Source organism: Klebsiella sp. 28 (genome assembly GCF_018223905.1).
In the GTDB taxonomy this organism is placed as follows: Bacteria; Pseudomonadota; Gammaproteobacteria; order Enterobacterales; family Enterobacteriaceae; genus Klebsiella; species Klebsiella pneumoniae.
On record NZ_JAGRQY010000038.1, the window covers coordinates 1 to 57,671 of the forward strand.

General features: G+C 59.3%; 49 protein-coding genes, 1 pseudogene and 1 riboswitch (1 of these 51 running past the window's edge). Of the genes and pseudogenes, 31 read left to right on the forward strand and 19 right to left on the reverse strand.

Translation table 11 applies throughout. The features are described from left to right. The first annotated feature begins 416 nt into the window (after positions 1-416). Entirely contained in the window at positions 417-2,390 is a 1,974-nt protein-coding gene (gene cirA / locus KHQ28_RS07395; RefSeq protein ID WP_021463900.1) for a catecholate siderophore receptor CirA, read from the forward strand. 70 nt (positions 2,391-2,460) lie between these two features. Here cirA and fghA read toward each other — a convergent pair whose 3' ends face one another. After that, the gene (gene fghA / locus KHQ28_RS07400) at positions 2,461-3,294 is read right to left on the reverse strand and encodes an S-formylglutathione hydrolase (RefSeq protein WP_004151123.1); all 834 of its coding nucleotides are present in this window, start codon (positions 3,292-3,294) and stop codon (positions 2,461-2,463) included. A 360-nt stretch (positions 3,295-3,654) separates the two neighbouring features. Between fghA and folE the strand changes: the two genes are divergently transcribed. From folE to mglC, 6 genes are all read left to right on the forward strand, one after another. Continuing rightward, entirely contained in the window at positions 3,655-4,323 is a 669-nt protein-coding gene (gene folE / locus KHQ28_RS07405) for a GTP cyclohydrolase I FolE (protein ID WP_004184878.1), read from the forward strand. Between the two features lie 15 nt (positions 4,324-4,338). Then, on the forward strand, positions 4,339-5,496 hold the full coding sequence (gene yeiB / locus KHQ28_RS07410; protein ID WP_032418637.1) for a DUF418 domain-containing protein YeiB: 1,158 nt from the start codon (positions 4,339-4,341) through the stop codon (positions 5,494-5,496). A 155-nt stretch (positions 5,497-5,651) separates the two neighbouring features. Continuing rightward, entirely contained in the window at positions 5,652-6,674 is a 1,023-nt protein-coding gene (gene galS, locus KHQ28_RS07415; RefSeq protein WP_002912919.1) for an HTH-type transcriptional regulator GalS, read from the forward strand. Between the two features lie 296 nt (positions 6,675-6,970). Further along, complete coding sequence (gene mglB / locus KHQ28_RS07420) at positions 6,971-7,969, forward strand: galactose/glucose ABC transporter substrate-binding protein MglB (RefSeq protein WP_002912878.1); 999 nt, start codon at positions 6,971-6,973, stop codon at positions 7,967-7,969. Positions 7,970-8,087: 118 nt separating this feature from the next. Further along, entirely contained in the window at positions 8,088-9,608 is a 1,521-nt protein-coding gene (gene mglA / locus KHQ28_RS07425) for a galactose/methyl galactoside ABC transporter ATP-binding protein MglA (RefSeq protein WP_004175074.1), read from the forward strand. Between the two features lie 15 nt (positions 9,609-9,623). Next, positions 9,624-10,634 (forward strand): galactose/methyl galactoside ABC transporter permease MglC, encoded by a 1,011-nt coding sequence (gene mglC, locus KHQ28_RS07430; RefSeq protein WP_002912871.1) that lies wholly within the window; start codon positions 9,624-9,626, stop codon positions 10,632-10,634. 70 nt (positions 10,635-10,704) lie between these two features. Here the strand turns inward: mglC and sanA are convergent, their stop codons facing one another. From sanA to KHQ28_RS07450, 4 genes are all read right to left on the reverse strand, one after another. Further along, a complete protein-coding gene (gene sanA, locus KHQ28_RS07435) occupies positions 10,705-11,421 on the reverse strand; it encodes an outer membrane permeability protein SanA (RefSeq protein WP_002912870.1) in 717 nt (238 codons plus the stop codon). Positions 11,422-11,696: 275 nt separating this feature from the next. Continuing rightward, positions 11,697-12,581 (reverse strand): cytidine deaminase, encoded by an 885-nt coding sequence (gene cdd / locus KHQ28_RS07440; RefSeq protein ID WP_002912869.1) that lies wholly within the window; start codon positions 12,579-12,581, stop codon positions 11,697-11,699. A 127-nt stretch (positions 12,582-12,708) separates the two neighbouring features. Further along, positions 12,709-13,404 (reverse strand): CidB/LrgB family autolysis modulator, encoded by a 696-nt coding sequence (locus tag KHQ28_RS07445; RefSeq protein ID WP_002912867.1) that lies wholly within the window; start codon positions 13,402-13,404, stop codon positions 12,709-12,711. Further along, positions 13,401-13,799, reverse strand: coding sequence for a CidA/LrgA family protein (locus tag KHQ28_RS07450; protein WP_002912865.1), 399 nt, complete (start codon positions 13,797-13,799; stop codon positions 13,401-13,403). Before KHQ28_RS07450 ends, KHQ28_RS07445 begins: the two co-directional genes overlap by 4 nt. Positions 13,800-14,156: 357 nt before the next feature. Between KHQ28_RS07450 and dusC the strand changes: the two genes are divergently transcribed. The 6 genes and pseudogenes from dusC to mdtQ all read left to right on the forward strand — a co-directional run bounded on the left by dusC (position 14,157) and on the right by mdtQ (position 22,924). Next, the gene (dusC, locus tag KHQ28_RS07455; protein ID WP_002912862.1) at positions 14,157-15,089 is read left to right on the forward strand and encodes a tRNA dihydrouridine(16) synthase DusC; all 933 of its coding nucleotides are present in this window, start codon (positions 14,157-14,159) and stop codon (positions 15,087-15,089) included. Positions 15,090-15,445: 356 nt separating this feature from the next. Further along, positions 15,446-16,810 carry a carbohydrate porin gene (locus KHQ28_RS07460; protein ID WP_032418638.1) on the forward strand — a complete coding sequence of 455 codons (1,365 nt, stop codon included), beginning with the start codon at positions 15,446-15,448 and terminating at the stop codon, positions 16,808-16,810. Between the two features lie 155 nt (positions 16,811-16,965). Continuing rightward, positions 16,966-17,799, forward strand: a complete 834-nt coding sequence (gene bglG / locus KHQ28_RS07465) for a transcriptional antiterminator BglG (protein WP_002912842.1) — start codon at positions 16,966-16,968, stop codon at positions 17,797-17,799. Positions 17,800-17,829: 30 nt separating this feature from the next. Next, positions 17,830-19,804, forward strand: a pseudogene (gene bglF / locus KHQ28_RS07470) (PTS beta-glucoside transporter subunit IIABC). Between the two features lie 15 nt (positions 19,805-19,819). Further along, positions 19,820-21,214: a glycoside hydrolase family 1 protein gene (locus tag KHQ28_RS07475; protein ID WP_032418640.1), complete on the forward strand. Its 1,395-nt coding sequence runs from the start codon at positions 19,820-19,822 to the stop codon at positions 21,212-21,214. A gap of 270 nt (positions 21,215-21,484) precedes the next feature. Continuing rightward, the gene (gene mdtQ / locus KHQ28_RS07480; protein WP_032418641.1) at positions 21,485-22,924 is read left to right on the forward strand and encodes a multidrug resistance outer membrane protein MdtQ; all 1,440 of its coding nucleotides are present in this window, start codon (positions 21,485-21,487) and stop codon (positions 22,922-22,924) included. 33 nt (positions 22,925-22,957) lie between these two features. Here the strand turns inward: mdtQ and KHQ28_RS07485 are convergent, their stop codons facing one another. Continuing rightward, a complete protein-coding gene (locus KHQ28_RS07485; protein ID WP_002912833.1) occupies positions 22,958-23,527 on the reverse strand; it encodes a DedA family protein in 570 nt (189 codons plus the stop codon). Between the two features lie 154 nt (positions 23,528-23,681). Here KHQ28_RS07485 and KHQ28_RS07490 point away from each other — a divergent pair, with 154 nt between their 5' ends. Next, positions 23,682-24,269, forward strand: a complete 588-nt coding sequence (locus tag KHQ28_RS07490) for a Yip1 family protein (protein ID WP_002912831.1) — start codon at positions 23,682-23,684, stop codon at positions 24,267-24,269. Positions 24,270-24,457: 188 nt separating this feature from the next. Beyond that, positions 24,458-25,408, forward strand: coding sequence for a D-alanyl-D-alanine endopeptidase (gene pbpG / locus KHQ28_RS07495; protein WP_004180615.1), 951 nt, complete (start codon positions 24,458-24,460; stop codon positions 25,406-25,408). A gap of 222 nt (positions 25,409-25,630) precedes the next feature. Here the strand turns inward: pbpG and KHQ28_RS07500 are convergent, their stop codons facing one another. Together KHQ28_RS07500 and dld are read right to left on the reverse strand one after the other, a co-directional pair. Then, complete coding sequence (locus KHQ28_RS07500; protein WP_002912829.1) at positions 25,631-26,185, reverse strand: GNAT family N-acetyltransferase; 555 nt, start codon at positions 26,183-26,185, stop codon at positions 25,631-25,633. Positions 26,186-26,270: 85 nt separating this feature from the next. Next, positions 26,271-28,016, reverse strand: a complete 1,746-nt coding sequence (dld, locus tag KHQ28_RS07505) for a D-lactate dehydrogenase (RefSeq protein ID WP_002912827.1) — start codon at positions 28,014-28,016, stop codon at positions 26,271-26,273. Positions 28,017-28,210: 194 nt separating this feature from the next. Between dld and bglX the strand changes: the two genes are divergently transcribed. From bglX to KHQ28_RS07530, 5 genes are all read left to right on the forward strand, one after another. Further along, positions 28,211-30,508: a beta-glucosidase BglX gene (gene bglX, locus KHQ28_RS07510; RefSeq protein ID WP_032418643.1), complete on the forward strand. Its 2,298-nt coding sequence runs from the start codon at positions 28,211-28,213 to the stop codon at positions 30,506-30,508. A 136-nt stretch (positions 30,509-30,644) separates the two neighbouring features. Next, the gene (locus KHQ28_RS07515) at positions 30,645-31,562 is read left to right on the forward strand and encodes an ABC transporter substrate-binding protein (RefSeq protein ID WP_002912823.1); all 918 of its coding nucleotides are present in this window, start codon (positions 30,645-30,647) and stop codon (positions 31,560-31,562) included. A gap of 7 nt (positions 31,563-31,569) precedes the next feature. Further along, entirely contained in the window at positions 31,570-32,727 is a 1,158-nt protein-coding gene (locus KHQ28_RS07520) for an ABC transporter permease (protein ID WP_023158496.1), read from the forward strand. Next, positions 32,720-33,667: an ABC transporter ATP-binding protein gene (locus KHQ28_RS07525; protein WP_004149083.1), complete on the forward strand. Its 948-nt coding sequence runs from the start codon at positions 32,720-32,722 to the stop codon at positions 33,665-33,667. Before KHQ28_RS07520 ends, KHQ28_RS07525 begins: the two co-directional genes overlap by 8 nt. Next, positions 33,651-34,388 carry an ABC transporter permease gene (locus KHQ28_RS07530; protein WP_004180609.1) on the forward strand — a complete coding sequence of 246 codons (738 nt, stop codon included), beginning with the start codon at positions 33,651-33,653 and terminating at the stop codon, positions 34,386-34,388. Before KHQ28_RS07525 ends, KHQ28_RS07530 begins: the two co-directional genes overlap by 17 nt. Here the strand turns inward: KHQ28_RS07530 and KHQ28_RS07535 are convergent. Further along, complete coding sequence (locus KHQ28_RS07535) at positions 34,363-34,476, reverse strand: protein YohO (RefSeq protein WP_002912762.1); 114 nt, start codon at positions 34,474-34,476, stop codon at positions 34,363-34,365. The two genes, KHQ28_RS07530 and KHQ28_RS07535, sit on opposite strands and share 26 nt — an antisense overlap. Before the next feature lie 229 nt (positions 34,477-34,705). Between KHQ28_RS07535 and KHQ28_RS07540 the strand changes: the two genes are divergently transcribed. The 3 genes from KHQ28_RS07540 to KHQ28_RS07550 are packed head-to-tail and all read left to right on the forward strand — an operon-like array spanning position 34,706 to position 37,625. Then, positions 34,706-36,394, forward strand: coding sequence for a sensor histidine kinase (locus KHQ28_RS07540; protein WP_002912760.1), 1,689 nt, complete (start codon positions 34,706-34,708; stop codon positions 36,392-36,394). Then, a complete protein-coding gene (gene btsR, locus KHQ28_RS07545; protein WP_004144215.1) occupies positions 36,388-37,107 on the forward strand; it encodes a two-component system response regulator BtsR in 720 nt (239 codons plus the stop codon). The genes KHQ28_RS07540 and btsR overlap by 7 nt, the downstream gene beginning before the upstream one ends. A gap of 47 nt (positions 37,108-37,154) precedes the next feature. Continuing rightward, positions 37,155-37,625: a DUF1456 family protein gene (locus KHQ28_RS07550; protein WP_002912756.1), complete on the forward strand. Its 471-nt coding sequence runs from the start codon at positions 37,155-37,157 to the stop codon at positions 37,623-37,625. 114 nt (positions 37,626-37,739) lie between these two features. Here KHQ28_RS07550 and metG read toward each other — a convergent pair whose 3' ends face one another. Further along, positions 37,740-39,773 carry a methionine--tRNA ligase gene (gene metG / locus KHQ28_RS07555; RefSeq protein ID WP_026008351.1) on the reverse strand — a complete coding sequence of 678 codons (2,034 nt, stop codon included), beginning with the start codon at positions 39,771-39,773 and terminating at the stop codon, positions 37,740-37,742. Positions 39,774-39,926: 153 nt separating this feature from the next. Here metG and apbC point away from each other — a divergent pair, with 153 nt between their 5' ends. Next, on the forward strand, positions 39,927-41,036 hold the full coding sequence (gene apbC / locus KHQ28_RS07560) for an iron-sulfur cluster carrier protein ApbC (protein WP_032418644.1): 1,110 nt from the start codon (positions 39,927-39,929) through the stop codon (positions 41,034-41,036). On the opposite strand, the gene KHQ28_RS07565 is transcribed toward apbC, so the two are convergent. Continuing rightward, positions 41,033-41,497, reverse strand: coding sequence for a GNAT family N-acetyltransferase (locus tag KHQ28_RS07565; protein WP_021440469.1), 465 nt, complete (start codon positions 41,495-41,497; stop codon positions 41,033-41,035). The two genes, apbC and KHQ28_RS07565, sit on opposite strands and share 4 nt — an antisense overlap. After that, positions 41,469-41,786 (reverse strand): RcnB family protein, encoded by a 318-nt coding sequence (locus KHQ28_RS07570; protein WP_002912749.1) that lies wholly within the window; start codon positions 41,784-41,786, stop codon positions 41,469-41,471. Before KHQ28_RS07570 ends, KHQ28_RS07565 begins: the two co-directional genes overlap by 29 nt. A gap of 183 nt (positions 41,787-41,969) precedes the next feature. On the opposite strand from KHQ28_RS07570, the gene KHQ28_RS07575 reads away from it, so the two are divergent. After that, complete coding sequence (locus KHQ28_RS07575; RefSeq protein ID WP_004149074.1) at positions 41,970-42,869, forward strand: LysR family transcriptional regulator; 900 nt, start codon at positions 41,970-41,972, stop codon at positions 42,867-42,869. Here KHQ28_RS07575 and KHQ28_RS07580 read toward each other — a convergent pair. Both KHQ28_RS07580 and KHQ28_RS07585 read right to left on the reverse strand, forming a co-directional pair. Further along, positions 42,859-44,202, reverse strand: a complete 1,344-nt coding sequence (locus KHQ28_RS07580) for an NCS2 family permease (protein WP_032418646.1) — start codon at positions 44,200-44,202, stop codon at positions 42,859-42,861. The two genes, KHQ28_RS07575 and KHQ28_RS07580, sit on opposite strands and share 11 nt — an antisense overlap. Before the next feature lie 2 nt (positions 44,203-44,204). Further along, on the reverse strand, positions 44,205-46,016 hold the full coding sequence (locus KHQ28_RS07585; protein ID WP_019705227.1) for an adenine deaminase: 1,812 nt from the start codon (positions 46,014-46,016) through the stop codon (positions 44,205-44,207). 120 nt (positions 46,017-46,136) lie between these two features. Between KHQ28_RS07585 and KHQ28_RS07590 the strand changes: the two genes are divergently transcribed. Continuing rightward, on the forward strand, positions 46,137-47,051 hold the full coding sequence (locus tag KHQ28_RS07590; protein ID WP_032418648.1) for a LysR family transcriptional regulator: 915 nt from the start codon (positions 46,137-46,139) through the stop codon (positions 47,049-47,051). Here KHQ28_RS07590 and KHQ28_RS07595 read toward each other — a convergent pair. Further along, positions 47,048-47,470, reverse strand: a complete 423-nt coding sequence (locus KHQ28_RS07595; protein ID WP_004175112.1) for a universal stress protein — start codon at positions 47,468-47,470, stop codon at positions 47,048-47,050. The genes KHQ28_RS07590 and KHQ28_RS07595 overlap by 4 nt on opposite strands. Positions 47,471-47,655: 185 nt before the next feature. Then, positions 47,656-47,753, forward strand: a riboswitch (TPP riboswitch). A 34-nt stretch (positions 47,754-47,787) separates the two neighbouring features. On the opposite strand from KHQ28_RS07595, the gene thiM reads away from it, so the two are divergent. From thiM to fbaB, 3 genes are all read left to right on the forward strand, one after another. Next, positions 47,788-48,561, forward strand: a complete 774-nt coding sequence (gene thiM / locus KHQ28_RS07600) for a hydroxyethylthiazole kinase (protein WP_014343334.1) — start codon at positions 47,788-47,790, stop codon at positions 48,559-48,561. Then, on the forward strand, positions 48,558-49,358 hold the full coding sequence (gene thiD / locus KHQ28_RS07605) for a bifunctional hydroxymethylpyrimidine kinase/phosphomethylpyrimidine kinase (RefSeq protein WP_032418649.1): 801 nt from the start codon (positions 48,558-48,560) through the stop codon (positions 49,356-49,358). Before thiM ends, thiD begins: the two co-directional genes overlap by 4 nt. 147 nt (positions 49,359-49,505) lie before the next feature. Beyond that, entirely contained in the window at positions 49,506-50,558 is a 1,053-nt protein-coding gene (gene fbaB / locus KHQ28_RS07610) for a class I fructose-bisphosphate aldolase (RefSeq protein ID WP_002912704.1), read from the forward strand. A gap of 58 nt (positions 50,559-50,616) precedes the next feature. On the opposite strand, the gene KHQ28_RS07615 is transcribed toward fbaB, so the two are convergent. From KHQ28_RS07615 to KHQ28_RS07625, 3 genes are all read right to left on the reverse strand, one after another. After that, complete coding sequence (locus tag KHQ28_RS07615) at positions 50,617-51,900, reverse strand: RbtT/DalT/CsbX family MFS transporter (RefSeq protein ID WP_004175116.1); 1,284 nt, start codon at positions 51,898-51,900, stop codon at positions 50,617-50,619. 81 nt (positions 51,901-51,981) lie between these two features. Then, a complete protein-coding gene (locus KHQ28_RS07620; RefSeq protein ID WP_032418651.1) occupies positions 51,982-53,589 on the reverse strand; it encodes an FGGY-family carbohydrate kinase in 1,608 nt (535 codons plus the stop codon). 26 nt (positions 53,590-53,615) lie between these two features. After that, positions 53,616-54,365: an SDR family oxidoreductase gene (locus KHQ28_RS07625; protein ID WP_004180592.1), complete on the reverse strand. Its 750-nt coding sequence runs from the start codon at positions 54,363-54,365 to the stop codon at positions 53,616-53,618. A 254-nt stretch (positions 54,366-54,619) separates the two neighbouring features. Between KHQ28_RS07625 and KHQ28_RS07630 the strand changes: the two genes are divergently transcribed. Further along, the gene (locus KHQ28_RS07630; RefSeq protein WP_004184849.1) at positions 54,620-55,621 is read left to right on the forward strand and encodes a LacI family DNA-binding transcriptional regulator; all 1,002 of its coding nucleotides are present in this window, start codon (positions 54,620-54,622) and stop codon (positions 55,619-55,621) included. A 22-nt stretch (positions 55,622-55,643) separates the two neighbouring features. Here the strand turns inward: KHQ28_RS07630 and KHQ28_RS07635 are convergent, their stop codons facing one another. Next, positions 55,644-56,585: a sugar-binding transcriptional regulator gene (locus KHQ28_RS07635; protein ID WP_004144198.1), complete on the reverse strand. Its 942-nt coding sequence runs from the start codon at positions 56,583-56,585 to the stop codon at positions 55,644-55,646. A 206-nt stretch (positions 56,586-56,791) separates the two neighbouring features. On the opposite strand from KHQ28_RS07635, the gene dalD reads away from it, so the two are divergent. Further along, a protein-coding gene (gene dalD, locus KHQ28_RS07640) for a D-arabinitol 4-dehydrogenase (protein WP_002912678.1) crosses the window boundary here: on the forward strand, positions 56,792-57,671 show its 5' portion. 488 nt of this gene lie beyond the right edge of the window; the window shows 880 of its 1,368 coding nt (coding positions 1-880); the start codon lies at positions 56,792-56,794; its stop codon lies off the right edge, out of view.

The following is a 57,671-nucleotide window of genomic DNA, read 5'->3' on the forward strand; positions in this document are numbered from 1 at the left end:
GTCCATGCGCTTGCGCGGGCCTACAGATTACCGCGTAACTGATTGATATTGCTATGTTTCGTAGGCAGGGTAAGGCGAAAACCGCCAACCGGCAGACATGTGAGCACAATAACGAAGACAGATTTGTCATCACCCGCAAGCCCTCTGAACAGAGGGCTTTTTTTATGTTTGTGCGGTTACAGCTTGTCACAATTCTTCATAATTATATTGATAATCGTAATCATTATCTTTATCATTTTTGCCCATTACGGATGAAGCCACTCCCCGTCTCTGCCGCTTGTACAGACTGACACCGGGCGACCAGCCACATCGACGAGAAAACAGCGCGAGCATGCCGCCGACAGAGCGGCAAGTCGCCAGCGCGTGTGAGCAGCACCTTGTTGTTTGTTTGGTTGTACACCTCATGGAGATTTGGAATGTTCAGGTTAAACCCTTTTATCCGGGCGGGATTGTCTGCGTCCGTCGTATCGTTGGCGTTTCCGGCTCTGGCCGATGTGAATGAAGAAACGCTGGTGGTGACCGCCTCGGCCACTGAACAGAATGTCAAAGACGCGCCGGCGAGCATCAGCGTCATCACCCAACAGGATTTACAACGCAAGCCTGTTCAGAACCTGAAAGACGTGCTGCGCGATGTGCCTGGGGTCCAGCTCACCAACGAAGGGGATAACCGCAAGGGCGTTAGCATCCGCGGTCTGAGCAGCAGCTATACCCTGATCCTGGTCGACGGCAAGCGCGTTAACTCGCGGAACGCCGTCTTCCGCCACAATGACTTCGACCTTAACTGGATCCCGGTGGATGCTATTGAGCGTATCGAAGTGGTGCGCGGCCCGATGTCCTCCCTTTACGGCTCCGATGCGCTCGGTGGGGTGGTCAACATTATTACCAAAAAAATCGGCCAGAAATGGACCGGGACGCTGAGTGCTGATACCACTATTCAGGAGCACCGCGATCGCGGGGATACCTATAACGGCCAGTTCTTCACCAGCGGCCCGCTGATCGACGGCGTACTTGGAATGAAGGCCTACGGCAGCCTGGCAAAACGCGCCAAGGACGATCCGCAGTCATCCAGTAATGCCACCGGCGAGACGCCGCGCATCGAGGGCTTCACCAGCCGCGATGGCAATGTTGAATTCGCCTGGACGCCGAACGAAAACCACGATTTTACCGCAGGCTACGGCTTTGACCGTCAGGATCGCGATTCCGATTCCCTTGACCGCAACCGCCTTGAGCGGGAGAACTACTCTCTGAGCCATAACGGCCGCTGGGATATTGGCAATAGCGAGCTCAAGTTCTACGGCGAAAAGGTGGATAACAAAAATCCAGGGCAGAGCGGGACTATTACCTCGGAAAGCAATGCAATCGACGGCAAGTATGTCCTGCCGCTGGGCATGATTAACCAGTTGGTGACCTTCGGCGGCGAATGGCGCCACGACAAACTGAAAGATCCGGTCAACCTGAGCAGCGGCGGCCAGTCAACGTCGGCCAGCCAGTACGCCCTGTTTATCGAAGACGAATGGCGCATCATCGAGCCGCTGGCGCTGACCACCGGCATTCGTATGGACGACCATCAGACCTATGGCGATCACTGGAGCCCGCGCGCCTATCTGGTGTATAACGCCACCGATACCGTCACCGTCAAAGGCGGCTGGGCGACGGCGTTTAAAGCCCCGTCGCTGCTGCAGCTTAACCCCGACTGGACCACCAACTCCTGCCGCGGCTCGTGCAGCATCGTCGGTAACCCGGATCTGAAACCGGAAACCAGCGAAAGCTTCGAGCTCGGTCTCTACTACCGCGGGGAAGAGGGCTGGCTTGAAAATGTCGAAGGCAGCATCACCACCTTCCAGAATAATGTCGACGACATGATCGATGTTCTGCGCACCTCCAGCGCCAGCGAAGCGCCGGGCTACCCGAACTTTGTCGGCTGGAAAACCGTCAACGGCAAGCGCGTGCCGATCTTCCGCTATTTCAACGTCAACAAAGCCCGCATCAAAGGGGTGGAGACGGAGGTGAAGATCCCGTTTGGCGATGAGTGGAAGCTGACGGTGAACTACACCTACAACGATGGTCGCGATCTGAGCAATGGCGGCAACAAACCGCTGCAGACGCTGCCGTTCCATACCGCCAACGGCACGCTCGACTGGAAACCGCTGGACGATTGGTCCTTCTACGTGACGGCCAACTATACCGGCCAGCAGCGCGCGGTGAGCGCCACCGGCAAAACGCCGGGCGGCTACACCCTGTTTGACGTTGGCGCGGCATGGCAGGTGACCAAAAACGTGAAACTGCGCTCCGGGGTGCAGAACGTGGGTGATAAAGATCTGAGCCGGGACGACTACAGCTATACCGAAGAAGGCCGTCGCTACTTTATGGCGGTGGATTATCGCTTCTGATTGCCGGCGCTAAAACGCGTCCTGTAGGCCTGAACATGCGCCGCGAAGCAGCTTCGCGGCGCATTGGCGTTTAGCCAAAGAGATGCTGCGCATGGAAGCGCAGATGGTCTTCAATAAACGAGGCAATGAAGTAATAGCTGTGGTCGTAACCGGGCTGGATGCGCAGCGTTAACGGCCAGGCCTTCTGCCGCGCGACCTCCGCCAGTACCGCCGGCTGCAGCTGTCCGGCAAGGAATGGATCGTTGTCGCCCTGATCGATAAGCGTCGGCACGGCGTCCTCCGGCCGGCTGGCCTGCATCAGCGCGCAGCTGTCCCAGGAGTGCCATGCCGATTCATCCGCGCCGAGATAGGCGGTAAACGCTTTCTTGCCCCACGGGACCTGGGAGGGATTGACGATCGGCGCGAAGGCGGAGACGCTGGCGTAGCGGCCGGGATTTTTGAGCGCCATAATGAGCGCGCCGTGGCCGCCCATCGAGTGGCCGCTGACGGCGCAGCGTTCGCCGACGCTAAACTCGCTACGAATAAGCGCGGGCAGTTCGTCACGCAGGTAATCGTACATTCGGTAGTGCGCCGCCCAGGGCGCCTCGGTGGCGTTCAGGTAGAAGCCGGCGCCTTGTCCGAGATCGTAACCGTCGTCGTTGGCCGCCTCGTCACCGCGCGGGCTGGTATCCGGCATCACCAGCGCGATGCCCAGCTCGGCGGCAATGCGCTGGGCGCCCGCCTTGGTGGTAAAGTTCTCATCGTTACAGGTCAGCCCCGACAGCCAGTACAGCACCGGCGGCGGCGTTTCGCGCTCAGGCGGTAAAAAAATGCTGAACGTCATGGCGCAGTTCAGGACAGGGGAGTGATGACGCCAGCGTTGTTGCTGGCCGTCAAAACAGCGATGCTCTTCAAGCAGTTCCATGCAAGGCTCCTCGGAAGGGATGTGCGCGTAAACGTTCATAATACAGATATTTCATTAGCCGGTGAGCAACTTTCACTTTCTCCTTTTGAGAACTTACTGCATCATTAATGCAACTTATAGCCAACATGCCGGTGTAGCGACGGCGCTTATGAATGCGTACAGCGGTTGGAACATTCCGGATACGGCGATAAGGATTTGGCGTCGCGCCTGAGGCATGGCTTCGCTCCCTAATAAAAGGCAGCGCCAATTTCAATAATTATCGTTACGGCTACTGGATTCTGTGCGCCACCTCACGCACAATGAATACAAACTTTGCCCCCAGAAAAAGCAAAGAGCGCCACACCTGCAGGAGAAACATAAATGTCATCACTGAGTAAAGAAGCCGTCCTCGTTCATGAAGCGCTGGTCGCTCGTGGGCTGGAGACGCCGATGCGTGCGCCAGTACAAGAAATTGATAACGAAACACGCAAGCGTTTGATTACCGGTCATATGACCGAGATTATGCAACTGCTGAATCTGGATCTGAGTGATGACAGTCTGATGGAGACCCCGCATCGCATCGCCAAAATGTATGTCGATGAGATCTTCTCCGGGCTGGATTATTCTCGCTTCCCGAAAATCACCGTCATTGAAAACAAAATGAAGGTCGATGAAATGGTCACCGTGCGCGATATCACCCTGACCAGCACCTGCGAACACCATTTCGTTACCATCGATGGTAAAGCGACGGTAGCCTATATCCCGAAAGATTCGGTGATCGGCCTGTCGAAAATCAACCGCATCGTGCAGTTCTTCGCCCAACGTCCGCAGGTCCAGGAGCGTCTGACGCAGCAGATCCTGATCGCGCTGCAGACGCTGCTCGGCACCAACAACGTGGCGGTATCCATTGACGCGGTGCATTATTGCGTGAAGGCGCGCGGCATTCGCGACGCGACCAGCGCCACCACCACCACCTCTCTCGGCGGCCTGTTTAAATCCAGCCAGAATACCCGCCAGGAATTCCTGCGCGCAGTACGTCACCACGACTAAAACGGAGCAGGGTGCATGGAGAGAAATGTCACGCTGGACTTTGTCCGCGGCGTCGCCATCCTCGGTATCCTGCTTCTCAATATCAGCGCCTTCGGCTTGCCGAAGGCCGCTTATCTCAATCCCGCCTGGTCAGGAAGCGCGTCCCTTAGCGATGCATGGACCTGGGCGCTCCTCGACCTGCTGGCGCAGGTGAAGTTTCTCACCCTGTTCGCGCTGCTGTTTGGCGCCGGTCTTCAGCTATTGCTTCCGCGAGGGAAGCGCTGGATCCAGTCGCGGCTGACGCTGCTGGCGCTGCTCGGTTTCATTCACGGTCTTTTTTTCTGGGATGGCGATATTCTGCTGGCCTATGCCCTGGTGGGGCTGGTGAGCTGGCGCATGGTGCGTGAGGCGCACCATGTCAAATCGCTGTTCAACACCGGGGTGGTGCTCTACCTCACCGGCATTGCGGTGCTGGTCCTGTTGGGGATGATCTCCGGGACCGCGGCGAATCGCTCGTGGGCGCCGGACGCGGCGAACCTGCAGTATGAGCAGTACTGGAAGCTGCACGGTGGCATGGAGGCGGTCAGCAACCGGGTGGATATGCTATCTGACAATCTGCTGGCGCTGGGCGCGCAGTATGGCTGGCAGCTGGCGGGGATGATGCTGATGGGCGCGGCGCTGATGCGCAGCGGCTGGCTGAAGGGACAGTTTAGCCTGCGTCACTACCGGCGTACCGGCGCGCTGCTGGTGGCGGCCGGCATGGCGGTCAATCTGCCGGCAATATTCGCCCAGTGGTATCTGGCATGGGACTATCGCTGGTGCGCGTTTTTACTGCAGGCGCCGCGCGAACTTAGCGCCCCGCTGCAGGCTATCGGCTATGCCGCGCTGGCCTGGGGCTACTGGCCGCAGCTCTGCCGTTTCCGCCTGGTGGGCGCTATCGCCTGCGTCGGACGCATGGCGCTGACCAACTACCTGCTGCAGACCCTGATCTGCACCACCCTGTTTTATCATCTTGGGCTGTTTATGCGCTTCGATCGTCTGCAGCTGCTGGCCTTTGTCCCCCCCATCTGGGCCGTTAACCTCCTTGTCTCATCGCTCTGGCTGCGCTGCTTCCGCCAGGGGCCGGTGGAATGGCTGTGGCGTCAGTTAACCCTGCGTGCGTCAGGCACATCATTGAAAGACACATCCAGATAACGATCTCGATCACAATCATTAACAAAACGGATGTAAACGTTTCCAGCCGTGTGACCTCACTCACGCAGCGGACCGCGGGTCGCTGCCAGAATAGCCTCCTTGCTAAGCACAGGAGGTGAATGTGACGTGCTGTAATTCTCTTAAGGTCGCTGAGTATGATCACCATTCGTGATGTCGCCCGCCAGGCGGGCGTTTCCGTGGCCACCGTGTCGCGGGTGCTGAATAACAGCGCGCTGGTGAGTCCGGATACGCGCGACGTGGTGATGAAAGCGGTGACCCAACTGGGCTACCGGCCCAACGCCAACGCCCAGGCGCTGGCCACCCAGGTCAGCGATACCATCGGCGTGGTGGTGATGGACGTCTCCGACGCCTTCTTCGGCGCGCTGGTGAAAGCAGTGGATACCGTTGCTCAGCAGCATCAGAAATATGTGCTGATCGGCAACAGCTATCACGAGGCGGAAAAAGAGCGTCACGCCATCGAGGTGCTGATCCGTCAGCGCTGCTCGGCGCTGATCGTCCATTCGAAAGCGCTGAGCGATGATGAACTGAGCGACTTTATGCAACATATCCCGGGGATGGTGCTGATCAACCGCATCGTGCCGGGGTATGCCCATCGCTGCGTCGGACTCGACAACGTCAGCGGCGCGCTGATGGCCACCCGTATGCTGCTCAATCATGGTCACCAGCGCATCGGCTATCTCTCCTCAAACCACGGCATTGAAGATGACGATATGCGCCGGGAAGGGTGGAGCAAAGCGCTGCAGGAGCAAGGCATCATCGCCCCGGACAGCTGGATCGGTTCCGGCTCTCCGGATATGCAGGGCGGTGAAGCGGCGATGGTCGAACTGCTGGGGCGAAATCTCGGCCTCACCGCGGTGTTTGCCTATAACGACAGCATGGCGGCCGGCGCGCTGACGACGCTGAAGGACAACGGCATTGTCGTGCCGCAGCATCTGTCGCTGATTGGCTTTGATGATATTCCTATTTCCCGTTACACCGATCCTCAGCTCACCACCGTGCGCTATCCGGTAATGTCGATGGCAAAGCTGGCCACCGAGCTGGCGCTGCTGGGGGCGGCCGGCAAGCTGGATCGCGAGGCGACGCACTGCTTTATGCCGACGCTGGTGCGCCGTCATTCCGTTGCCCAGCGGCAAACTGTGGGGCCGATCACTAACTGACGCGATCGCGGGATGTAACCGCTTTCAATTTGTGAGTAAATTCACAGTATATTAACATTCGCCTGATTATGATGGCAGCGTTTACCAGTCTGAACCACGAGGTGATGGATATTCCTCACTTTATTTAGTAGGAACAAGGCGTTAAACGAGTTTTACAGTCGTATTTTTCTGGAGCGTTACCCGACACGGAAGACCGAATTTTCGTCGTGAAATGCGTTGTGCGGTAACACTAATGCAACAAATCCCGCCTGCATTTTCTCACAATAATGACCCTGCATAATAAAACCGGAGATTCCATGAATAAGAAGGTGTTTACCCTGTCTGCTGTAATGGCTGGTCTGTTATTTGGCGCCGCCGCACACGCAGCAGATACCCGTATCGGCGTGACGATTTATAAATATGACGACAACTTTATGTCGGTAGTGCGTAAGGCGATTGAAAAAGATGGCAAATCCGCGCCAGACGTCCAGCTGTTGATGAATGATTCGCAGAACGACCAGTCGAAACAAAACGATCAGATTGACGTGCTGCTGGCGAAAGGAGTGAAGGCGCTGGCGATTAACCTGGTTGACCCGGCCGCCGCAGGTACGGTGATTGAAAAGGCGCGCGGGCAGAATATTCCGGTGGTGTTCTTCAACAAAGAGCCTTCCCGCAAAGCGCTGGATAGTTATGACAAGGCTTATTACGTCGGTACCGACTCGAAAGAGTCCGGGATTATTCAGGGCGATCTGATCGCCAAGCACTGGAAAGCCAACCCGAACTGGGATCTGAATAAAGACGGTCAGATCCAGTACGTTCTGCTGAAAGGCGAGCCGGGCCATCCGGATGCGGAAGCGCGTACCACTTACGTTATTAAAGAGCTGAATGATAAAGGTCTGAAGACCCAGCAGCTGCAGCTGGATACCGCGATGTGGGATACCGCCCAGGCGAAAGACAAAATGGACGCCTGGCTCTCCGGCCCGAATGCCAACAAGATTGAAGTGGTGATCGCTAACAACGACGCCATGGCGATGGGCGCGGTTGAAGCGCTGAAAGCGCACAACAAGAGCAGCATTCCGGTGTTCGGCGTTGATGCCCTGCCGGAAGCCCTGGCGCTGGTGAAATCCGGCGCGATGGCCGGTACTGTGCTGAACGATGCCAACAACCAGGCAAAAGCGACCTTCGAGCTGGCGAAAAACCTTGCCGACGGGAAAGACGCCGCGGCAGGCACCAACTGGAAAATTGACAACAAGATTGTTCGCGTCCCCTACGTGGGCGTCGATAAAGACAACCTGAGCCAGTTTACCGGCAAATAATCGTGATGTGAGTTGCGGGCGTGGGTTATCCACGCCCGATTATTCCTGATACAGAACCAGACTCCTGCTGGCGCTAGTGCGCCGGACGGGGCTTGCATGAACGCAGCCAGGTATAACTATGGTCAGCAATAATAGCGAACGGTCAGGCGAATATTTGTTGGAGATGAGCAACATCAACAAATCGTTTCCTGGCGTCAAGGCTCTTGATAATGTCAACCTGAAGGTTCGTCCGCACTCCATTCATGCGTTAATGGGTGAGAACGGCGCCGGTAAATCGACATTATTAAAATGCCTTTTTGGGATCTATCAAAAAGATTCCGGTAGCATTCTTTTTCAGGGAAAAGAGATCGATTTCCATTCGGCGAAAGAAGCCCTGGAAAACGGTATTTCGATGGTGCATCAGGAATTAAACCTGGTATTACAGCGTTCGGTCATGGATAACATGTGGCTCGGGCGCTATCCAACTAAAGGCATGTTTGTCGATCAGGACAAAATGTACCGGGATACCAAGGCCATTTTTGATGAGCTGGATATTGATATCGATCCGCGCGCCCGCGTCGGTACCTTATCGGTATCTCAGATGCAGATGATTGAGATCGCGAAGGCGTTTTCCTATGACGCCAAAATCGTCATCATGGATGAGCCGACGTCATCGCTGACGGAAAAAGAGGTCAACCATCTGTTTAAGATCATCCGTAAGCTGAAAGATCGCGGCTGCGGTATCGTCTATATCTCGCATAAAATGGAAGAAATTTTCCAGTTGTGCGATGAAATAACCATCCTGCGCGACGGCCAGTGGATCGCCACCCAGCCGCTGGAAGGGCTGGATATGGATAAGATCATCGCCATGATGGTCGGGCGTTCGCTTAACCAGCGTTTTCCGGATCGCGAAAACACTCCGGGCGAAGTGATCCTCCAGGTGCGCAATCTCACCTCGCTGCGCCAGCCCTCCATTCGCGATGTCTCCTTTGACCTGCATAAGGGCGAAATTCTCGGTATCGCCGGCCTGGTGGGCGCTAAACGCACCGACATCGTGGAGACCCTGTTCGGCATCCGTGAGAAGGCCAGCGGCACCATCACGCTGCACGGCAAGAAGATCAACAACCACAGCGCCAACGAGGCGATTAACCACGGTTTTGCGCTGGTGACCGAGGAGCGGCGCTCTACCGGGATTTACGCCTATCTGGATATCGGGTTTAACTCGCTGATCTCCAATATTAAGAAATATAAAAACAGCATCGGCTTGCTGGATAACTCGCGAATGAAGAGCGATACCCAATGGGTTATTGACTCGATGCGCGTCAAAACCCCCGGTCAGCATACGCAGATTGGCTCGCTTTCCGGTGGTAACCAGCAAAAGGTCATTATAGGCCGCTGGCTGCTGACCCAGCCGGAGATCCTGATGCTGGATGAGCCAACGCGCGGTATCGACGTCGGCGCCAAGTTTGAAATCTATCAGCTGATTGCCGAACTGGCTAAAAAAGACAAAGGGATCATTATTATTTCTTCCGAAATGCCGGAACTGCTGGGGATTACCGACCGCATTCTGGTGATGAGCAACGGCCTGGTCGCGGGCATTGTTGAGACTAAAACCACCACGCAAAACGAAATACTGCGTCTTGCGTCATTGCACCTTTAAGATCAGGGGCTTCACATGAGTGCGTTAAATAAAAAGAGTTTTCTCACTTACCTGAAAGAGGGTGGGATATATGTTGTCCTTCTGGTCCTGCTGGCCATTATTATTTTCCAGGATCCGACATTTTTAAGTCTGCTCAACCTGAGTAATATTCTGACCCAGTCCTCGGTGCGTATTATTATTGCCCTCGGCGTGGCCGGACTTATCGTCACGCAGGGGACCGACCTCTCCGCCGGCCGTCAGGTGGGTCTGGCGGCGGTAATTGCCGCCACCATGCTGCAGGCGGTGGATAATGCCAATAAGGTATTCCCGGATATGGCGACCATGCCGATCCCGCTGGTGATCCTGCTGGTGTGCGCCATCGGGGCGGTCATCGGCCTGATTAACGGGATCGTCATTGCCTACCTGAACGTGACGCCGTTTATTACCACTCTCGGCACCATGATCATCGTGTACGGCATTAACTCGCTGTACTACGACTTCGTGGGCGCGTCGCCGATCTCCGGCTTCGACAGCCACTTCTCCCATTTCGCGCAGGGGTTTGTGGCGCTGGGCTCCTTCCGCCTGTCCTACATTACCTTCTACGCGCTGATTGCCGTCTTCTTTGTCTGGATCCTGTGGAACAAGACGCGCTTTGGCAAAAACATTTTCGCTATCGGCGGTAACCCGGAAGCGGCGAAGGTCTCCGGGGTTAACGTAGCGTTAAACCTGCTGATGATCTATGCCCTCTCCGGCGTGTTCTACGCCTTCGGCGGCCTGCTGGAAGCCGGACGTATCGGTTCGGCGACCAATAACCTCGGCTTTATGTATGAACTGGACGCCATCGCCGCCTGTGTGGTGGGCGGCGTATCGTTCAGCGGCGGGGTAGGGACGGTGTTTGGCGTGGTGACCGGGGTGATTATCTTCACCGTCATCAACTACGGCCTGACCTATATCGGCGTCAACCCTTACTGGCAGTACATTATTAAGGGGGCGATTATTATCTTCGCCGTGGCGCTGGACTCCCTGAAATACGCCCGTAAGAAATAAGATTGAACGCATCAAAAACCCGCGCCTGGCGCGGGTTTTTTTATATCTGAAACGAATGCGTTGATGGAGGCTACTTTTCTTTCTGCAGCTCCAGCAGCTGCTCCGGGGTGACGGCCGGGTAGGACTGGGCGTCATCCGGCACGTCATGCTGCTGCGCCGGAATCGGGATGAGAGGGCCGAGAAAGCGCGGTTCCCGTTTGAAGATATAGAGGTCCGCCAGCGCGCCAAAGCGGGCGCCGAACTCGCGCAGCCGCACGCTCCACATATCCTTCGGCGACGGCACCGCGTAGCACTGGGCCTGGATCCCCATATGCAGGGCGATAAACAGCGCCCGTTCGCAGTGGAAGCGCTGGGTGATGATAATGAAGTCGTTGGTGTCGAACACTTTCCGGGTACGGACGATCGAGTCGAGGGTACGGAAACCGGCATAGTCCAGTACGATATCCGCGGGATCGACGCCGCCTTTAATCAGGTCCCGACGCATGGTCATCGGTTCATTGTAGCTTTGCAGAGCATTATCGCCGCTCAGCAGGAGATAGTTGACCTTGCCGCTGTTGTAGGCGTTCAGCGCACCCTGGATGCGGTAACGGTAATACTGATTGATGACGCCGGTGCGGTAATATTTGGCGGTGCCCAGCACCACACCGACCTGACGGTAGGGCAGGTCCTGCAGTTCATCATAGATATAGGGCGCGGTTTTCCAGCTCATCCAGCGGTCAAGGCCCAGCACGGTCAACAGCAGCAGGCCGAGCAGGACTAACAGGCTGTAGAACGCACGCTTTAACATGAACTTGGCTCAATAATAGACAACGGAGTCTTCAGGCTACTTTACCCGTCGGGTAAGCGCAAGAAACCCGCGTTTGATTGCGGGGATTTTCAGCAATATAGACAGATCGCCGAACGCAGGCCGGGTAAGGCGTGAGCCGACACCCGGCATAGGGATCTTCAGCTCGCCATGGCGCGAACCGTAGGTCGGGTAAGCGTAGCGCCACCCGACACCTAACGGTATAAAAAGTCGGCCGGATAAGCCGAAGACGCCGTCCGGCAATCTGCTCAGGCTGATCAACCTAACAGGACGCGCTCAATATTGTGGCAGCCCAGCGCCTTCAGGGTGGCGACGGTGGCATCCCACTGGATCAGCGCCGCGTCGGCTTTCTCCGCCAGGATTGCCCGCTGGATAGCGGGATAATCATAGCCGTTGAGGCTCAGGAGATTCAGCGCCCCCTGCAGCGGCGGCAGCGTCGGGTTGAACGCTGCGTTTTCCGCATAGCTACCGCTGAAAATGGTACCGTCTTTCAGCTCCAGCGCCACGCCGGAAGGCGAGTGGCTGTAGGGCGCATGGCAGCGGTTGGCGGCCTGAATAGCTGCCTGGGTCAGGGCATCGCCGCTGACCGGGAAGCCATGGTCCTGTTCATCCATCAGCAGGGTTTTGATCTCCAGGTCTTTCGGGCCAAAGGCGTCCGGCAGATAGTGCTCTAGGGCATGCGCTTCGCGACCCGGCAGATGAATGCGCAGCGCCAGCCCGCTGTTAAGTTCGTTCATAAACTGACGGCAATGACCGCACGGCGTGTAGTTCACCGTGATAGCGCGCAGGGAGGTCTCGCCGCGCAGCCAGGCGTGGCTGATGGCGCTCTGTTCCGCGTGAACGGTCTGCTGCATGGTAGCGCCGAGAAACTCCATATTGCCGCCAAAGTACCAGCGGCCGCTGACGCCGCGGGCGATAGCCCCGACGTTAAAATGAGAAAGGTCGGGGCGCGCGCAGGCAGCGGCAAGCGGCAGTAGCGCAAAAGCCAGCGCGTCTTCGTCCAGACCTGTCGCATGCTGCAGCGTCGCCACCTGATCGGCTTCGAGCAGCGCCGGGAAATGCGGGTCGGCGAGCATCGGGGCGATGGCCGCCTGCAGATCTGCTGCCAGAGTCGTCAAAGCAGCTTGAAAACGTGAGTGCATAGCGTTGCCTCATAACAGTGTAATGGGAAGCCAGTGTACGGGCGGCCAGCGGTTCCATATGTGATGAATATCTCATTCTTTATGCAACTCTGATTTGTTGCATTAAAAAATGTGATTTAAATCACTATTAACCTACCACTGCTAGGATCAGCGGAAATAAGAACGGCGCCATCAACGAGGTGATGATCCCGCACAGCACCAGCGCCAGTGAGCTAAACGCGCCTTCCTGATAGTCCAGCTCGGCGCAGCGGGCGGTGCCGAGGGCGTGCGAGGCGGTGCCCATTGACAGGCCGCGCGACGCTTTGGTGCGAATGCGCATCAGGTTAAGCAACGTATGCCCAAATACCGCGCCGAGGATGCCGACAAAAATTACGCACACGGCGCTGATGGCCGGAATGCCGCCGATGCTGCCGCTAACCGCCATAGCAATCGGCGTAGTGACTGACTTAGGCAGAATAGAGGCGGCGATTTGCGGCGTGGCGCCCATCAGCAGAGCGACGGTGGTGCCGGTGATCATCGCCACGCAGCTGCCGATAAAGCAGATGGTAATGATAGATTTCCAGCGGGCGCGGATCTGGTGCAGCTGTTCATACAGCGGGAACGCAAGGGCCACTACCGCCGGCTGCAGCAGATCGTTCAGGACTTTGCTGCCGGCAAAATAACGCTCATAGGAGATCCCGGTCAGCAGAAGAAATGGAATAATCACCACCATCGCCACCAGCAGCGGGTTGAGCAGCGGGAACTTAAAGCGGGCCGCCAGTTTGCGGGCGAGAAAAAAGACGATCAGGGTTAGCGGTAGCGACCACCAGATTTCATGCATCATTCTTCTTTTCCTTTTTGGCCAATCACTTTACGTTCGCCATGCACCAAATGGGAGCTCCAGCTCACCACTACAAACACCACCAGCGTACTGATGGCGCAGGAGATAACGACAGGCCCCAGCTGGGCGCGCAGCAGATCCCAGTACTGCATCACCCCAACGCCGATCGGCACGAACAGCAGCGCCATATAGCGGATCAGGATATTACAGCCGGGGTTGACCCATTGCGGCGGCATAATTTGCAGCGCCAGCAGCACGAAGAGGATCAGCATGCCGATGATGCTGCCGGGGATAGTGATAGGCAGCAGCCCGGCGATAAAAATTCCGGCGTACAGGCAGGCGTAAATCAGGACGAAAGCCCGCAGGTACTGCCAGATAATAGTCAGCGATTTACTCATGGTAATAACCCTTGATGAAGTGCATTCATCATACAATTAATCCCTAAAATGTGCTACCGATCACATCATGAATTCTATGCATAGCGCTGATAGCTTACGGGAACCATAGTCTCACCCGTCAGGGCCCGACACCTTGCGGCTCAGGCGGGATCGCTCCCCACGCTACCTTGCTGGATGAGGCGCGGCAAATAAAGGCGAATGGGACGCCACAGACCCCTGTAAAGCATAGAGATTATCTCGCCGCTTTGCCGCATCGAGCGTGCGGGGAACGGCGTGCGTCTGGTCCGACGCATTGAGCGCTTTCAACCAGCGCCCGGAGGCGCTACCATAGCGCCTCTTTTTTTTCCGGGTAACGATATGCGTGTTCTACTGGCGCCGATGGAAGGCGTGCTCGATTCGCTGGTGCGCGAGCTGCTGACCGAGGTTAACGATTACGATCTCTGCATCACCGAATTTCTGCGCGTGGTGGATCAACTGCTGCCGGTAAAATCGTTCTACAGGCTATGCCCGGAACTGCATCACCAGAGCCGCACGCCGTCCGGAACCCGCGTACGCGTCCAGCTGCTGGGACAATATCCCGAGTGGCTGGCGGAAAATGCCGCCCGCGCGGTGGCGCTGGGTTCATGGGGGGTGGATTTAAACTGCGGCTGTCCGTCGAAGCTGGTAAACGGCAGCGGCGGCGGGGCGACGCTGCTGAAAGATCCGGAGTTGATCTATCGCGGCGCGAAAGCCATGCGAGAGGCGGTTCCCGAGCATCTGCCGGTGACGGTGAAAGTTCGTCTTGGCTGGGACAGCGGTGAACGGCGCTTTGAAATCGCCGACGCGGTGCAGCAGGCGGGGGCCAGCGAACTGGTGGTTCACGGCCGTACCAAAGAAGATGGCTATAAAGCCGAACGCATCAACTGGCAGGCGATCGGCGAGATCCGCCAGCGCCTGACTATCCCGGTGGTCGCCAACGGTGAAATCTGGGACTGGCAAAGCGCCCAGGATTGTATGGCTGTCACCGGCTGCGATTCGGTGATGATTGGCCGCGGGGCGCTCAATGTGCCGAACCTCAGCCGGGTGATCAAATACAATGAACCGCGCATGCCGTGGCCGCAGGTGGTCCAGCTGTTGCAAAAATATACCCGCCTGGAAAAGCAGGGTGATACCGGTCTGTATCATGTGGCGAGAATTAAGCAGTGGTTAGGCTATTTACGCAAGGAATATACCGAGGCGCTGACCCTGTTTAATGAAATTCGCGCCCTGCAAACGTCTGCTGAAATAGCGGCGGCGATCGGCCGCTATTAACCGCCATACTGTTATTCGCTTCACATATTATTACTTGCATGCCTATTGATGATAGGCATGGGTTGAATAAAGTGATAATGTGCGGTCAATCAATTCAGGATTGCTACTGAACTCAGGCAAAACCTAAGCACTTTCGTCATTCGTGGCGCAAAGTGCTTAGGTTTTTTTTTGGTAAAAATTCAGGGTGGATAAAATGATGATGTAAAACAATGAGATGTGAATAACGATTTCTCTGGCATTGTCGCGGTTTTATTACCGACGGACGCTTTTTGCCATTCATTTTTAAAAAAAGAAAACGGGTAAATAAATAGCCTGGGGATCCCCTTTGTTTTTATTCAGTCACGGTGGATATCACAATGCATAACAAAAAAATAAATCAGCTTTTGATCGGCGCTATGCTGGCGGCCATGGCGCCTGGCGTGAGCGCCGCGGACATCCCGGCGTGGAACGGCAGCGCGCTGGGGTTTGAAGCCGGGCAGCAAGGGCTGCTGGGCGATATGCTAGGCATTCGTCCGATCCTTGAAGAAAACGGCTTTCATTATAATCTCGGCTATCTTAACGAGATGGCCTACAACGCCGGCGGCGGCTATAACCATGATAAACATCTGGCCTATATTGACCAGGTGGCGCTGACCTTTACCCAGGATCTGGAGCGCTGGACCGGCATACCGGATGCGCGTCTCGAAGGCAACATCGTCAACCGCAACCACGATGATAATCTCACCACGAAACGGCTGCAGGATCCGCGGGTGAGTTTCAACGATCTATCGCAGGAGAGCTGGGGCGGCGGGTCGATTACCCGCCTTGGCTGGCTCACCTTTGCCCGCAGCTTTGACGACCGCCGCCTGACCTGGCGCATCGGCATGATGAACAAGGTGCAAACCTTCGACCAGATCATCCCCTGCGATTTTCAGCTGCTGACCCAGTGCGGTGGGAAATCGGCCAACTCGCTGACCTGGAATAACTGGAACATTCATACCTGGGGCACCACCCTGGAGTACAAGCTGACGCCGACGGTCACCCTGAAAGGCGGAGTGATGGAGCAAAACCCGCAGGCTACCGCGCGCAGCCACGCGTGGAGCTGGTCGACGAAGGGTAGCAAAGGCATCTTACTGCCGATGGAGATCGAAACTCGTCCGCTGATTAATGGCCTGCCGGGAGCCTATAACCTTGGCGTGGTCTGGACTAACGCGCCGCAGAGCGACCTCTACAGCGGTAAATCCGGCGGCGCCGGGGCGACCGATCCGCAAGGTTACGCCGAGCACGACAGCACCTGGTTTATGTACGCCGGCCTGAACCAGCAGATCACCCGCCACGCCGACGACCCGCTGCGGGGAATGAGCGTCTCACTGAGCGGCAGCCTCAGCGACCAGCGCAGCAACTATATCCACTCCGCCGTCGCCGCCTCAATGCGCTACCGCGGTCTGTTTGACGCCCGGCCGGAGGACTGGATTGGCTTCGGCCTGACGTGGATCGACATGAGCAGCCACTACGCACGTAATCAGCGCTATATGAATCAGATAAGCGGCGCCACCGACTATAACGATCCGGCTTACCAGCCGGTGGCCGGTCATTCGCTGAACGGTGAGCTCTATTATCGCTTCCGCCCGGTCTCCTGGCTGGAGCTGCAGCCGGGCCTGCAGTACTGGCACCGTCCGGGCGGCGTCGCGCAGACCCAGGACGCGTGGGTAGTGGAGTGGAAAACCGTCGTGACCTTCTGATAGTCGCGATCTTAATCACGTTTTTTCACTTGTCAGGTTGAGCGCGCAGCAGAAGTTGTTACAGTGCGGGTGTTGGATTGCAACTGCTGCGGCAGGCAAAACCTGATCACCTGGCGTTTCGTCGGGGGTCAGGTTTTTTTGTTTCTGGGGTCTATATGCAAATCGCCAAAGTACTCAATAACAATGTGGTGGTGGTTCTCGACGAGCACCGGCGCGAACAGGTGGTGATGGGGCGAGGGCTGGCCTTTCAGAAACGCCCGGGCGACGTGCTGGACGACAGTAAAATTGAAAAAGTTTTCGCCTTACAAAGCGATGAGCTGGTCGGCCGCTTAGGCGAGCTGCTCAGTCAAATACCGTTAGAAGTGATGACCACCTGCGATCGCATTATCGACCTGGCACGCGGACGGCTGGGCAAGTTACAGGAAAGTTTGTACATCACGTTAACGGATCACTGTCATTTTGCTATCGAGCGGCAGAAAAAGGGCATCGCACTGCGTAACGTGCTGCTGTGGGAGATTAAGCGGCTGTATCCGAAGGAGTTCGCGCTGGGCCAGGAGGCAAGGGCCATCATTGCCAAAAGGCTCGGCGTGGAGTTGGCGGAGGACGAAGCCGGATTTATCGCCCTGCATCTGGTGACGGCGCAGCTCAACAGCGAAATGCCGGAGGTCATGCACGTGACCCGGGTGATGCAGGAGATCCTGCAGCTGGTGAAGTATCAGCTGCAGCTTAACTACGATGAAGAGTCGCTGAGTTATCAGCGTTTCGTCACCCACCTGAAGTTTTTCGCCCAGCGGATGCTGACGCGCACGGTGGTGGAAGATGACGACGTCTCGCTGCACAGCGCGGTGAAAGATAACTACGCCAAAGCGTGGAAGTGTGCGGAAACGGTGGCGACGCATCTGCAAAAGCAGTATCAGCGGTCGCTGACCACCGAAGAAATTATGTTTCTTGCCATTCATATCGAACGGGTAAGAAAAGAGGGGCGTTAATTCTCCCCAACAAAACTGGATTGTTACTGCATGATGCAGGCAAAACCTGAGCGCGACGCCCACCGGCGTGGTTCTCGGGTTTTTTTATTTTTTACTACTCAGTCGCCGGTTGTCTGCGGGCAGCGGCAGTAAGGAAAAGAGCATGGAATATAAAGCACTCGCGCAGGATATTCTCAACCGCGTCGGCGGCAAAGAGAACATTGTGAGTCTGGTTCACTGTGCGACACGTCTGCGTTTTAAACTGAAGGATAACGGCAAAGCCGATGCCGAAGGGCTGAAGGCCAATCCGGGCGTGATTATGGTGGTGGAGAGCGGCGGCCAGTTTCAGGTGGTGATTGGCAACCACGTTCACGACGTCTGGCTGGCGGTGCGCCAGGAGGCGGGGTTAAGCGATGACAACGAACCGGTTGCCGAGGAAAAAGCGGCCAAAGGATCGGTGTTAAGCCAGCTTATCGACATCATCTCCGGCATCTTTACACCGTTTATCGGCGTGATGGCGGCAACCGGTCTGCTGAAAGGCCTGCTGGCGCTGGCGGTGACCTGCGGCTGGCTTACGCCGGAGCAGGGGACTTATAAAATCTGGTTTGCCGCCAGCGACGCGCTGTTCTTTTTCTTCCCGCTGTTTCTTGGCTATACCGCCGGGAAGAAGTTTGGCGGCAACCCGTTTATCTCGATGGTGATTGGCGGGGCGTTAACCCACCCGCTGATGATTCAGGCCTTTGAGGCCAGCCAGGCGCCGGGCGCGGCGGTGGAGCACTTTCTCGGCATTCCGGTGACCTTTATCAACTACAGCTCGTCAGTGATCCCGATTATTCTCGCCTCATGGGTCTGCTGCTGGCTGGAGCGCAAGAGCAACGCGCTGTTGCCGTCATCGATGAAAAACTTCTTCAGCCCGGCCATCTGCCTGGCGGTGGTGGTCCCGCTCACCTTCCTGGTGATTGGCCCGGTTGCCACCTGGCTGAGCCATCTGCTGGCCAACGGCTACCAGTTCATTTATGCGTTTGCGCCATGGCTGGCGGGCGCGGTACTGGGCGCCATGTGGCAGGTGTGCGTTATTTTCGGCCTGCACTGGGGGCTGGTGCCGTTGATGATCAATAACATGACGGTGCTTGGTCACGACTCCATGCTGCCGATTATTCTTCCGGCGGTGATTGCCCAGGTGGGCGCCGTGCTCGGTATTTTCCTCGCCACCCGCGATGCGCGTCAGCGGGTGCTGGCCGGTTCCGCCTTCTCCGCCGGGCTGTTCGGCATCACCGAGCCGGCTATCTATGGCCTGACTCTGCCGCTGCGCCGTCCGTTTATCTTCGGCTGTGTCGCCGGGGCGATTGGCGGGGCGATCACTGCCTTTAGCAACAGTTATGCCTACTCGTTTGGCCTGCCAAACATCTTTTTCCCGGCGCAAATGATCCCGCCCGGCGGGATTGACGCCAGCGTCTGGGGCGGGCTTATCGGCACCGGCGTGGCTTTCGTGCTCGCCTGCGTGCTGACCTTCTTCGCCGGCCTGCCGCGCGCCAGTGCTGCACCGGGCGCCGTGAGGGTAGCCCCGGCCTCGGCAAACGATATTCTGGCGCCGATGAGCGGCAGCGTTATCGCCCTCGAGCAGGTGCCGGATAGCACCTTCGCCAGCGGCCTGCTGGGTAAAGGTGTCGCCATTATCCCGGCGGTGGGCCAAGTGATTGCCCCGTTCCCGGGCGAAGTGGCCTCCCTGTTTCAGACTAAACACGCCATCGGCCTGCAAAGCGACAGCGGCATTGAGCTGCTGATCCACGTCGGCATCGACACGGTCAAACTCGACGGCGTGCCCTTTACCGCGCATGTGAAAGAGGGCGACAGGGTACAGGCCGGCGATCTGCTGATTGAGTTTGATCGCCAGGCGATTCTGGACGCCGGCTACGACCTGGCGACCCCGATCATTATCAGCAACAGCGACGACTACCGGGAGATTGATACGGTGGCGTCCAGCGCCGTCGAAGCCGGTCAGCCGCTGTTGTCAGTCAGCCATTAATCACAGGAGAAAAAGATGAAAACATTCCCGACGGATTTTTTATGGGGCGGCGCGACTGCGGCCAATCAGGTGGAAGGTGCTTATCTGGAAGATGGCAAAGGCTTATCCACCTCCGATGTACAGCCGCACGGCGTGTTCGGCGAAGTGGTCGAGCGTGTACCAGGCGACAGCGGCATAAAAGATGTGGCGATCGATTTTTACCATCGCTATCCGGAAGATATCGCCCTGTTTGTCGAGATGGGTTTTAACTGCCTGCGAGTCTCTATCGCCTGGACCCGCATCTACCCCAACGGCGACGACGCCGAGCCGAACGAAGCCGGCCTCGCGTTCTACGACAAGCTGTTCGACGAGATGGCGAAGCACAACATCACCCCGCTGGTGACGCTGTCGCATTATGAAATGCCATGGGCGCTGGTAAAAAACTACGGCGGCTGGGGCAGCCGGGAGGTGATTGGCTTCTTTGAGCGCTACGCCCGGACGGTGTTCAGCCGCTATAAAAATAAGGTCAAACTGTGGCTGACCTTTAACGAAATCAATATGTCGCTACATGCCCCGATGACCGGCGTCGGCCTGCCGGCCGGCAGCAGCAAAGGCGAGGTGTATCAGGCGATTCACCACCAGCTGGTGGCCAGCGCGCTGGCGGTCAAAGCCTGTCATGAGCTGGTGCCTGAGGGCAAAATCGGCAATATGCTGCTCGGCGGGCTGATGTATCCCCTGAGCTGCAAACCGGAGGATGTGTTTGAGACGCTGCAGGAGAACCGCAGCTGGCAGTTCTTCGGCGACGTACAGGCGCGCGGCGCGTACCCGGGCTATATGCAGCGCTATTTCCGTGACAACGGCATCACGCTCACCATCACCGACGCCGATCGTGAAGCGCTAAAAACCACCGTCGACTTTATCTCCTTCAGCTACTACATGACCGGCTGCGTCACCGCCGACGAGGCGCTGAACCAGCAGGCGCGCGGCAATATTCTCAGCATGGTGCCGAACCCGCACCTGGCGAGCTCGGAGTGGGGCTGGCAGATAGACCCGCTGGGCCTGCGCACGCTGCTGAACGTGCTGTGGGATCGCTACCAGAAGCCGCTGTTTATCGTGGAAAACGGTCTGGGCGCCAAAGATAAGGTGGAAGCCGACGGCAGCATTAACGATGACTACCGCATCAGTTACCTGAACGACCACCTGGTGCAGGCGCGGGAAGCCATTGACGATGGCGTTGAGCTGATGGGCTTTACCAGCTGGGGACCGATTGACCTGGTGAGCGCCTCAAAGGCGGAGCTGTCGAAGCGCTACGGCTTTATCTATGTCGACCGCCATGATGACGGTACCGGCACCCTGGCGCGCAGTAAGAAGAAGAGCTTTGGCTGGTATAAAGAGGTGATTGCCAGCCGCGGCGCCAGCCTGAAAGCCTAAAGGATGCCCGCCCGGCCATCGCCGGGCGGGAGATTAGCCGGTTTACGCGCGTGCAGTAAAAAGGTCATCAGAGGTTCTTTCTCTTCATCCAGAGCGGGCAGGGTGGAAAAGAGGTGCGGCTCGTTAAAAGATGCCGGCTTATATTCATCCCTTGAATTGATAAGGTTGTTTATTTTTAGCAAACTAATAATTTAGTCACACGCTTTACTAAACGCGTTTAATTCAATTAACTTATGATAACCAACCTGATTAAGTTATCTGACCTGTCCAATGAAATTGATATTAAATAAAAGCGTGCTGGCGGCATTGCCCCTGGCCATCGCGCTGGCTGGCTGCGCGCCATCTCATGAGGTTGCTAATCCGCCGCAGCAGCAAATTCCGGCCTCCCATGTTTCCATGGATCTCCCTGCCGCCGTGAAAAATGGCTGGCCGCAGACTGACTGGTGGAAAGATTACCATGACCCACAGCTTAATAATCTGATTCAGCGAGCGTTGGCCAACGCGCCGGATATGCAGATTGCCGAACAGCGCATCAGGCTTGCCGAAGCGCAGGCGCGAATGTCGCAGGCGAATCTTGGCCCGGAGATGGATTTCTCCGCCGATATTGAACGCCAGCGCATGTCGGCCGAAGGCCTGATGGGACCGTTTGCTACCGACACCGACGGCAATACCGGCCCGTGGTACACCAACGGTACCTTTGGCCTGACCGCCGGTTGGGATCTCGATCTGTGGGGAAAAAACCGTGCGCTGGTGAAAGCGCGTATCGGCGAGCTGAAAGCCCAGGTTGCTGAACAGGCCCAGACCCGTGAGCTGCTCTCCGGCAGCGTGGCGCGTCTGTACTGGCAGTGGCAGACGGAAGCGGCGATCAAAGCGGTGCTGCAGCAGGTGAAAAACGAGCAAAATAATATCGTGACGGTCGACAAGGCCCTGTATCAGCGCGGGATCACTAACTCCGCCGAAGGGGCGGAGAACGATATTAACGTCAGCAAAACCGACCAGCAGCTGGCGGACGTGACGGGCACGATGAAAGAGATTGAAGCGCGGCTGATGGCCCTGACCAACAGCCAGAGCCAGTCGCTAAACCTCAAACCCGCCAGACTGCCAACGGTCAGCGCGCAGCTGCCAGATACCCTCGGCTATGAGCTGCTGGCGCGCCGCCCGGATCTGCAGGTCGCCCACTGGTATATTGAGGCGTCCCTGAGCGAAGTGGACGCGGCGAAAGCGGCGTTTTATCCGGACATCAATCTGATGGCGTTCCTGCAGCAGGATGCCCTGCACTTAAGCGATCTTTTCCGCCATTCGGCGCAGCAGATGGGCGTTACTGCCGGGTTGACGCTGCCGATCTTTGACAGCGGCCGCCTTAACGCCAACCTGGATATCGCCAGCGCGCAGAATAGCCTGTCGATCGCCCAGTACAACAAAGCGGTGGTGGATGTCGTTAACCAGGTGGCGAAAACCGCCAGCCAGGTCGAAACATTAATGGCCAAAAGCCAGCAGCAGCAGCAGGTTGAAAAAGACGCTCAGCGGGTAGTAGATCTGGCGCAGGCCCGAATGGCGGCGGGGATCTTACCTGGCTCCAGAGTCAGTATGGCGAAGCTCCCGGCGCTGCAGGAACGGATCACCGCATTGCGCCTGCACGGCCAGTGGATTGACGCTAGCATTCAACTGACCTCGGCCCTCGGCGGCGGCTACCACCAGACGGTGAAGTAACCGCCAACCACGGTGCGCCCGCGGGCGCGCCGCTTAGTCTTTCTTCTTACTCTCGCGCCGCCTGAGCCACCAGTGGGCGGCCACCACCACCACCACCGCGAGGATCAGCCAGATCCAGTGCTTCAGATGGGCGTCCAGATGGTGCAGCCAAGGGCCAACCACCTCGCCGCCGAGATAGCCAATGGTGGTAAACAGCAGGGCCCACACCAGCGCTCCGACAATATTCAGCGGCAGGAAAATGCGCGGCGGCAGGCGGCTGGCGCCGATCAGCAGGGGGCCGATTACCCGGAAGCCATACATAAAGCGGGTGCCGATGACAAACAGCCACGGCCGGTGCTGGATCATACGCTGCGCTTTACGGATCCGCGCTTTCTGACTGGCGAAACGGCGCAGGATGCGTCCCCCGAAGCGGCGACCGACCAGATAGAGCAGCTGATCGCCAATCATCCCGCCGAGGGCGACGGCGATCACCACCAGGGGAAATTTCAGTAGCCCCTGATGCGCCGCGACGCCGCCCAGCAGGGTAATGGTCTCACCTTCCGCCATGCTGCCGACGATCAGCGCCGCGTAGCCATACTGGGAAATCAGGTGATTGATATCCATAAAAAGCTTTTCTCCTTACCTCATCACCTCTTAATCATACACCCTGCTGACCAAAACGCGGCGACGCAGAATTTTCTGTGCTGTACATAAAATAATCTACAGGGTGAATTATACTTGGATCAGTGCAGTACGAAGCCGTGACAAGGGGGACGCTATGAACCATGTCTGGGGGCTCTTCGCTCATCCCAACCGGGAAATGAGCGTGATTAAGAGCGAGAATGAAACCATTTCTCATCACTATACGCATCATGTGCTGCTGATGGCGGCGGTTCCGGTAATCTGCGCCTTTATCGGCACCACGCAGCTGGGCTGGAACTTCGGCGATGGCACCGTGATTAAACTGTCGATGCTGACCGGACTGGCGCTGGCGGTGCTGTTTTACGCCGTGATGCTCGCCGGGGTGGCGATCATGGGGCGGGTCATCTGGTGGATGGCGAGGCAGTATCCGCAGCAGCCTTCCCTGAAACGCTGCATGGTGTTTGCCGGCTACGTCGCCACCCCGCTGTTTCTGAGCGGGATTGTGGCGCTCTATCCGCTGGTCTGGCTGTGCGCGCTGGTCGGTACTATTGCGCTGTTCTATACCGGGTATCTGCTGTATCTCGGCATTCCGACCTTCCTGAGCATTAATCGGGAAGAGGGGTTAAGCTTTGCCAGCTCGACGCTAGCTATTGGGGTACTGGTGCTGGAAGTGCTGCTGGCCATCACCGTGGTGCTCTGGGGGTATGGCTACCGACTCTTCTGATCGGGCGACACGGGTAAATATGCATTGCCGGCAAATATGTATTTTATGTCGGCAATGCAGCATTTCTTCACGATTCTTATTAGGCACAGGGCCTTACGGCGCGGTATGATGGCGTTTGCCAGCGAAGTTGCCCACTTAACCTCGCGGCGTACGTTCCATAACGTGCAAAAATACTTTTCAGAATGCCCATGATGCCGAAATTTCGAGTCTCTTTGCTCAGCCTGACCTTGCTGCTGGCTGTGCCTTTTGCGCCCCAGGCGTTAGCAAAAACCCCGACGGCGGTGACCGCCTCGCAGCCGGAAATTGCCTCCGGCAGCGCCATGATCGTCGATCTGGCCACGAAAAAAATCATTTATGCCAGCCAGCCGGATCTGGTGCGCCCGATGGCGTCGATCACCAAAGTGATGACCGCCATGGTGGTGCTCGATGCCCATCTGCCGCTGGATGAGATGCTGACGGTGGATATCAGCCATACGCCGGAAATGAAGGGGATCTACTCCCGCGTGCGCCTCAACAGCCAGATTAGTCGCCGCGATATGCTGCTGCTGGCGCTGATGTCCTCCGAGAACCGCGCGGCCGCCAGCCTGGCGCATCACTATCCGGGCGGCTACGACGCTTTTATTCGCGCGATGAACGCCAAAGCCCAGGCGCTGGGCATGACCCATACCCGCTACGTGGAGCCCACCGGCCTGTCGGTGCATAACGTCTCCACCGCCCGCGATCTGACCAAACTGCTGATCGCCAGCGAGCAGTATCCGCTGATCGGCCAGCTGAGCACCACCAAAGAAGAGACCGCCACCTTCGCCCATCCGGCCTACAGCCTGCCGTTCCGCAACACCAACCATCTGGTGTATCGCGATAACTGGAACATTCAGCTGACCAAAACCGGCTTCACCAACGCTGCCGGCCACTGCCTGATTATGCGCACGGTGATTAACCAACGTCCGGTGGCGCTGGTGGTGATGGATGCCTTCGGCAAATATACCCACTTCGCTGACGCCAGCCGCTTGCGGACCTGGATTGAAACCGGGAAGGTGATGCCGGTACCCGCCTCGGCGCTGAGCTATAAAAAGCAGCGCGAAGCGCAGATGGCGGAGGCGATGCTGAAAGGCGGCGCGCAGACCGCGCAGAACGATTAATCTGCATGTCTCCCGGATGGCGGCGCATTGCGCCTTATCCGGGCTACGTGATTTGGCGCCGGGTTCGCCCCTTTCGTAGGCCCGGCAAGCGCAGCGCCGCCGGGCAATCAGGCCGAGTGCCGGTGTTTGTGCAGGATGGCGGCTGACGCCTCTCCGTAACCGCGCTGAACGGTAGCCCGGCTAAGGCGTTTACGCCGCGAGCCGGGGATTTGGCGCCGGATATCACTCCGGTAGCGTCCAGTCGCCGTCACCCAGCGCGCGCTGCATAATCAACGTATCCCGCCAGTCGCCCATCTTGTAGCCGACGCTGCGCAGCTGACCCGCCACGGTAAAGCCGAACTTTTTATGGATCGCCAGCGAGCCGGCATTGTTATGGCCATCGCCGATGATCGCCAGCATCTGCCGCCACGGGCCTTTCTCGCACTCAGCGATTAGCCTGGACAGCAGCGCGCTGCCGATGCCGCGTCCGCCCATTCCGGATTCCACGTATATCGATTCCTCGAGGGTGTAGCGATAGGCCGGACGCGGGCGATAGAAGGTGGCATAGCAGTAGCCGACGATAGCCCCGCGCCACAGCGCTACCAGCCACGGCAGCCCGTTGTCGCGCACGGTCTGGATCCGTTTACGCATTTCGTCAACGGTGGGGGGGATCTCTTCGAAGGAGGCGCGGCCATTAAGCACGTGCCAGACATACAGCGCGGCGATGGCGTGCGCATCGTCGGGCAGCGCTTCGCGAATTTCTAAATCACTGTCGAGTAACGGGGCCTCTGCGGGCATGGCGGCGCTCCTGAATCTGCCGGAGAAACATTCTCCGGCGTGCAGCGTAATACAGAAGCGCCAGGCTGAATAGTCCTGCCGTCGATTATTGCGGATCCGCCGGAGAGGCTGGCGTCGGGGCCGCTTCACCCCAGTATTTCTGCTTGCTGGTTTTACCAATCCCCGGGTTCATGCTGTTGGTGGGATCGTTCTGGCGATAGAACTGCTGCAGGCTCTCCGGGGCCTCATACAGATGACCCACGTTATGCTCCGCCGGGTACTGGGCGCCGCGCGCTTTCAGTAACTCCAGCATTTTTTCCTTCAGCGCGTGGGCGTCGACCCCTTTCCTGACGATGTAATCCTGATGGAACACATGGCACATAAAGTGGCCATAGTAGAGCTTATGCACCAGCTGGCTGTCGATTTCGGGCGGCAGATGTTCGAACCACTCGGTATCGTTACGGCGCAGGGCGATATCCAGCGCCAGAATATCTTCGACTTCGTCGGCATGCACCGCCTGATAGCGGATCGCCGCGCCGGCGGCGGCAAAGCGATGGAGGAACGCCTTGCTGCCTTCCTCCGGCGTACAGGCGAAGAAATCCCCCTCGGCCTGCTGGAAGTACTCCGTCAACCAACGCTGCGCTTCTTCGATGCCGTCGCCAGCCATCTTCAGCAGCAGATGATGTTCATATTTATCACGCCAGGTTTTCATCCGCTCCGGTAAATGCGCCGGAAAGACGTGGCCGAGTTTCTGCATAAAGCGGTCGGTAAAGTGCGGCTTAAACAGCGAGACTTTCTCCAGCATCGCGTCGGTGCGCCCCTTCATGGTGAAGAAGAACGGCATTTTGTCGGTGCCGAGCTTGTCGATCATCAGGAAGGTGTCTTTGCCATACTTCTCGGCGATATCGTAAATATCGCGGTGCATATATTCCCCCGCCACCGGCAGATGCTGGAACTCGGCGAGGATATGGCGGCGGATCTCGGTCAATACCTGCGGCTGGTTGGTGCCAATGTAAAACACCTGCTGACGCTTTTCCGCCGGGAAAGTATCGAGACGCACGGCGAAAACCGCCAGCTTGCCGGCGCAGCCGGAGGATTCGAACAGGCGGTCCGGGTCGGCGTTATAGCGCGCCGGGGTGTCGGCATCGACATCGCGCACGCGGGTGACATAGTCGTGATCGTGGGCGTGGCGGCCGTCGTGCAGCACATCGCTATCGCTAATCCGTTCGTCATCGAGGCGGCTGAGGATCTGCTCCGGCGTGCTGCCGAGATCGATGCCCAGATGATTGACCAGCTTCAGCTTGCCGTCGGCGTCAATCTGCGCGAACAGCGACATCTCAGTGTAGGCCGGCCCGCGCTGCACCAGCGAGCCGCCGGAGTTGTTGCAGATCCCGCCGATGACCGATGCGCCGATGCATGACGAACCGATCACCGAGTGCGGTTCGCGTCCCAGCGGTTTGAGCGCTTTTTCCAGCGAATAGAGGGTGGTGCCGGGCCAGGCCAGCACCTGCTCGCCTTTGTCCAGCAGATGCAGTTTGTCCAGGCGCAGGGTGCTGATAATCACGATCTCGCGATCGTAATCATTGCCGTTGGGGGTCGAACCTTCGGTCAGGCCGGTGTTGGCCGCCTGCATCAGAATAATTTTATCGGCGTCTACGCAGGCGTTGAGCACGCGCCAGAGCTCCAGCAGGGTACCGGGAAAGACAACCGCCAGGGCCTCGCCCTGACCGGAGCGGAAGCCTTTGCGGTAGCGCTGGGTTTTTGCCGGGTCGGTCAGCAGATGCGAAGGGCCAACCAGGCGCGCCAGGTCAGCCAGAAACGTTTTATGGGTGTCAGTGGGTGCAGATGACATGTTCCACTCCTTGTGGTGGTGCGCGAAATATCGAGGATAAGCATAGCGCTTTGTATGACAATTTGATGCATGAATGTTTCGCAAAAATCAGAGAAGAACCTTAGCATTCTGCGGGCGCGTTGTTTATATATATGGCAAACTGCGGTTTTTATTATGTTTTACCGAGTCCCCGTCTGAGATAAAGCGAGATAACAATGAAATGGCTCTGCACTGTAGGCGTCGCCGTGAGTCTGGCGCTGCAACCCGCGCTGGCGGATGAACTGTTTGGTAACCACCCCCTGACCCCGCAGGCGCGGGATGCCTTTGTCACCGACCTGCTGAAAAAAATGACGGTGGACGAGAAAATCGGCCAGCTGCGTCTGATAAGCGTTGGCCCGGATAACCCGAAAGAGGCGATCCGTGAAATGATCAAGAACGGTCAGGTGGGGGCGATTTTTAACACCGTTACCCGCCCGGATATCCGTGTGATGCAGGATCAGGTGATGCAGCTTAGCCGCCTGAAGATCCCGCTGTTCTTTGCCTACGATGTGCTGCACGGTCAGCGCACCGTGTTTCCGATAAGCCTCGGCCTGGCCTCGTCGTTTAACCTTGATGCGGTGAAGACCGTGGGCCGCGTGTCAGCTTATGAAGCCGCCGATGACGGCTTGAACATGACCTGGGCGCCGATGGTCGACGTCTCCCGCGACCCGCGCTGGGGACGCGCTTCCGAAGGGTTCGGGGAAGACACCTATCTGACCACGATGATGGGCCAGGCGATGGTGGAGTCGATGCAGGGCAAGAGCCCGGCGGACCGCTATTCGGTGATGACCAGCGTCAAGCATTTCGCCGCCTACGGCGCGGTAGAGGGCGGGAAAGAGTACAACACGGTCGACATGAGCCCGCAGCGCCTGTTCAACGACTATATGCCGCCGTACAAAGCCGGGCTTGATGCCGGCAGCGGCGCGGTGATGGTAGCCCTGAACTCGCTGAACGGCACCCCGGCGACCTCTGATTCCTGGCTGCTGAAAGACGTCCTGCGCGACCAGTGGGGCTTTAAAGGCATCACCGTTTCCGACCACGGCGCCATCAAAGAGTTGATTAAGCACGGCGTGGCCTCCGACCCGGAAGACGCGGTGCGCGTAGCGCTGAAGTCCGGCATCAACATGAGCATGAGCGACGAGTATTACAGTAAGTACCTGCCGGGGCTGGTGAAGTCCGGCAAGGTGACCATGGCCGAGCTGGATGATGCCACCCGACACGTGCTCAACGTGAAATATGATATGGGACTGTTCAACGATCCCTACAGCCACCTGGGACCGAAAGATTCTGACCCGCAGGACACCAATGCGGAAAGTCGTCTGCATCGTAAAGAGGCGCGCGAAGTGGCTCGCGAGAGCCTGGTGCTGCTGAAGAACCGTCTTGATACGCTGCCGCTGAAAAAATCCGGCACTATCGCGGTGGTGGGCGCGCTGGCGGACAGCAAGCGCGACATGATGGGCAGCTGGTCCGCGGCCGGGGTGGCCGACCAGTCGGTGACCGTCCTGACCGGCATCAAAGAAGCGCTGGGCGATAACGGCAAAGTGATTTACGCCAAAGGGGCGAACGTTACCGATGACAAAGGCATTGTCGATTTCCTCAATTTGTATGAGAACGCGGTGCAGGTTGACCCACGCTCGCCGCAGGAAATGATCGACGAAGCGGTCGCGGCGGCGAAGCAATCCGATGTGGTGGTCGCCGTGGTGGGCGAGGCGCAGGGCATGGCGCATGAGGCCTCCAGCCGGACCGATATCACCCTGCCGCAGAGCCAGCGCAATCTGATTGCCGCTCTTAAAGCCACCGGCAAACCGCTGGTGCTGGTGCTGATGAACGGGCGTCCGCTGGCGCTGGTGAAAGAGGATCAGCAAGCCGATGCGCTGCTGGAGACCTGGTTTGCTGGCACCGAAGGCGGCCACGCCATCGCCGACGTGCTGTTTGGCGACTACAACCCGTCGGGCAAGCTGCCGATGTCTTTCCCGCGCTCGGTGGGGCAGATCCCAACCTACTACAGCCACCTGAATACCGGCCGGCCGTATAATCCGGAGAAGCCGAACAAGTACACCTCGCGTTACTTCGATGAAGCCAATGGCCCGCTGTATCCGTTTGGTTACGGCCTGAGCTACACCACCTTTAGCGTCTCCGATGTCAACATGTCGTCGGCCACCATGCCGCGCGATGGCAGCGTGACCGCCAGCGTGCAGGTGACCAACACCGGCAATTGCGAAGGGGCGACGGTGATCCAGCTCTACCTGCAGGACGTCACCGCCTCCATGAGCCGGCCGGTGAAAATGCTGCGCGGCTTTAAAAAGGTCACCCTCAAACCGGGCGAAACGCAAACCGTTAGCTTCCCAATCGACGTCGACGCGCTGAAGTTCTGGAATCAGCAAATGAAATACGTTGCTGAGCCGGGCAAATTCAATGTCTTTATCGGCGTGGACTCCGCCCGCGTGAAGCAGAGCGAGTTTGAGCTGCTGTAAGGCATCGCTCTTAAGCCCAACGTCACGCTTTAAAGGCCGATTAATCGGCCTTTTCTTTTTCGCATCGCTGGCAAATGGGCTACGCTTTTCTCTTAAGCTTCTGTAAGCGAAGCGCAAAAGAACTGAGGGATGCGGGATGAAGATGGCAACGACATGGTCCGGCGCGCTGGCGCTGGCCGCCCTGATAAGTTTACCGCTGCAGGCGGCGGAGCCGGTGAAGGTCGGCTCGAAAATTGATACCGAAGGCGCGCTGCTGGGCAATATGATCCAGCAGGTGCTGGAAAGCCACGGCGTAAAAACGATTAATAAAATCCAGCTCGGCACCACGCCGGTGGTGCGCGGGGCGATTGTCGCCGGCGAGCTGGATATCTACCCGGAATATACCGGCAATGGCGCCTTCTTCTTCAAAGATGAAAACGACCCGGCGTGGAAGAATGCCCAACAGGGCTATGAGAAGGTGAAGCGCCTCGATCAGGAGAAACATCAGCTGGTATGGCTCACCCCGGCGCCGGCCAACAACACCTGGACTATCGCCGTGCGCCAGGACCTGGCGGAGAAAAATAAGCTGACCTCGCTGGCCGACCTCAGTCGCTACCTGAAGCAGGGCGGCGAATTTAAGCTGGCGGCTTCGGCGGAATTTATTGAGCGCCCGGACGCGCTGCCGGCGTTTGAAAAAGCGTATGGCTTCAACCTCAACCAGAACCAGCTGCTGTCGCTGGCCGGGGGCGATACGGCGGTGACCATCAAAGCGGCAGCGCAACAGACCTCCGGCGTTAACGCGGCGATGGCCTACGGCACCGATGGCCCGGTGGCGGCCCTGGGGTTACAGACGCTGAGCGACCCGCAGGGCGTGCAGCCGATATATGCCCCGACGCCGGTGGTGCGCGAGGCGGTGCTCAAGGCCTACCCGCAGATTGCCGACTGGCTGCAGCCGGTCTTCGCCAGCCTCGATGAAAAAACGCTGCAGCAGCTGAACGCCCGCATTGCGGTGGAGGGCCAGGATGCGAAGCGCGTGGCGGCAGATTATCTGCAGCAGAAAGGCCTGCTGAAGTAAGCCACCGGTGACCATTCGCTGTACTCATCGCGTCGGCCTGCTGCTGACAGGTCTGCTGCTGGTTACGCTGGCGCTGCCGTTTATTACTTACGCGCCGAATCGCTTACTCTCCGGCGAAGGGCGCGGGCTGTGGCAGGTAATGCCCTGGCTCGCCGGCGTTCAGCTGGCGGCGGCCCTTGCCGGGATGCTGCTTTGCTGGCTGCCAGGCAGGATCGTGCCGCTTCTCCACCTGCTGCTGGCCGAACTGCTCTTCCCGCTGCTTATCTGGGGCAGCGGCCAGGCGGCGCTTGAGCTCTCCCGCCACGGCTCGCCGCTGGCGCGCACCTCGCCCGGCAGCGGCCTGTGGTTGTCGCTGGCGCTTTGTCTGCTGCTGGCCAGCGAGGCCATCCGTCATCTTACCGTCCGGCCGCTCTGGCGCTGGCTGCTCAATGCGCAAGTCTGGCTGTTGCCGATCATCCTGCTCGCTATCGGGGCGCTCGATCAGCTCTCCTTGCTGAAGGAGTATGCCAACCGTCAGGAGGTATTTGATGACGCCCTGCGCCAGCATCTGCTTCTGCTGTTCGGCACCCTTCTGCCGGGCCTGCTGATTGGCCTGCCGCTGGGGGTATGGCTGTGGCGGCGTCCGCGCTGGCAGGCGCCGGCTTTCACCGCGCTCAATGTGATCCAGACTATTCCGTCGGTAGCGCTTTTTGGCCTGCTGATTGCGCCGCTTGCCGGTCTGGCGCGTTATTTCCCGACGCTGGGCGAGCTGGGCGTCTCCGGGACCGGCGTGGCGCCAGCCCTGATCGCTCTCACTCTCTATGCGCTGCTGCCGCTGGTGCGCGGGGTGGTGACCGGCCTGCAGCAAGTGCCGCAGGATGCCCTGGAAAGCGCGACGGCAATGGGCATGAGCGCCGGGCAGCGCTTTCGTCAGGTGCAGCTTCCGCTGGCGATGCCGGTACTGCTGCGCAGCCTGCGGGTGGTCAGCGTGCAAACCGTCGGCATGGCGGTAGTGGCCGCGCTGATCGGCGCCGGCGGCTTTGGCGCGCTGGTTTTTCAGGGGCTGCTGAGCAGTGCGCTGGATCTGGTGCTGCTGGGCGTGGTGCCGACCATTGCCCTGGCGGTGGTGGTGGATGCCCTGTTCGCCCTGTGGGGCGCCTGGCTAAAAGGAGAGGCCAATGATTGAATTTCAAGGGGTCAGCAAAGTGTTTGCCGGCCACCCGGCGGTGAAGGACCTGACCCTGGAGCTGCGCGAAGGCGCTTTCTCGGTGCTGGTGGGGACTTCCGGCTCGGGCAAGTCGACGACGCTGAAGATGATCAACCGTCTGCTGGAGCCGGACCGGGGCACCATTCGCTTTGCCGGCGAGGACATTCGCCAGCAGCCGGTCCTGACCCTGCGGCGGCGGATGGGCTATGCCATCCAGTCCATCGGCCTGTTTCCCCACTGGACGGTGGCGCAGAATATCGCCACCGTGCCGCAGCTGCAAAGATGGCCGCGGGCAAGGATCGCCGACCGGATCGACGAGCTGATGGCGCTGCTGGGGCTGGAGGCGACGCTGCGCGACCGTTACCCGCATCAGCTCTCCGGCGGCCAGCAGCAGCGGGTGGGGGTGGCGCGGGCGCTGGCGGCAGATCCGGAGGTGCTGTTGATGGATGAGCCCTTCGGCGCCCTCGACCCGGTGACCCGCGAGGCGCTGCAGCAGGAGATGCTGCGCATCCACCGTCTGCTGGGACGGACGATTGTGCTGGTGACCCATGATATTGACGAAGCGCTGCGTCTGGCGGACCACCTGGTGCTGATGGACGGGGGCGAGGTGGTCCAGCAGGGGGCGCCGCTGGAGATGCTCCTGCGACCGAAAAATAGCTTTGTACAGACCTTTTTTGGCCGCAGCGAGCTGGGCGTGCGCCTGCTGTCGCTGCGCGAGGTAGGGGACTATTTGCGTCCCGACGAACGGCTGGCGGGCGAGGGGCTGACCGTCACCATGACCCTGCGGGAAGCGCTGTCGCAGTTTGTCGCCCGGCGCTGCGAGACGCTGCCGGTGGTCGATGCCGAAGGCAGGCCCTGCGGTACGCTGCATTTTGCCGATCTGCTGCGTCAGGAGATGAGCCATGAAGGCGCTTCGTGAGCCGCTGTGGTGGCTTATCGCGCTGTTTATCGGCCTGCTGGCAGGGCTGCCCTACAGCGCGCCGCTGTTCAGTCGGCTGTTCCCGGAGCTGCCGCGGCCGGTCTACCAGCAGGAGAGCTTCTGGGCGCTCACTCTCGATCACGGCTGGCTGGTGGTGGCGTCCAGCCTCGCGGCAACGGCAATCGGGCTGGGGGCTGGGGTGGCGGTCACCCGGCCCGCCGGCGGCGCGTTTCGTCCGCTGGTGGAGACCATCGCCGCTATCGGGCAGACCTTTCCGCCGGTGGCGGTGCTGGCGATGGCGGTGCCGGTGCTGGGCTTTGGCTGGCTGCCGGCGCTGATAGCCCTCGCGTTGTATGGCATACTGCCGGTGCTGCAGGGGACACTGGCCGGGCTGGGTTCGATACCGCCTGGGGTGTCAGGCGTGGCTGAAGGGATGGGAATGACCGGCTGGCAGCGTCTGTATAAGGTGGAGCTTCCGCTGGCGGCCCCGGTGATCCTGGCGGGGATCCGCACCTCGGTCATCGTCAATATTGGTACCGCGACCATTGCCTCGACGGTGGGGGCCAGTACGCTCGGGACGCCGATCATCATCGGCCTGAGCGGCTTTAATACCGCCTATATTGTACAGGGGGCGCTGCTGGTGGCGCTGGCGGCGATTATCGTCGACCGCGCGTTTGAGCGTCTGACCCGCTGGATCAGCCGACACCGCCACGCACAATAAAGGAATAGCCGGCCAGCATTACGCCGCTGATCCCGCCGATGGCCATAAGTAAGAAGAGGGTGACGACCGCGATTTTCGCTGGCTTCATAATAGGCTCCTGATGTTAACAGGGGGATTATACGGTGAAGCGCAGGTGTTAATGAAACATTAATTGCGGTTTAGCGCGCCGCGCCGGGGTTTTTGCCGCGTTTGCTGCGCAACGCGCCGCAAAAAAGTGTGATCCTGGCCGTCGTTTTTCATTTTTATGCAGGGCTTCAAAGAAAGTTTTCGCCAGGCAGGGTATGGTACGCGCTTTCAGGCATGTGTGGTTTGCGGGTATGTACGAGTTTGATCTGGTGTTGCTGCTGCTTCAGCAGATGTGCGTATTTTTGGTCATCGCGTGGTTGATGAGCAAAACCCGACTGTTTATCCCCCTGATGCAAGTCACCGTTCGCCTGCCGCACAAGCTGCTGTGCTACGTCACCTTCTCCATTTTCTGCATTATGGGGACCTATTTCGGTCTGCATATCGAAGACTCCATCGCCAACACCCGCGCCATCGGCGCCGTGATGGGCGGCCTGCTCGGCGGGCCGGTGGTCGGCGGGCTGGTAGGGCTCACCGGCGGCCTGCACCGCTACTCGCTGGGGGGAATGACCGCCTTAAGTTGCATGGTCTCCACCATCGTTGAGGGGCTGCTGGGGGGGCTGGTGCACAGCGTGCTGGTCAAACGCGGCCGGCCGGACAAAGTCTTTAGCCCGCTGACCGCCGGGGCGATCACCTTCGTGGCCGAGCTGGTGCAGATGATGATCATTCTGCTGATTGCCCGCCCGTTCCAGGACGCCCTGCATCTGGTGCAGAGCATTGCCGCACCGATGATGGTCACCAATACCGTCGGAGCGGCGCTGTTTATGCGCATTCTGCTGGATAAACGGGCGATGTTCGAGAAGTACACCTCCGCCTTTTCCGCCACGGCGCTGAAGGTGGCGGCGTCCACCGAGGGGATCCTGCGTCAGGGGTTCAACGAAGAGAACAGCATGAAGGTGGCCCAGGTGCTGATCCAGGAGCTGGACATCGGTGCGGTGGCGATCACCGATCGCGACAAGCTGCTGGCGTTTACCGGCATCGGCGACGATCACCATCTGCCGGGCAAGCCTATCTCCTCCTCATATACGCAACGGGCGATTGAGACCGGGGAGGTGGTCTACGCCGACGGCAACGAGGTGCCTTACCGCTGCTCGATTCATCCGCACTGTAAGCTGGGGTCGACGCTGGTGATCCCCCTGCGCGGCGAGAACCAACGGGTGATAGGAACCATTAAACTGTATGAGGCGAAAAATCGCCTGTTCAGTTCGATCAACCGCACCCTCGGGGAGGGGATTGCCCAGCTGCTGTCGGCGCAGATCCTCGCCGGACAGTACGAGCGGCAGAAGGCGCTGCTGACGCAATCCGAAATCAAGCTCCTGCACGCCCAGGTCAACCCGCACTTCCTGTTTAACGCGCTTAACACGCTGAAGGCGGTGATCCGCCGCGACAGCGATCAGGCCGGCCAGCTGGTGCAGTATCTGTCGACCTTCTTTCGCAAGAACCTGAAACGGCCGACGGAAATTGTCACTCTTGCCGATGAGATCGAGCATGTTAACGCCTATCTGCAGATTGAGAAGGCTCGCTTTCAGGCTAACCTGCAGATCCAGATGGCGGTGCCGGAAGGGCTGGCGCATCACCAGCTGCCGGCTTTTACCCTGCAGCCGATCGTGGAGAATGCCATTAAGCATGGTACATCGCAACATCTTGGCGTCGGCGAAATTACCATCCGCGCCAGCCAGGACGATCGCTGGCTGCAGCTGGATATCGAAGATAACGCCGGGCTGTACCGGGCCAACCCCCAGGCCAGCGGGCTGGGGATGAATCTGGTGGACAGGCGGCTGCGGGCGCGTTTTGGCGCCGACTGCGGCATCAGCGTCACCTGCGAGCCGGAGCGCTTTACCCGTGTCACCCTACGTCTGCCCCTGGAGGAGAATGCATGCTGAGAGTATTGATCGTCGATGATGAGCCGCTGGCGCGGGAAAACCTGCGCATTTTGCTGGAGACACAGCGCGATATCGAGATCGTCGGCGAGTGCGGCAACGCGGTGGAGGCCATTGGCGCGGTGCATAAGCTGCGTCCCGACGTGCTGTTTCTCGACATCCAGATGCCGCGCATCAGCGGTCTGGAGATGGTCGGGATGCTCGACCCGGAGCACCGCCCCTATATCGTGTTTCTCACCGCCTTTGATGAATACGCGGTGAAAGCCTTTGAGGAGCATGCCTTTGACTATCTGCTGAAGCCGATTGAAGCTGCCCGGCTGGAGAAAACCCTCGCCCGCCTGCGCCAGGAGCGTAATCTGCAGGATGTGTCGCTGCTGGATGATGCTCAGCAGACGCTGAAATACATTCCCTGTACCGGCCACAGTCGTATCTGGCTGCTGCAGATGGAGGATGTGGCCTTCGTCAGCAGCCGGATGAGCGGCATCTACGTGACCGACCGCGAGGGAAAAGAGGGCTTTACCGAACTGACCCTGCGCACCCTTGAGAGCCGCACGCCGTTGCTGCGCTGCCATCGCCAGTACCTGGTGAATATGGCGCACCTGAAGGAGATTCGCCTGGAGGAGAATGGCCAGGCGGAGCTGCTGATGCGCGCCGGGCAAACGGTGCCGGTGAGCCGGCGCTATTTAAAAAGCCTGAAAGAGGCGATTGGCCTGTAAAGCTGGTACACTGCGCCCCATTGCATCATCGACAGTAAAAGGCCCTCATGCTCAGTAATGATATTCTTCGTAGCCTGCGCTACACCCTGAAAGTCAATAATAACGATATGGTGCGCATTCTCGCGCTCTCCGCTATGGAATCCACCGCCGCCAGCTTCGACACCTGGACGACGAAAGAGGATGAAGAGGGCTTTGTTCGCTGCCCGGACATTATCCTGTCGGGTTTCCTTAACGGCCTTATCTATGACAAGCGCGGCAAAGATGATTCGGCCCCGGAGCTGGCGCTGGAGCGTCGGGTGAATAACAACACGGTGCTGAAAAAGCTGCGGATCGCCTTCTCGCTGAAAACGGACGATATCCAGGCGATTATGAGCGAGCAGAAATACCGGGTGTCGGTGCCGGAGATCACCGCCATGATGCGCTCGCCTGACCACAAAAACTACCGCGAGTGCGGCGACCAGTTTCTGCGCAATTTCCTGCGCGGACTGACCCAGCGGGTGCATAACCCGAAGGCATGATTTTTTGCCGGGTGGCGGCTTCGCCTTACCCGGCCTACAACGACTGCCCCCGGGCGCGTGCTAGCATAGCGCCGCCGGGCAAAAAAAAGCCGGAGATACTCTCCGGCTTTTTTGTTATTTCACCTGCTGACCCGGCTTGGCGCCGTCGTCAGGGCTTAACAGGAAGATATCCTTCCCGCCAGGGCCGGCGGCCATCACCATGCCCTCGGAGATGCCGAAGCGCATTTTGCGCGGCGCCAGGTTGGCGACCATCACCGTCAGGCGACCAATCAGCGGCTGCGGATCCGGATAGGCGGAGCGGATGCCGGAGAAGACGTTACGTTTTTCGCCGCCGAGATCCAGCGTCAGGCGCAGTAGCTTGTCGGAGCCCTCGACGAATTCCGCGTTTTCAATCAGCGCCACGCGCAGATCGACTTTGGCGAAATCGTCAAAGGTGATGGTCTCCTGAATCGGATCGTCCGCCAGCGGACCGGTGACCGGCGCCGCGGTGGCTTTCACCTCTTCTTTAGAGGCTTCTACCAGGGCTTCCACCTGCTTCATCTCGATACGGTTGTACAGCGCCTTGAACGGATTGACCTTATGCGCCAGCAGCGGCTGCTGAATGGCGTCCCAGCTCAGTTCGCTGTTGAGGAACGCTTCCGCACGCGCGGCCAGCTGCGGCAGGACCGGCTTCAGCCAGGTCATCAGCACGCGGAACATATTCAGGCCCATGGTGCAGATGGCCTGCAGGTCGGCGTCGCGGCCTTCCTGTTTCGCCACCACCCACGGCGCCTGCTCGTCGACGTAGCGGTTAGCCACGTCGGCGAGGGCCATGATTTCGCGGATGGCCTTACCGAACTCGCGGCTGTCCCATGCTTCGCCGATGCTTTCCGCCGCGTCGGTGAAGGTTTTGTACAGCGCCGGGTCGGCCAGCTCAGCGGCCAGCACGCCGTTGAAACGCTTGCTGATAAAGCCGGCGTTGCGCGAGGCGAGGTTAACCACCTTGTTGACGATGTCGGCGTTGACGCGCTGCACGAAATCTTCCAGGTTCAGGTCGATGTCATCGATGCGTGAAGAGAGCTTGGCGGTGTAGTAGTAGCGCAGGCTGTCGGCATCGAAATGATTTAACCAGGTGCTGGCCTTGATAAAGGTGCCGCGCGACTTGGACATCTTGGCGCCGTTAACCGTCACGTAGCCGTGCACGAACAGATTAGTCGGCTTACGGAAGTTGCTGCCTTCCAGCATCGCCGGCCAGAACAGGCTGTGGAAGTAGACAATGTCTTTGCCGATAAAGTGATACAGCTCGGCCGTGGAATCTTTCTTCCAGTATTCGTCGAAGCTGGTGGTGTCGCCGCGCTTGTCGCACAGGTTCTTGAAGGAACCCATGTAACCGATCGGCGCGTCCAGCCAGACGTAGAAATATTTGCCCGGCGCGTTGGGAATTTCGAAGCCGAAGTACGGCGCATCGCGGGAGATGTCCCACTGCTGCAGGCCGGATTCGAACCACTCCTGCATCTTGTTCGCGACCTGCTCCTGCAGCGCGCCGCTGCGGGTCCACGCCTGCAGCATTTCGCTGAACGACGGCAGGTCGAAGAAGAAGTGCTCGGAGTCACGCATCACCGGCGTGGCGCCGGAGACCACCGATTTCGGGTCGATAAGCTCGGTAGGGCTGTAGGTCGCGCCGCACACTTCGCAGTTATCGCCATACTGGTCCGGAGATTTGCACTTCGGACAGGTGCCTTTCACAAAACGGTCCGGCAGGAACATGCCTTTTTCCGGATCGTAGAGCTGAGAGATGGTGCGGTTTTTAATAAAACCGTTCTCTTTCAGGCGGGTGTAGATAAGCTCCGACAGCTCGCGGTTCTCGTCGCTGTGCGTCGAGTGATAGTTATCATAGCTGATGTCGAAGCCGGCGAAATCGGTCTGATGCTCCTGACTCATTTCGCCAATCATCTGCTCCGGTGTGATACCGAGCTGCTGCGCTTTGAGCATGATCGGCGTGCCGTGGGCGTCGTCGGCGCAGATGAAGTTGACCTCGTGGCCGCGCATTCGCTGGTAACGGACCCAGACATCAGCCTGGATGTGCTCCAGCATGTGGCCGAGGTGGATGGAGCCGTTGGCGTACGGCAGGGCGCACGTTACCAGAATTTTCTTCGCGACTTGAGTCATAGTGAGCATTACATCTTCTGTTGTAAAAAGGGCTTCCGATATTACCAAAAGGGCTGTGGGTGCGCCATAAATGGCTGCCCATATATGGATAATCGTTACCTGTGATAAACTCTGTGATTACTGAAAGCATCTCAAAACAACAAAGGAGTCGGGATGAATTCGCAATCCCAGGCCAAATCCCCTGAGCGCCTACGTGCGATGGTCGCCGGGACGCTGGCCAATTTCCAGCACCCAACCCTGAAGCATAATCTCACCGTCCTTAAGGCGCTGCACCATGTCGCCTGGCTGGACGATACCGTCCATATTGAACTGCAAATGCCGTTCGTCTGGAGCAGCGCCTTCGAAGCGCTGAAAGAGCAGTGCAGCGCCGAACTGCTGCGCATCACCGGCGCGAAGGCCATCGACTGGAAGCTGACCCACAGCATCGCGACCCTCAAGCGGGTGAAAAACCAGCCCGGGGTCAACGGCGTGAAAAACATTATCGCCATCAGCTCCGGAAAAGGCGGCGTCGGTAAATCTTCTACTGCCGTAAACCTGGCGCTGGCCCTGGCGGCGGAAGGGGCGAAGGTGGGCATTCTGGATGCCGATATCTATGGTCCGTCGATTCCGACCATGCTGGGTGCGGAAGACAGCCGCCCGACCTCGCCGGACGGCACCCATATGGCGCCGATCATGAAATATGGTCTGGCAACCAACTCCATCGGCTACCTGGTGACCGACGACAACGCCATGGTCTGGCGTGGGCCGATGGCCAGCAAGGCGCTGATGCAGATGCTGCAGGAGACCCTGTGGCCGGATCTTGATTACCTGGTGCTGGATATGCCGCCGGGCACCGGCGACATCCAGCTGACCCTGGCGCAGAACATCCCGGTGACCGGCGCGGTGGTGGTCACTACGCCGCAGGACATCGCGCTGATCGACGCCAAAAAAGGCATCGTGATGTTCGAGAAAGTGGAAGTGCCGGTGCTGGGGATCGTGGAAAACATGAGCATGCATATCTGCAGCAACTGCGGGCACCACGAGCCTATCTTCGGCACCGGCGGCGCGCAAAAACTGGCCGAGAAATACCACACCCAGCTGCTGGGCCAGCTGCCACTGCATATTACGCTGCGGGAAGATCTGGATAACGGCACGCCGACGGTGGTGGCGCGTCCGGACAGCGAATTTACCGACATCTACCGCCAGCTGGCGGGCCGGGTGGCGGCCCAGATGTACTGGCAGGGAGAAGTGATCCCGGGTGAGATTGCCTTCCGCGCCGTTTAAGGCCGCGGCGAGCGCATTAGCCAGTATCTGCCCTCGGGCGACGCGCCCTGTGCTTCGATGGTCCAGCCATGACGCTGGTAGAAGCGCAGGGCGTTTTTATTTTCCATCAGGCACTTCAGCGTTCCGCTAGCGGTAAAGGTCCGTTCGACCTGCGCCAGCAGCGCGCTGCCGATATGTTTGCCTTGCCAGTCGGGGTCGACAAACAGATGGTGAAGGAAATTATCGGCGGTCCATACGGCGGCAAAGCCCACCGGCTGGCCGTCGCATTCCGCGACCCACAGCTGTTCATCCGCGGTGGCGGCATCGAAATCCTCCAGCCGCCACGCCGCGGCGGGAAGCCAGGTCCACGATAAACTGCGCGCCCGCAGGAAGATCTGGCGCAGCGCCGGAGAGTCCGCTGGCTCGCCGGGGCGGACGTGGAGATTGCGCGGATCAACGATGATAGAAGATCTCGCCATCATACACTTTGAGGATTTTGCCTTCGGTATCGGTGATCAGCACGTAGTTACCGCCCATATAGGTCCAGTGGCTGCCGGCGTCCGGCGCAGGCAGGTTACGCTGCTGCCACTGTTTAATGTTGTATTCCGGGGTGAGGTACATCGCCGGAACGGTGTCGCCGATGTGAAACTGGGTGAAATCGGCGGTGAACTCTTTCAGCGCATACTGATCGATCCCTGCGGCAGTAGCCGTCCAGCTGGCGCCAGCGGTGGCAAGAAGTACGCCCAGAAGCATCATTTTTGTTTTACGCATAGTTTCCTCAATATTACCTGGACTCAAAATAGCAGCCTCGTATCATTCCTGATGCGTTGCTGAAATGGCAAGCACTGGATTTTTAAAAAGTGTAAGCAAAACGCGGCGCAAGTCTTGTGCCGCTTGCGTTGCAGCGACGGTGATGCGTATTTTGGGAGCAATCTGAAGCAGGGGAGAATCGGCATGTTCAGGCTGGAAGATCTGACCTTATTTGTCCGCGCCGCGGCGCTGGGCAGTTTTAGCGACGCGGCGCGCGAGGCCGGGCAGCAGCCGGCGCAGGTCAGCGCGGCGATTAAGCGTCTGGAGACGATCCTCAATATTCGCCTGTTTGCCCGTTCGACCCGCAGCCTGCGCCTGACGCCGGAGGGGGAGACCTGGCTGCCCTACGCCACCCAGATGCTCGATACCCTCGAGGCCGGTCTGCAGAAGATCCAGACCCCGGACGATGAAGTTCGCGGCATGTTGCAGATTGCCGTGCCGTCGGACCTCGGGCGTAACCTGCTCCTGACCCTGTTCCGCGATTTCCGCCAACGCCACCCGGCGCTGCGCCTGCGGCTGCTCTTTTCCGATCAACTGACCGACGTGTTTAAAGATCCGGTGGACGTTGCGTTTCGCTATGGCAATAACGACGATGCTTCGTTTATCTCGCTGCCGGTGGCGCCGGAAAATCGTCGGGTGCTGGTGGCCTCGCCTGAGTGGATCGCCCGCCATGGCGAACCGCAGACCCTCGAGGAACTCAGCCAGCACAATGCGTTGATCTACATTTTGCGCGGCCGTCCGTTCGACCGCTGGTCGCTGAGCCTCGACGGCGTGGTTCAGCAGCAGAAGGTTTCCGGCACGGTGATGAGCGACGACGCCGAGGTGATCCGTCGGCTGGCGATCGCCGGGGAGGGCATTGCCTATAAATCGATGCTCGACGTCAGCGACGATCTGCGGGCGGGGCGCCTGCGGCGCCTGCTGCCGCGTTATCAGGGGGATGTGGTGCCGTTGAATCTGATTTGTCCGCACCGCAAACAGCTCTCTGCCGCGGTGCGTTTGTTATATGAAGAGGTGAAATCACATTGTGAAGGGCTTAATGCCTGACTAAGGTCGCGAAGTAATACACCAGCGGGACGGCCAATACCCACAGGCCAATCGGGATCTCCCGCCACTTACCGGCGATAGCCTTGATCACAATGTAAAACAGCAGCCCGCCGGCAATCCCGGTGCCAAAGCTGTTGGCGATAAGGGTGATCATCACCATCATCAGCACCGGCAGCCCGTCGGTGAAGTTGGAAAGATCCACTTTGCGCAGGCCACTGAACATGTTCAGGCCAATCAGGATCAGCGCCGGGGCGGTGGCTTCTTTCGGGATCATTAACGCCACCGGCGTGAACAGCAGCATCAGCAGGAACATTACCGCCGCCGACAGGGCGGTGAGGCCGGTTTTGCCGCCCGCTTCCGCTGCCGCCGAAGATTCAATCAGCGCCGTCGCCGCCGGAATGCCCACCCACGGGCCGAGCGCGGCGGCAATCGAATCGACCATGAACGGGCGATTAATCTGCGGCATGTTGCCTTCTTCATCCAGCAGACCCGCCTCGCCGCCCACCGCCAGCGTTGTCCCCATGGTGGAGAAAAACTCAGATGCGAAAAAGACGAACAGGAACGGCAGGAAGGCGATGTTTAACGCCCCCAGCAGGTCAACCTGTCCCAGCACCGGCGCCAGCGAGTGGGGGGCATCGATAAAATGCGTCGGCAGTTTAGTCACGCCGAACGGGATACCCACCAGGGTAGCGCACAGAATGGCCCACAAAATGGCGCCCGGAACCTTACGCGCCTGCAGGGCTATCGCCAGGAACAGGCCGCACAGCGCCACCAGCGCGCCGGGGGCGAGAAAGTCACCGAGCATCAGCGCGTTGGTTTTCGCATTGGCCAGCACCAGCCCGGCATTGCGAAAACCGAGCACGGCGACAAACAGGCCGATGGAGGCCGTCAATCCCAGCTTGATCGACTGCGGCACCGAGCGGGTGACCACTTCGCGCAGGCCAAAGCGGGTCAGCAGGAAGAAGAGGATCCCCGACCAGCAGGCAATTCCGAGGCCAGTCTGCCAGCCAATCCCTTCGCTACCGGCCAGCGTCACCCCCACCAGCACCGAGCCGCCAATGCCCGGGCCGACGATAAACGGCAGGTTGGCATAAAACGCCATCAGCAGCGAGCCGACGACGAAGACCAGAATGGTGCCGGTGGTGGCGGCGCCTTTATCCATCCCGCCGATCGCCAGCAGCCCCGGGATAACCACCAGTAAATAGGCGGCGGCGAGAAAGCCGGTGATCCCGGCCAGGCATTCGGTGCGTAGCGTGCCGCCGCGCGAGCGCAGCGCAAAGCGGCGCTCCAGCCAGTTAGCGCGGGCGGAAGAGTGAAGTGTGTTATCGGCCATGCTCAGGCTCCCTGAGGATTATTGTTGTGATCGGTTGGCTCCGGGATCTCCCGGCAGGCTATCAACGGGTCGACTATCTGGCGGCTGCCGCCGTCGGTCAGACCCAAATCGGTTAAATGCGGCCCGGCGTTACAGGCAAGGCAGGTGCCTTCAATGGCTTTGAAGACCCGGTACGGCGGCTCCCAGTCGGCGACTTGGCTGCTCAGATCGCGCAGCTCGCGGAACTGACGCGCCAGTTCCGCGGCCGGGAGATCCGACAGCATGCCGGCAATCGGCATCGCCACATGGGCGAGGATCTCGCCCTGTTGCGCCAGCGCCATCCCGCCGCCGGAGGCGATAAGCTGGTTGGCCGCCAGCGCCATATCATTAGCGTCGCGCCCGAGCACCACCAGATTATGCGAGTCGTGGGAGTAGCTGGTGGCGATGGCGCCGCGCAGCTCACCCCAGCCTTCAAGCAGGGCGATTTGCGGCGTCGCCTGATGGCGGCCGTGGCGGTGCTTGACCCAGATCAGACTGAAGCCGGCGGGCAGCTGGACTATCCCGTCACGAACCTGCACTTCCACTTCGCCCCACTGGGTGAAGCGCGCGCCGCGGATATGGCGCAGGCGGGCGATGCCGTGACGAATGCCCTGGACGCGCAGAATAAAGTCATCGGCGCGGAGGGGGGCGATCTGCAAAGTATCGCGCGGCGGCGTGACGCCCGCGGCGGGCGCGATCGGTGTCAGCAGGTTGCCCGCGCGGGCCAGCAGCTTACCGCCTACGTAGACTTCGCGGGCCACCAGTTTCTCCAGGGAATCAAACACCACCAGATCGGCGCGCCGCCCGGCGGCAATCAGCCCAAGATCGTGGCGCTGCAGGCGAATAGCGGCGTTGAGGGTGGCGAATCGCAGCGCATCGACCGCCGGTAAACCGTGCTCGATCAGCAGATTAAGCAGGGCGATGATGCCGCCTTTCTCCAGCAGCATATCCGGCGGCACGTCATCGGTGCAGACGGTGATCTGCGAGGAGAGGTGCGGCAGCGTTTTTAACGCCGCGACGATATCCGGCAGCAGATAGGGGTGCGAGCCGCGGATCTCGATCGTCAGCCCGGCGCGCAGTTTTTCCAGCGCGTCGTCCGCCGAGGTCAGTTCATGATCGGAGGTGACGCCGGCGGCGAGGTAGGCCTGCAGGTCAGCGCCGCTCAGGCCGCGGGCGTGGCCTTCAATCAGTTTGCCGCTGTTGAGACCGGCCTGGACAATCTCCTGCATCCGCTCGCTACCGTGCAGCACGCCGTGCATATCCATCACCTCCGCCACGCCGCGCACTTCCGGCCAGCCGAGCATGGTCTCCATCTCCGCGCCGGCAAAATCAGCGCCGGACATTTCGAGACCCGGCGTGGAGGGGACGCTGGACGGGGCGGCGACCATCACCTGCAGCGGCAGATGGCGGCTGGCGTCCACCGCATAGCGCACGCCAGCGACGCCGAGGACGTTGGCCAGCTCATGCGGATCCCAGAACACCGCGGTGGTGCCCTGGGTGAGGACGATTTCCGCATAGCGCTCCGGCGGCAGGTGTGAGCTTTCGAGATGCACGTGGGTGTCCATAAGGCCGGGGGACAGGTAGCCACCGGCCAGGGAACGCACTTCATGGGCGTCTTCGCGACTGCCGCGCGGATGGACGCTGGCGATCATCTCGCCGACGATACCGACGTCAGCGGGGCGAATTTCGCCCGTGGCCATATCGACGATCTGCGCATCGATCAGCAGCAGATCAAACGGGGATTCACCGCGCGCGGCCTGCACGGCGCGACGGCGGACTTGAGCATTGCTGGACATAACCACTCCGGCACAAGGATAATGCGGATACTCTAGGGGCACAGCAAACGTTTGCCCAGATGAATAAATTTATCACCCGATAAGCTCGGGTTATTGTGCAGGACCACCGTAGCGAACCCGATGATGAACGAACCCTGGCAGCGGCTGCCCGCGCTCTCTCTTAAACAGCTTCAGTATTTCGTCACCCTGGCCCAGCTGCGCCATTTTACCGATACCGCCAGTCGGCTGGCGATTAGCCAGCCGGCGCTGAGCAGCGCCCTGCGGCAGATTGAAACGGTACTCGGCGGTAAGCTGGTCAACCGTACCGCTGCGACGGTCACTCTGACTGAACTGGGGGCGGCGATTTTACCCCACGCCCAGCGGATCCTCAGCGTGGCGCAGGCGGCCTTTTCCGATATGCAGCAGATTGTCGAGGCGGGCGGCGACGGGACGGTGCGTATCGGTCTGGTGCCGTCGGTCAGTTCGCTGCTGTTTCCGCTGCTGCCGCAGACCCTGGCTGAGGCCTTTCCGCGTCTGCGCATTGAATTTCACGATCAGACCAACGATGCGCTTATCCAGGCGCTGCAGCGCGGCGAGATTGATTTCGGCATCGGGGCGATCGACAGCTCATTGCCCGCAGAACTGCTGGTCTATCCGCTGCGCGAAGATCCCTTCGTGGCGGTGCTGCACCGCGACGATCCGCTGGCCGCGCAGGCGCACTTGCCGTGGAAGCAGCTGGTGGGGCGGGATATTGCTGTGTTCTCGAAGGGCAATATCCAGCGGTTGGTGGCGGCATTAGTGGAGAGCCATCGCCTGACGCTGACCACCCGCTACCAGGTGGACTATATCGAAACCCTGTATGGTCTGGTGCGCTCGCGCTTAGCGGTGGCGATTCTGCCGGCGCTGTACACCACCCATCTGCAGGACCCGGCGCTCAGGGTCGCCCAGTTGCAGCAGCCGGCGCTGACCCGTACGGTGGCCCTGATGCGCGGCCCGCAGGCGCTGCCCCCGCTTATTGAAGACTGTTTTTCCCTGCTGCAGGCCGCCTTGCGCTAGGGCAGGTGCTTGATCAGCACGTCTACGGTTAAGTGGTTGATGTACTCCAGCGAGTGTGAGGAGAGGACGCCCAGCAGCCGGTTATGGTGCCCGGCAATAATTAAATCGATCTGCCGCTGCCGAACGCAGGTTTCCACGTCTTCAAACCGGCGGGTGGTCACCAGCGAGAGGGTATCCACCGGCAGGGAGACGGTGCAGGCCAGCTCGTTGAGTAGGGCTTTGGCCTGGATCACCTCCTGCGAGACCTGATCGTCGCGCAGGCTGTCGGAAACATAGTTCAGCGCCCGGTAATCGGTGCTAATGTGGGCGATGGTGATGCGCATGCCGTTCTCTTCTGCCATTCTGGCGGCATGCTGGAGCAGCGGGACGCCGTCCTGACTGCTGTTAATCAGTACCAGCGCATGGTGATAAACGGCCATGGCGTATATCCTCGGTAGGCTAAATAGCGCATGATGTCATTATTTTCCGCCCGCCAGCAGCGGAATGCAATCCCGTCCGGTCGCCTGATGAGCATGATGGCCGCGATGGTGTCGTATCCAGGGCTAAAGGCTTGTTGTATGAACCGGTGAGTTGCGGTAAATTCCACAACGCTTAACAATTTCACTATTTTGACTCGGGGTGCCCTTCTTCGTTGAAGGCTGAGAAATACCCGTACCACCTGATCTGGATAATGCCAGCGTAGGGAAGTCAGAGACCGCAGGGTCATTGCTTCTACCTCGTCTGGCGGGAGCAAACTATGCCTGAGCTGTTGAATCCCGCGCCTGTCGCGCACCTGCGCCATCTGCTGCGCGCCCATTCCCCCCTTGTGCACTGCATGACCAATGACGTGGTGCAGACCTTTACCGCCAATGTTCTGCTGGCCGTCGGCGCCTCGCCGGCGATGGTGATCGATCCCCGCGAAGCGGCGCAGTTTGCCGCTATCGCCGATGCGCTGTTAATTAACGTCGGTACCCTGACCGAAGATCGCGCCGTGGCGATGCGCGCCGCGGTGGAGCACGCCCGGCAGGCCGGCAGGCCCTGGACGCTGGATCCGGTGGCGGTCGGCGCCCTGACCGTGCGCACGGCCTTTTGTCATGAGCTGCTGGTCCTCCAGCCGGCGGCCATTCGCGGCAATGCCTCTGAAATTCTGGCGCTGGCCGGGATGAGCGCCGGCGGGCGCGGGGTGGATACCACCGATACGGCCGCCGCGGCGCTGCCGGCGGCCCAGGCGCTGGCTCGTCGGCTGGCTACCGTGGTGGCGGTCACTGGCGAGGTGGATTACGTCACCGACGGCGAGCGGGTGCTCAGCGTGGCGGGGGGCAATCCGCTGATGACCCGGGTGGTGGGCACCGGCTGCGCGCTGTCGGCGGTGGTGGCGGCGAGCGCGGCGCTGCCGGGAGACCGGCTGGAAAACGTGGCCGCCGCCTGCGGGCTGATGAAGCAGGCCGGGGAGATCGCCGCCCGTCAGGGAGGCCCAGGCAGCTTTATTCCGGCGTTTCTCGACGCGCTGTATCAGGAGGTGCAGGGATGAAACGCATCAACGCCCTGACCATCGCCGGCACCGATCCCAGCGGCGGGGCCGGTATCCAGGCCGATCTGAAAACCTTCTCCGCGCTGGGGGCCTATGGCTGCTCGGCGATCACCGCCCTGGTGGCGCAGAATACCCGCGGCGTACAGTCGGTCTATCGCATCGAACCGGATTTTGTGGCCGCGCAGCTCGACTCGGTGTTCAGCGATGTGCGTATCGATACCACCAAAATCGGCATGCTGGCGGAGACCGATATTGTGGAAGCCGTGGCCGAGCGGCTGGCGCGCTACCGGGTGGCCAACGTGGTGCTGGATACCGTCATGCTGGCGAAAAGCGGCGATCCGCTGCTGTCGGCTTCGGCGGTGGAGACCCTGCGTCAACGATTGTTGCCGCAGGTGTCATTGATCACCCCGAACCTGCCGGAAGCGGCCGCGCTACTCGATGCCCCCCATGCGCGTAACGAACGAGAAATGCTGGAGCAGGGACGGGCGCTGCTGGCGCTGGGCTGCGGCGCGGTATTGATGAAGGGCGGCCATCTCGACGATGCCGAAAGCCCGGACTGGCTCTTCACCCGCGAAGGGGAACAGCGGTTCACCGCGCCGCGAGTGCAGACCAAAAATACCCACGGCACCGGCTGTACGCTCTCCGCCGCGCTGGCGGCGCTGCGCCCGCGTCACGCGGACTGGGCGGCCACCGTCGCCGAGGCGAAGGCCTGGCTGTCGGCGGCCCTGGCGCAGGCCGACTCTCTGGAAGTGGGCCACGGCATCGGGCCGGTGCACCATTTCCACGCCTGGTGGTAAATGGCAGCGCAACGGGACAGCAGAATCTCCTGAAAAAATGGCCCCCCGGCTGGAAAATAGGCTAAGTCGGTACCAGGCTTAACCTGCCCAAAAAAATTGGGTTGGGATAATGCATGCCGGCTTCGGCCGGCCTTACGGGAGATTGCTATGACTGATATTACGCAGTTGCTGGGCAAAGATGCCGAGAGCCTGTTGCAGCACCGTTGTATAACCATTCCGTCCGACCAGCTGTATCTGCCTGGCGCAGATTATGTTGATCGGGTGATGGTGGATAACAACCGACCACCGGCGGTGCTACGCAATATGCAGACCCTGTACAATACCGGACGCCTGGGGGGAACCGGCTACCTTTCCATTCTGCCGGTTGACCAGGGCGTGGAGCACTCGGCGGGCGCCTCCTTTGCCGCCAACCCGCTGTACTTTGATCCGAAAAATATCGTCGAGCTGGCGATCGAAGCCGGCTGTAACTGCGTGGCGTCGACCTACGGCGTGCTGGCCTCGGTGTCGCGCCGCTACGCGCATCGCATCCCTTTCCTGGTGAAGCTCAACCATAACGAAACGCTGAGCTACCCCACCGAATACGACCAGACCCTCTACGCCAGCGTTGAGCAGGCGTTCAATATGGGGGCGGTGGCCGTGGGAGCGACGATCTATTTCGGCTCAGAACAATCGCGTCGTCAGATAGAAGAGATTTCCGCCGCCTTTGAGCGGGCCCATGAGCTGGGCCTGGTCACCGTGCTGTGGGCCTATCTGCGCAATTCGGCGTTCAAGAAAGACGGCGTCGACTATCATGTTTCCGCTGACCTGACCGGTCAGGCCAACCACCTGGCGGCCACCATCGGCGCCGATATCGTTAAGCAAAAGATGGCGGAGAATAACGGCGGCTACAAAGCGGTTAACTTCGGCTATACCGACGATCGGGTATACAGCAAACTGACCAGCGATAACCCCATCGATCTGGTGCGCTACCAGCTGGCCAACTGCTATATGGGCCGCGCCGGGCTGATCAACTCCGGCGGCGCGGCGGGCGGGGAGACCGACCTTGCCGACGCGGTGCGCACGGCGGTGATCAATAAACGCGCCGGCGGCATGGGGCTGATCCTGGGCCGCAAAGCGTTTAAGAAATCGATGGCCGACGGCGTGAAGCTGATCAATGCCGTGCAGGATGTTTATCTGGATGGCAAAGTGACTATCGCATAAGGCAAAAATCCGGGCGGCACCGCCCGGATTGCGCATTGTTTGTACCAGATGCGGTTTATTAAGACTCTGCCGCGTTGGCGGTAAACGGTTTCGCATGCTGATCGCTGGTAAAGCCAGGCTGTTCAACGCGGATTAACGGGCACAGGAAGAAGGCCAGAATATATAAGGCGGTATAGGCTATTACCACGCCGATAGTGCTGAAATAGGGCAGCAGTACCACGGCAATCGCCGGCGCCAGAAAGTTCGACAGCCCGGCTGACAGGTTATAGACCGAAATCGCCGCGCCTTTATGGTTCGGCTCCAGCGCCGGGAACACCGCCGCCATCGGCACAAACGCGGCGACAAAAATCCCCAGGGCAATAGCCGGTACCAGCGCCATGGCAAAATTATGGCCGAAGTGCTGGGGTAGGTAATAGAACGCCAGGCTGGAAAGCGCCATCCCGATGCAGCCGAACCAGCGGATAACCTTCATCCAGCCCATTTTCTCCGCCACAATCCCCCAGAAAACGTTCGAAAAGATCGTGGTGAAGAAGAATGCCGCCCATACCTGCAGCCATTCCGAGGTGGTAAATCCCAGCTCATCAACAAACATCATCGGCATGATCACCGCAAAACCAAACAGCGACAGGGTGTTGATAATGCGCACAATGCTCGAGAACAGAATGCTGCGGTTGGTATAGAGCAGCGTCGCGGCGCGCCCCAGTTCGGCGAATTTTTCACGAGTGGTCAGGTTCTGCATATGGCGCGGCGTTTCGGTATGACGCATCGACACCAGCGCAATAATGCCGCCGGTGGCGCAAAAGAGCAGCGCCAGCCACAGGGTGCCCATTTCGCCAATGTGGGGAATGGTAAAGCTCGGAATATAGCTGCCGAACACGCCGATACCCACCGAGTAGACCGCCCAGAACCAGCCCAGCGCGGAGCTGGAACTGTCGCTGCGGACGTTGTGGATAATGGCGACGATAAAGGAGTAGAGGAACAGCGGGTAGGCCAGGCCGCGGATGCCATAAAACAGCAGGATCAGCGCATAGTTGGCGCGACCGAGGCCGAAGACGAGGAACAGTACGTGGAATACACACCACAGCACGAAGCCAATCAGCATGGCTTTACGTGGGGTAATGATTTCCGCCACCACGCCGGAGACCCACGCCGACAGGGCGGCAGCCAGACCGTAGAGAGTAAAGGCAAAGGAAGCCTGCGCCGGGGTGAATCCGAGTGCTTTGATGTAGTGCGACAGAAAAGCCAGCTCAAAGCCGTCGCCGGTCATAAACACGGCGATGGCGACATATCCCCAGATGAGGTTGAGCGGTAGACCGTACCACTGTTTGTTATTAACGGACATGTTGACCTCGATTTCAGAGTGCAGATGAGTGTCTCCGCTGCACAGCAGCGGAGCATTATTGTTATAAAATAAGGAGGTATGTTATTCGCGAATCAGCCTGCCGGCCTGTTGTAGCGCCTTATAGGCCGCATACCTGCGCTGATGAAGCGGGCTAAACGCCGTCTCGCTGTGATAGGTGGCATCCACCTGAGTAAACTGCTTCATGGCATCCGGCAGCGAAGCCGCGACTCTGCCCGCCACCGCGCCGAGGATGGCGGAACCTAACAGCACCGGCTCGCGGCTGGCGGTGCTCACGATGCTAACGCCGCAGGCGTCGGCCAACAGCTGACGCACCAGCGGATGCTGCCCGGCTCCGCCGCTGATGACGATATTTTCACTCTCAATTCCGCAGGCGCGCTGGGCGTCAATGATCTGTCGCAGACCATAGCCAATCCCGCATAAGCCGGCAACGTACAGCGCGGTCAGGTTATCCAGGTCCCGCTCCATCCCCAGCCCGGCAATCAGCGCTTTCGCGTGGGGATCGGCAAGCGGCGCGCGATTACCGAGAAACTCCGGAACGACGTGCAGACCGGCGGCCAGCGTTACCGCTTCAGAAGGCGAAGCAACTTGCGTCAGAACGCGATCCGCCAGCCAGACCGGTAGAGGGACGCCTGCGGCTTTCGCTTGCTCGCGCGCTTCCGCCGCCGCCGGATGGAAGCTCAGCAGCTGGTCGATAGCCGCGCCGGCGGCGCTTTGCCCGCCTTCACTTAGCCAGTAGCCCGGCACCATCGCCGAATAGTAAGGGCCCCAGACGCCCGGGACGAATACCGCTTCCTGAGTGGTGGTCATGGTGCAGGAAGAAGTGCCGAAGACATAGGCCATATTGTTGACCGCGCCGTTAAGCACGCCGACGGTACCGATGCCGCCCGCGTGGGCGTCAATCATCCCCACCGCCACCGGCGTGCCGATCGGCAGGCCCATCTCCTCTGCCGCCGTGGCGCAAAGGCCCTCGCCGCAGGGGGTGCCTGGATCGACAATCCGCTGGCCGATGCGGACAAAATCTTCATCCGCCAGCTCTGCGAGGCCAATCTGGCGGAAGTAACCGGCATCCCAGCGTTGTTCATGCGCCAGATAGGTCCATTTACAGGTCACCGTGCAGACCGAGCGGGCTTCATCGCCGGTTGAGCGCCAGGTGAGGTAATCGGCGAGGTCGAAGAAGTGGCGCGCCTGCTGATAGATGTGCGGGCGATTCTCCTTCAGCCACAAAATTTTCGGCGTTTGCATCTCCGGCGAGATTTTGCCGCCAACGTACCGCAGTACCGGGTGGCCCGTGGCATTGATCTTTTCCGCCTGCCCGGTGGCGCGATGATCCATCCAGACAATAATGTTGCGGTCCGCATCGCCCGAAGGCCCGACCGCCAGCGGCGCATCGTTATCGCCAATCACCACCAGCGAGCAGGTGGCATCGAAGCCGATCCCGGCTATCGACGACGGCGAAACGCCGGCGCTGGCCACCGCCGTTTTAATGCAGTAGCACACCGCCTGCCAGATCTCACGGCTCGACTGCTCGACCTTGTTTCCGGCGCTGCGAAACAGGGTTATTTCCCGGGTCGCGTGGGCGAGGAGCTCGCCCCGCAGATTGAATACCCCGGCGCGCACGCTGCCCGAACCGACATCCACGCCAATAATGTTTTGCGTATCGTTTTGCATCACATCCTCTCACAGGCTGGCCAGGGTCAGAGATCCACGCTGTTCGGCAGGATCACAATGTCGCGCACGGTGACGTTTTTCGAACGCGTCACCATAAACAGCACCGACTCCGCCACTTCAATCGGCTGCATCAGGCTGCCGTTGGCCAGCGCTTCGTCCATTTTGGCTTTTGGCCAGTCGTCCAGCAGAGCGGTAACCACCGGGCCCGGCAGTACGGCGCCGACGCGCACGCCATACTGCGCCACCTGGCGACGAGTGGTGTGCACAAATGCCTGTACCGCGAATTTCGACGCGGTATAGACAGGCTCCCAGATCACCGGCACCACGCCCGCGATCGAGCTGGTGAAGATAATATCCCCGGATTTTTGCGCGATCAGATGCGGCAGGACGCTGCGCACGCAGCGGAAGGCGGCGTTGATATTGAGGTGCAGCACGCGGTCCCAGACGTCCGGGTCGCCCTCGGCCACCGGCCCGCCGATATAGGCGCCGGCGTTGGCGTGGAAGATATCGAGACGCCCGGTAAGCTGCAAAATGCCCTGCAGTAGGTTATCGACCTGGTCCGCCTGCATCAGGTCGACCTGCAGGGCGAAGGCGTTTTCGCCAAGTTCGGCGACCAGTTTGTTGAGCTTTTCGCCTTCGCGGTCGATTAGCACTACTTTTGCGCCAGCCCCCAGCAGGGTCCTCGCGCACTCGAGGCCGATACCGGACGCCGCGCCGGTGATCGCGGCGACTTTACCGCTGAGGGAAGTATTCATAGAGGAGACAGAGTGGTTCATTTTATAATCCTTTGCCGTGTCTGGTTAAAACTATCGAACGCGAGGGCATCACGTTCGAGGTGATAGACTAAAACTGGTAACATATTGAATATCAGCATCTTAATTCAGGCTTGCTGGCATGTTGAGGCGGTATGCGCGCGTACTTCCTGGCGTGAAAAGGATGCTCAATCGATGAAGCTATGTTGCTCTCGCTTCATCGATTGAGCAAGTGGGGAAATTAACAGCGACATGATTTTGTGACGCAAGTTGGAAAAATGAAGAAGATAACGATTTACGACCTGGCGGAACTTTCCGGCGTTTCGGCGAGCGCGGTGAGCGCTATCCTCAACGGTAACTGGAAAAAGCGCCGCATCAGCGCCAAGCTTGCGGAAAAGGTGACGCGGATTGCCGAGGAGCAGGGCTATGCGATTAACCGTCAGGCCAGCATGCTGCGCAGTAAAAAATCACACGTCATCGGTATGATTATCCCCAAATATGATAACCGCTACTTCGGTTCCATCGCCGAACGCTTTGAGGAGATGGCCCGCGAGCGCGGCCTGCTGCCGATTATCACCTGTACGCGCCGGCGTCCGGAACTGGAGATCGAAGCGGTAAAGGCGATGCTCTCCTGGCAGGTTGACTGGGTGGTCGCGACCGGGGCGACCAATCCGGATAAAATTTCCGCGCTATGCCAGCAGGCGGGCGTGCCAACGGTCAATCTCGACCTGCCGGGCTCTCTTTCGCCGTCGGTGATTTCGGATAACTACGGCGGCGCGAAAGCGCTGACTCATAAGATCCTGGCTAATAGCGCCCGCCGCCGCGGAGAGCTGGCGCCGCTGACCTTTATCGGCGGGCGCAGCAGCGACCATAACACCAGCGAGCGTTTACGCGGCTTCCACGATGCGCATCGCGAGCTGGGGCTTAGCGTGCCGCAGGAGAATATTCTGGCTCCCGGCTATTCGAAAGGCCACGTTGAGGACTGCCTGCAGGAGCGGTTTGGCAGCGCGAAGACGTTGTTGCAGGGGATATTTGTTAACTCGACGATATCCCTGGAAGGGGTTGTGCGCTGGCTGTCGCAGGTGGGGCTAACCGGCAGCGAGCAGCCGCCGATGGGCTGCTTCGACTGGGATCCTTTTGTCTACCTGCTGGGGCACGATATCGACATGGTGCAGCAGGACGTGCCGGCGATGCTGGACGCTGTTTTTTCGATTATTGACGCCGGCGAAGCCAGCCAGCAGCGGATTGAAATTCCCCCGCGACTGATGAGCAGCAGCTGAGTCGCTGTCTGGCTGTTCGACGTTACCGCGTCAGCAGCCAACGGGCGGTATGCTCATCGGTCACCAGGCCATTAATCCAGCCGCCTTTAAGGGCGGCCAGGATCGCCGGTCGTTTATGTTCTCCACAGGCAGCGGCAATCCGCGGGCAGTGGCTCTGGCGGATATCATAGCTGGTGATCATGCGGTTGATCTCGCTGTCTACCACGTCGCCTTGCGCATCAATAAACCGCCCGAGGATCTCCCCGATGCCGCCGCGGGCGGTCAGCTCATCCATCTGCGCCTGATTGATAAAGCCGTCTTTAAAGATCGGACTTTGCGTGCCCAGCGGACCAATGCCGACAAAAATCACGTCCGCCTCGCGGGCGACGCCGGAGACGCTGCGGAATAGGCGATTGGTGCACCACATTTCATACTCATCCGCGCTTTGGGCGTAGCGCGGCGCCGGCCACTGATAGTACTTGGCCTTAATTTTGCGGGTCAGCAGCAGGGGCACGTCATCGTAATAATTGCACTGCCCGTCGGCGTTCATGGCGCTGATCAGCGCCACGCAGCGGGTATTCAGGCTGTCAAAATCGATGCGCTGCAGCGCTTTTTTCAGGGTCAGGCCCGAGCCCAGACCGATGATTTTCTCTTTATCATCCTGCAGATAGCGAGCCATCAGCTGATAGCAGCCAAACGACACGCTGTCGAGGGTACTTTCTTCGCTAAAGGCGGGGACCACATTGCACTCGATCAAGCGGTATTTTTCCTGCAGCAACTGCGCATAATCGAGGCAGTTCGCTACCGGATGGTGCAGATTAATCGACACAATCCCTTCTTCTTTCGCGGCGGCGATCAGCCGTTGCACCACCGGTCTGGAGGTGCCCAGCTGGCTGGCAATCTCGCTCTGATTCTGGCCGGCGATGTAGTACATCCATGCGGCACGCACCTTCTGATCCAACCGGATATCGTCTTCTTTACTCATGGTTTCCCGCCCTAAGTTGCTGGCCAGGGCACGCAATTGGCCCGGCGAATACCCGCATTCTCGCCGTGGTTGGCATAACTGGCAAGCTTTTGCTCTTTACTGGTCATTTGTAATTTAATTGGGTAATTGCTCTTTTGTGATCCATGGCTCTTATTTCGGTCAAATGATCAATTACAGTGGCGCCATCAACTCAAGGAGAGCAGAACATGAACAATCAATTCACATGGCTTCATATCGGTCTGGGTTCTTTTCATCGCGCGCATCAGGCGTGGTATCTGCATCGTCTGATTGCTTCCGGGGATAATCGCTGGCGCATCGCGGCGGGGAATATTCGCAACGACGCCGAGCAGGTGGTCCAGGCGCTGGCGGCGCAGGGAGGACGTTACGTCCTCGAGACCGTCAGCCCGGAAGGGGAGCGCGAATATGAAGAGATCACCTCAATCCAGAAACTGCTGCCGTGGCAGGCCGGGCTACAGCCGCTGATTAACGAAGGGGCAAACCCGCAGACCAAAGTTATCGCCTTTACCGTGACGGAAGGGGGGTACTACCTGAACACTCGCCATCGGCTGGAAACCAGCAACCCCGATCTGCAGGCCGACCTGCAAGGCGAGTGCAAAACCATTTACGGCACCCTCGCGCGGATCCTGGAAAAGCGCATGGCCGACAACGCCGGGCCGCTGACCCTGCTCAACTGCGATAACGTGCGTCATAACGGCGAGCGTTTCCACGACGGCATGGTCGAGTTCCTGCAGCTCACCGGCAAACAGGCGGTGATTGACTGGATGGCGGCCAATACCACCTGTCCGAACACCATGGTGGACCGCATCACCCCGCGTCCGGCGGCCGATCTGCCGGCCCGCATCAAAGCGCAAACCGGAATTGATGACAAAGCGCCGGTGATGGGGGAGACCTTTATCCAGTGGGTAGTGGAGAACAACTTCCGCGATGCCCGCCCGAATCTGGAGGCGGTCGGCGTGGAGATGGTGGAGTCGGTCATCCCGTATGAAGAGGCGAAAATCCGTATTTTGAACTCGTCGCACAGCTGCATTGCCTGGGCGGGGACCTTAATCGGCCAGCAGTATATTC

Coding starts and splice junctions, on each gene's coding strand:
- mdtQ (WP_032418641.1), top strand. CDS start 21,485: ATGAAATTGATATTAAATAAAAGCGTGCTGGCGGCATTGCCCCTGGCC.
- btsR (WP_004144215.1), top strand. CDS start 36,388: ATGCTGAGAGTATTGATCGTCGATGATGAGCCGCTGGCGCGGGAAAAC.
- mglB (WP_002912878.1), top strand. CDS start 6,971: ATGAATAAGAAGGTGTTTACCCTGTCTGCTGTAATGGCTGGTCTGTTA.
- KHQ28_RS07550 (WP_002912756.1), top strand. CDS start 37,155: ATGCTCAGTAATGATATTCTTCGTAGCCTGCGCTACACCCTGAAAGTC.
- KHQ28_RS07475 (WP_032418640.1), top strand. CDS start 19,820: ATGAAAACATTCCCGACGGATTTTTTATGGGGCGGCGCGACTGCGGCC.
- KHQ28_RS07445 (WP_002912867.1), bottom strand. CDS start 13,404: ATGATGCATGAAATCTGGTGGTCGCTACCGCTAACCCTGATCGTCTTT.
- bglX (WP_032418643.1), top strand. CDS start 28,211: ATGAAATGGCTCTGCACTGTAGGCGTCGCCGTGAGTCTGGCGCTGCAA.
- KHQ28_RS07580 (WP_032418646.1), bottom strand. CDS start 44,202: ATGGCCGATAACACACTTCACTCTTCCGCCCGCGCTAACTGGCTGGAG.
- sanA (WP_002912870.1), bottom strand. CDS start 11,421: ATGTTAAAGCGTGCGTTCTACAGCCTGTTAGTCCTGCTCGGCCTGCTG.
- KHQ28_RS07515 (WP_002912823.1), top strand. CDS start 30,645: ATGAAGATGGCAACGACATGGTCCGGCGCGCTGGCGCTGGCCGCCCTG.
- KHQ28_RS07570 (WP_002912749.1), bottom strand. CDS start 41,786: ATGCGTAAAACAAAAATGATGCTTCTGGGCGTACTTCTTGCCACCGCT.
- cdd (WP_002912869.1), bottom strand. CDS start 12,581: ATGCACTCACGTTTTCAAGCTGCTTTGACGACTCTGGCAGCAGATCTG.
- KHQ28_RS07500 (WP_002912829.1), bottom strand. CDS start 26,185: ATGCCCGCAGAGGCCCCGTTACTCGACAGTGATTTAGAAATTCGCGAA.
- KHQ28_RS07485 (WP_002912833.1), bottom strand. CDS start 23,527: ATGGATATCAATCACCTGATTTCCCAGTATGGCTACGCGGCGCTGATC.
- dusC (WP_002912862.1), top strand. CDS start 14,157: ATGCGTGTTCTACTGGCGCCGATGGAAGGCGTGCTCGATTCGCTGGTG.
- KHQ28_RS07595 (WP_004175112.1), bottom strand. CDS start 47,470: ATGGCCGTTTATCACCATGCGCTGGTACTGATTAACAGCAGTCAGGAC.
- KHQ28_RS07540 (WP_002912760.1), top strand. CDS start 34,706: ATGTACGAGTTTGATCTGGTGTTGCTGCTGCTTCAGCAGATGTGCGTA.
- KHQ28_RS07590 (WP_032418648.1), top strand. CDS start 46,137: ATGATGAACGAACCCTGGCAGCGGCTGCCCGCGCTCTCTCTTAAACAG.
- thiD (WP_032418649.1), top strand. CDS start 48,558: ATGAAACGCATCAACGCCCTGACCATCGCCGGCACCGATCCCAGCGGC.
- KHQ28_RS07525 (WP_004149083.1), top strand. CDS start 32,720: ATGATTGAATTTCAAGGGGTCAGCAAAGTGTTTGCCGGCCACCCGGCG.
- bglG (WP_002912842.1), top strand. CDS start 16,966: ATGCAAATCGCCAAAGTACTCAATAACAATGTGGTGGTGGTTCTCGAC.
- KHQ28_RS07635 (WP_004144198.1), bottom strand. CDS start 56,585: ATGAGTAAAGAAGACGATATCCGGTTGGATCAGAAGGTGCGTGCCGCA.
- dld (WP_002912827.1), bottom strand. CDS start 28,016: ATGTCATCTGCACCCACTGACACCCATAAAACGTTTCTGGCTGACCTG.
- fghA (WP_004151123.1), bottom strand. CDS start 3,294: ATGGAACTGCTTGAAGAGCATCGCTGTTTTGACGGCCAGCAACAACGC.
- KHQ28_RS07585 (WP_019705227.1), bottom strand. CDS start 46,016: ATGTCCAGCAATGCTCAAGTCCGCCGTCGCGCCGTGCAGGCCGCGCGC.
- galS (WP_002912919.1), top strand. CDS start 5,652: ATGATCACCATTCGTGATGTCGCCCGCCAGGCGGGCGTTTCCGTGGCC.
- KHQ28_RS07530 (WP_004180609.1), top strand. CDS start 33,651: ATGAAGGCGCTTCGTGAGCCGCTGTGGTGGCTTATCGCGCTGTTTATC.
- fbaB (WP_002912704.1), top strand. CDS start 49,506: ATGACTGATATTACGCAGTTGCTGGGCAAAGATGCCGAGAGCCTGTTG.
- folE (WP_004184878.1), top strand. CDS start 3,655: ATGTCATCACTGAGTAAAGAAGCCGTCCTCGTTCATGAAGCGCTGGTC.
- yeiB (WP_032418637.1), top strand. CDS start 4,339: ATGGAGAGAAATGTCACGCTGGACTTTGTCCGCGGCGTCGCCATCCTC.
- KHQ28_RS07565 (WP_021440469.1), bottom strand. CDS start 41,497: ATGATGGCGAGATCTTCTATCATCGTTGATCCGCGCAATCTCCACGTC.
- mglA (WP_004175074.1), top strand. CDS start 8,088: ATGGTCAGCAATAATAGCGAACGGTCAGGCGAATATTTGTTGGAGATG.
- KHQ28_RS07575 (WP_004149074.1), top strand. CDS start 41,970: ATGTTCAGGCTGGAAGATCTGACCTTATTTGTCCGCGCCGCGGCGCTG.
- KHQ28_RS07620 (WP_032418651.1), bottom strand. CDS start 53,589: ATGCAAAACGATACGCAAAACATTATTGGCGTGGATGTCGGTTCGGGC.
- KHQ28_RS07535 (WP_002912762.1), bottom strand. CDS start 34,476: ATGAAGCCAGCGAAAATCGCGGTCGTCACCCTCTTCTTACTTATGGCC.
- metG (WP_026008351.1), bottom strand. CDS start 39,773: ATGACTCAAGTCGCGAAGAAAATTCTGGTAACGTGCGCCCTGCCGTAC.
- KHQ28_RS07630 (WP_004184849.1), top strand. CDS start 54,620: ATGAAGAAGATAACGATTTACGACCTGGCGGAACTTTCCGGCGTTTCG.
- KHQ28_RS07460 (WP_032418638.1), top strand. CDS start 15,446: ATGCATAACAAAAAAATAAATCAGCTTTTGATCGGCGCTATGCTGGCG.
- mglC (WP_002912871.1), top strand. CDS start 9,624: ATGAGTGCGTTAAATAAAAAGAGTTTTCTCACTTACCTGAAAGAGGGT.
- cirA (WP_021463900.1), top strand. CDS start 417: ATGTTCAGGTTAAACCCTTTTATCCGGGCGGGATTGTCTGCGTCCGTC.
- pbpG (WP_004180615.1), top strand. CDS start 24,458: ATGATGCCGAAATTTCGAGTCTCTTTGCTCAGCCTGACCTTGCTGCTG.
- KHQ28_RS07615 (WP_004175116.1), bottom strand. CDS start 51,900: ATGTCCGTTAATAACAAACAGTGGTACGGTCTACCGCTCAACCTCATC.
- KHQ28_RS07490 (WP_002912831.1), top strand. CDS start 23,682: ATGAACCATGTCTGGGGGCTCTTCGCTCATCCCAACCGGGAAATGAGC.
- thiM (WP_014343334.1), top strand. CDS start 47,788: ATGCCTGAGCTGTTGAATCCCGCGCCTGTCGCGCACCTGCGCCATCTG.
- KHQ28_RS07450 (WP_002912865.1), bottom strand. CDS start 13,799: ATGAGTAAATCGCTGACTATTATCTGGCAGTACCTGCGGGCTTTCGTC.
- KHQ28_RS07625 (WP_004180592.1), bottom strand. CDS start 54,365: ATGAACCACTCTGTCTCCTCTATGAATACTTCCCTCAGCGGTAAAGTC.
- apbC (WP_032418644.1), top strand. CDS start 39,927: ATGAATTCGCAATCCCAGGCCAAATCCCCTGAGCGCCTACGTGCGATG.